The sequence below is a fragment of the Sphingomonas sp. 1185 genome, from assembly GCF_040544655.1.
Classification (GTDB): Bacteria; Pseudomonadota; Alphaproteobacteria; order Sphingomonadales; family Sphingomonadaceae; genus Sphingomonas.
This window is the reverse complement of record NZ_JBEPKL010000033.1, coordinates 1-47,717: the sequence shown is the minus strand read 5'-3', so window position 1 is coordinate 47,717 and position 47,717 is coordinate 1. Positions and strand designations below refer to the sequence as shown.

Genomic DNA, 47,717 nt, shown 5'->3' with positions numbered 1-47,717 from the left:
CCCGCTTGATCAGGTCAGTCCCATCACACCTTGGGCAACGCATTCCATCCCCCCGTCTCAAATCACAGGAACGGACAAGAATCCACAATGCGGCCGGTGTAAACAGTTCCCCTGCAAGGGGAGGTGGCAGGCCGCAGGCCTGACGGAGGGGTGTCCCGCTCTCGATAGGGCGACACCCCTCCACCAGCTTCGCTGGTCCCCCTCCCCTTGCAGGGGAGGAAGATTTGCCGCACCATTTCGTGGTGATCGACATCTATGAAAGCGCCATCCAAGCCACGGGACAGTTTGGCGTCGTTTTCGAGCGCGATGATGAAAGCGCATATTTCTACCTGTTGGACATGCGCAAACCCGCAGGGAATGCGATCATCGCTGCATTGGATATTAGCCCTGCGATCCCGATTCGCTCCGATGCTCCTGTGCGGGTGCGGTGGAGTGCGGTTTCTTCCGTTGCAGGCCTTTTCGTGGGCGACGTTCTGACGGCAATCTTCGAAACGCATGGTGATGAACCGAAAGGGCGCTTCGTGATGAACGAGGATTTTCGGCTGTTCTGACCGAACGGGACATTTGCGAGGCAGAGATCGAAGCCACCCCCATCGTGGCCCATCCGCCACAGCCATCGAAAACCGGTGCGATCAGGGGCTGTTTACCCTCTCTCTGTTCCGCTAAACCGCGCGGATCATGCCCCATCTCTATCTCGTCGACGGCTCCGGCTATATCTTCCGCGCCTATCACCGCCTGCCGCCGCTGACCAACAAGCATGGCGAGCCGGTGGGGGCGGTCTATGGCTATACCACCATGCTGTGGAAGCTGGTGGACGAGATCAACGCCGCCGATGGGCCGACCCATATGGCGGTGGTCCTCGATAAGTCGTCCAAGACCTTCCGCAACGACATGTACGACCAGTATAAGGCGCACCGGCCCCCGCCCCCGCCCGATCTGGTCCCCCAGTTTCCGATGATCCGCGACGCCACCCGCGCCTTCTCGCTGCCCTGCATCGAGGAAGCGGGGCTGGAGGCCGACGACCTGATCGCCTGCTATGCCCGCGCCGCGATGGCGCAAGGGTGGCAGGTCACGATCGTCTCGGGCGACAAGGACCTGATGCAGCTGGTCGAGGATGGCAGCCTCGACATGCTCGACACGATGAACAACCGCCGTCTGGGCGAGGCGTATGTCGTCGAGAAGTTCGGCGTCGGCCCCAAGCAGCTGGGCGATGTGCTCGCGCTGATGGGCGACAGCGTCGACAACGTGCCGGGCGTGCCGGGCGTCGGCCCCAAGACCGCCTCCAAGCTGATCGTCGAGCATGGCGACCTGGAATCCGTCCTCGCCGCCGCGCCCGAGATGAAGAAGGGCAAGCTGCGCGACAATCTGATCGAACATGCCGAGAATGCGCGGCTGTCGAAACGGCTGGTCACGCTAGAATGCAACGCGCCGCTGCCGCAGCCGCTGGAGGAGCTGGCGCTGCATCCGACCATCCCGGATGCGCCGCTGCGCGCCTTTCTGGAGCATCATGGCTTCCGCTCGCTGATCGCCAAGATGGGGCAGATCACCGACGACGCCGCGCCCGCGCCTGTCGCCGGAGAGGCCGCTCCGGCCGCGCCGATGGACGATGACGAGCCGTGCAATCTCGACGGCTATACCACGGTGCAGGACCTCGAGACGCTCGACCAGTGGGTCGCGGACGCCCGCCATCAGGGTTTTATCGCGATCGATACCGAGACGAGCTCGACCGACGCGACCCAGGCCGAACTGGTCGGGATCAGCCTGTGCCTGGCGCCCAACAAGGCGTGCTACATCCCGCTGGGGCATGGCGGCACCGACCTGTTGGCCGAAGTGCCGGTGCAGATTCCGGTCGCGGCGGCGCTCGAGCGGATCAAGGCGCTGTGCGAGGACCCGTCGGTCCTGAAGATCGGCCAGAATCTGAAATTCGACATGATCGTGCTGGGCGAACGCGGCATCGCCGTCGCGCCGCATGACGACACGATCGTGCTGAGCTTCGACCTCGACGCCGGGCTGCACGGCCATGGCATGGACGAACTGGCCGCGACGCATCTGTCGCACACCTGCCTCGCCTTCAAGGAGGTGGTCGGCACCGGCAAGAAGCAGCTCGGCTTCCACGAGGTCGATCTCAAGACCGCCACCCGCTACGCCGCCGAGGATGCCGACGTCACGCTGCGGCTGTGGAAGCGCTTCAAGGCGCGGCTCCCCATGGAGCAGGCGACGCGCGTGTACGAGATGGTCGACCGCCCGCTCGTCCCCGTGATCGCGGGCATGGAGCGGCGCGGCATCAAGGTCGATCGCGAGCGCCTGTCGCAGCTCTCGACCGAATTCGCCGGGCAGATCGCCGCGCTGGAGGGTGAAATCCACGCCATGGCGGGCACCCCCTTCACCATCGGCAGCCCCAAGCAGCTGGGCGAGATCCTGTTCGATCGGCTGGGTCTCAAGGGCGGGCGCAAGGGCAAGTCGGGCGTCTATTCGACCGACGTGACCGAACTCGAACGCCTGGCCCGTGACGGCGGCGAGGCGGCGGAGATCGTGCGCAAGATCCTGGAATGGCGCCAGCTATCCAAGCTGAAGAGCACCTATACCGATGCGCTCCAGGCGCAGATCAACCCGAAGACCGGCCGCGTCCACACCAGCTACAGCCTGACCGGCGCGCAGACCGGGCGCCTGTCCTCGACCGAGCCGAACCTCCAGAACATCCCGATTCGCACCGAGGTCGGGCGGCAGCTGCGCGAGGCGTTCATCGCCGAGGACGGCCATGTCCTGATCGCCGCCGACTATTCGCAGATCGAATTGCGCCTCGCCGCGCATATGGCGGACGTCCCGGCGCTGCGCGACGCGTTCGCCAATGGCGACGACATCCACAGCCTGACCGCCAAGGAGCTGTTCGGCGAGGTCAATCGCGACACGCGCGGGCGGGCCAAGACGATCAACTTCGCCATTCTCTACGGCATTTCGCGCTGGGGCCTTGCGGGTCGCCTCGACGTGTCGGCGGACGAGGCGCAAGCCATGATCGACCGCTATTTCGAGCGTTTCCCCGGCATCAACCGCTATATCGCCGAGACGCTGTCGAGCGTGCGCGAGAAGGGCTTCACCGAGACCCTGTTCGGTCGCAAGACGCATTTCCCGCGCATCGCCTCACGCAACCAGGGCGAGCGCCAGGGGGCTGAGCGCGCCGCGATCAACGCGCCGATCCAGGGCACCAGCGCCGACATCATCAAGCGCGCCATGGTCCGCATGGAACCCGCGCTCGCCGCCGCCGGGCTGGGCCATGTGCGGATGCTGCTCCAGGTGCATGACGAACTGGTGTTCGAGGCGCCCGAGGGGGACGCCGAGGCGGCCGGTGCGGTCATCCGCGACGTCATGGCGGGCGCGGCTGAACCGGCGGTGTCGCTGTCGGTGCCGCTGGGCGTCGAGATCGGCTTCGGCAAGAGCTGGGGCGCGGCGCATTGACCTGTCCGCGCCCCCTCGCCCGAAATCGTCGCGGCTGATGGCCGAGAGCAAGGACATCGATACGCTCGCCAAGGGCGGGCGGACCAATATCGCGGGCTTCGCGCTGCGGCTGGCGGCGCGCATCCCCTTTCTGTTCATCGCGGGGCGCATGTACGGCCCCGATCTGGTCGGCCGCTTCGCCATCGCGGTGGTCGTGGTCGAGCTGGCGGCGCTGATCGCGACGCTGGGCATGAAGCGCGGGCTGGCGCAGGCGCTGTCCTCGACCGAGCGGCCGCATGTCCATGTCGTGTGGGACGCGATGGCGCTCGCCTTCCTGGCCTCGGTCCTGGCGAGCGCGGTGCTGTGGACCTTTCCCGAGCTGCTCTATCCCAACAGCGCGATCACCGGGCTGGACCGGTGGCTGCCCTGCATCATCGTCGCCATCGCCTGGTCGGACGTCAGCCTCGCCGCGCTCGCCTATCGCCTGAACGTCAAGGCGACGGTCACCGCGCGCGCGGTGGTCGAGCCCTGGACCATCTCGATCGCGGCCTGGGTCTTTTCCTTCTTCACGATCCGCGACGGCCTGGTCCTGTCCTATGTCGCGTCGATGACGGCGGCGCTGATCGCCAGCCTGGTGCCGTTCCTGCGCAGCTATGGCCTGCCGCATGGCTGGAGCCCGCGCCTCGCCCGCGTCTTCGCGCTCGCCCGCGCCAATGCGCCGCTGGCAGGGGCGGACGCGCTGGAATGGGGGACGCGCAATGTCGACCGATTCATCCTGGGCGTGATGTTCGAGCCGCGCATCGTCGGCATCTATTATATGGCGCAGCAGGTCGCCTCGCTGCCGCAGAAGCTGAAGACCAGCTTCGACCCGATCCTGGGCCCGGTCATCACCCAGAGCCTGGCCAATGGCGACATGGGCGCGATCGCACGGCAGGTGCGGCAGGTGGCGTTCTGGATCATGGCCGCGCAGGGCTGTCTGGCGCTGATGGGATCGATCCCCGGCGAGGGCGTGATGGGCGTGGTCGGCCCGCAATTCGTGTCGGGCACCGCCGCGCTGGCCTTCCTACTGTTCGCCGAGGTGCTGGCCTCGACCGGCGCGGTGTGCGAATCGGCGCTGGTCTATACCGCGCGGCATCGCAACCTGATGATCTCGATCGCGATGCTGGGGGTGCAGATCGGCCTCAGCTTCGCGCTGATCCTGGGCATGCGTGCGCTCGGCTGGCCGCAGACCTGGGCGGCGGCGGGCCCGGCGGTGGCGCTGGCGATGAGCGTGACGATGACCTCGGTCATCAAGGCACGGGTGCTGTCGGGCATCCTGAACGCGCCCGTCTCGCCCTTCCGCTGGCCGCTGCTCTGGGCGGCGGGGGCGGCGATCGTCGTGGGCGGGGCCTTCACGCTGCTGCCCAAGCGGCTGGAATGGGCCGAACTGCTGTTCGGCGAGCCCGCCATCGCGGCGACCTATCTGCTGGTGCTGTGGCGCTGGGCCTTTGGTCCGGCGGACCGCGCGCTGTTCGGCAAGGCGCCGAGCGCGGAGGAAGCCACCTTGCCCCATGCGGGCGGGATCACGCGGTAACGCCCCAACGCCCGTTCAGCCTGAGCGAAGTCGAAGGCCATGGGATGACGCTTCGACTACGCTCAGCGTGAACGGTTGGGCTATGGGTCGGGCATAAGAAGGCCCCTTCCGAACGCTTCGGAAGGGGCCTTTTTCGGATCAATGCCGGAAGTGGCGCATGCCGGTGAACACCATCGCCAGCCCGGCTTCGTCCGCCGCCGCGATCACTTCATCGTCGCGGATCGAGCCGCCCGGCTGGATCACCGCCGTAGCGCCCGCCTCGACCGCCGCGAGCAGGCCGTCGGCGAAGGGGAAGAAGGCGTCCGAGGCGACCGCCGAACCGATGGTGCGCGGCTCGGCCCAGCCCGCCTTGTCGGCGGCGTCCTTGGCCTTCCACGCCGCGATGCGCGCCGATTCCAGGCGGTTCATCTGGCCCGCGCCGACACCGGCGGTCGAGCCGCCCTTGGCATAGACGATCGCGTTGGACTTCACATGCTTGGCAACCGTCCAGGCAAAGCGGCAATCGGCCAGTTCCTGCGCCGTCGGCGCGCGCTTGGTGACGACCTTCAGCATGTCGTCGGTCAGGCGGCCATTGTCGCGGCTCTGGACCAGCAGGCCGCCCGCGATCGACTTCATCATCAGGCCGGGGCGCGACGGGTTGGGCAGTTCGCCCGACAGCAGCAGACGCAGGTTCTTCTTCTTCGCGAAGATCGCGCGCGCCTCCGCGCTCGCGTCGGGCGCCACCACCACCTCGGTGAAGATCCCCGAGATCGCTTCCGCCGTCTCGGCGTCGAGCGGACGGTTGCAGGCGATGATGCCGCCGAACGCCGACACCGTGTCACAGGCGAACGCCGCCTGATACGCCTCGAGCAGCGTCTCGCCGCTTGCCACGCCGCAGGGGTTGGCATGCTTGACGATCACCACGGTCGGCGGGCCGTCGATGAATTCGCTGACCAGCTCCAGCGCGGCATCGGCGTCGTTCAGGTTGTTGTAGCTCAGCGCCTTGCCCTGCAGCTGCTCGGCCTGGGCGATGCCCTGACCGCCCTTTTGCGGCAGATAGAGCGCGGCGACCTGATGCGGGTTCTCGCCATAGCGCAGCGTCTCGGGGTGGCGGGTGAAGGCGAGCGGCAGGGTGGCCGGGAACGCCTCGCCCTGGTCGGCGAAGGCGAACCACTGGGCGATCGCCGAGTCGTAGGCGGCGGTGGCGGCAAAGGCCTTTGCGGCGAGGCGCTGGCGGGTCTTCAGCGTCGAGGCGCCGTCATTCGCGGCGAGTTCGGCCAGGAAATCCGCATAGTCCGCCGGATCGGTCAGGATCGAGACATAGCCATGGTTCTTGGCCGCCGAACGGACCATCGACGGGCCGCCGATATCGATATTCTCGATGATCTCGGGCCGCTCGGCCCCCTTCGCGACCGTCTGCTGGAAGGGGTAGAGGTTGACCACGACCAGATCGATCGCGCCGATGCCATGTTCGGTCATCGCGGCGGCATGCGCGGGATCGTCGCGCACCGCGAGCAGGCCGCCATGGACCATCGGGTGCAGCGTCTTGACCCGACCGTCCATCATCTCGGGGAAGTTCGTCACTTCGGAGATGTCGCGGACCGGCAGGCCCGCATCGCGGATCGCCTTGGCGGTGCCGCCGGTCGAGACGAGATCGACCCCGCGCTCGGCCAGCGCGCGCGCCAGGTCGATGACGCCGGTCTTGTCGGACACCGACAGCAGCGCGCGGCGGACCGGCACGGTGTCGACGGAGGGAGCGGAGGGGAGCGAAACGGCCATCGGGCTGCGGGTCCTACATGCTGGGGAGAGTTTGCGGCCCCGATAGACTCCGATTCGCCGAAGCGCAAAATGTGATTCGGGGTGTGCGCCTTTCCTCCCCTGCAAGGGGAGGGGGACCATGCGCAGCATGGTGGAGGGGTGTCACCGGTTGCGAGAGCAGCTGTCGCTCACCGAGCGGGACACCCCTCCGTCAGGCCTTCGGCCTGCCACCTCCCCTTGCAGGGGAGGAATTTCGTTGTTCGGCTGGGCCCCGGCCTTCGCCGGGGCGGGCGCTCTTCGTGCTGATGCGCTTAGAGCGCCCGCTTGAACGCCCAGCTGACATGCGCGCCACCCGCCGGGGTTTCGCCCGTCACGACCAGCTGCTGCGTCGCGACCGGGCGGCCGGTGCCGTCGATCCACAGCGACTCCTCGATCGCCAGCGTGCCGCCGCGACAGCGGAACTGCCACAGCGCGCCGTCGTCCAGCCGCAGGATCGCCTGCCCGCTCTCGGCGGTGATGACCGCCTCGACCCCGTCGCCCAGATGGAAGCGCAGCGCGAAATGGGTCGATCCGGCCTGGCGCTTGCGCCCCTGCGGCAACAGCGCGTCCTCGCCGCGCAGCTCGCGTCCGTCGCCGGTCAGCAGGAGCTGGCGGCGGTGGAGAAAGCCATAGCGGCGGACATAGCCGTCATGGCTCGCCTCGATCCGGCTGGCCGCGTCCGATTCCTGGCGGCTGAGCTCGACCTCGGCGACGCCGCGGCCCAGCGTGCCGTCGGCATGGATCGCGGTGGAGTTGGAATCGCCCAGGACCAGCGTCGAATGCGCCGCCGTGGTGCGCAGGCCATGCGCGAGGCTGGCGGGTACCTGTGCCACGGTCGCGCCCGCGCCGCCGCAATTGACGACGATCCGCTGCGCCCCGTCCGAAAACTCGAAGGCCAGCGTCGAGGCGCAGCCCCCCTCGATCGCGCGCGCGATGGGCGGGGGCGCGGCGTCCATGACCAGCACGGTCTGCGCCGCCGCCAGTCGCTGATAACCCCAGTCGCCCGCCTGGCGCAGCGGCCGGGTGCGCACGCCCGACGCCTCGATGACGGCGGCGATCTTCTCGGGCGTTTCGGGGCCCGATCCCTGCCAGCTCGACAGCGCGCGGTCGCCATGCATCACGCCGAGCAGCGCCGAGATCATCTTCTGCAACCGCGCCTGGAACGCCTCCGGAAAGGCCAGCCCGCGCGCGTCATAGACCTCGCGCATCATGGTCAGCAGCATGACCGCGTCGAGCTGCACCGCCGGGCTGCGCGCGATGACGCCGCCATCGGCGAACAGGCCGGTGTCGAGCGCGCGGTTCAGCCCCGCCTCGCCGAACGCCTGGCGCGGATCGCCCCCCGCCAGCAGCAGTCCCGCCGCGACGACGCCGCACCAGGCCGCGATCCGCGCGACCCCGGCGGGCGCCTTGTCCGCACCGCGATCCAGATGCCGCGCGCCGCGCGCCAGCGTGTTGAGCACGCGCGAGCGATAGACGAGATCGGTCGACGACAGGATCAGCGGCGCATGCGCGGTCCAGAACAGGATGCGGCGGCCCCACAGATCGGGCCGCCACGCCACCGGATCGACCTTGTCCCCGAACGCGTCGAGCCAGCGCCCCATCAGATATTCGGCGATCGGCGCCCCCTGCGCCCGCGTCGCGACGCTGGACAGGTCGCGCAGCCAGGCAAAGCCGTGCAGATGGTCGGCAAAGCCGCTCGACCAGTCGGGATGCGCGAAATCGATCGATTCGACCCCGCGCTCCTCGCCGCGCCAGTCGAGCACCCCGCCGAGGAGGGCATGACCGCGCTCGATATCGCCCAGGATCGGGTCTTCGGGCACCGCCATCAGCTTGAGCGGATGCCGCCCCTTCAGCCGCAGCGAATGCAGCGGCGTGCGCCAGGTCAGCCGGTGGAGATGCTCGCTCAACCGGTCGGCGAGCGACAGCCCGCCGGTGCCGACACGGACCAGCCGCTTGCCTTCCTCGATGCTGTCGGCAGCCTGCGGGGTGGACCCGCCCTCGATCCCGCTCCGCATCGCGCTCAGCCGCGCAGGGCGGCGATGTTGGCGGCGTACTGGTCCGGACCGCCCCGGAAGGCCGCCGTTCCCGCGACCAGCGCGTCGGCCCCCGCCTCGATACAGCGTTTCGCCCAGGCCGGATCGACGCCGCCATCCACCTCCAGGTCGATGGAGCGGCCCGAATGCTCGATCATCTTGCGGATCGCCGAAATCTTCTTGAGCTGGCTCTCGATGAAGCTCTGGCCGCCGAAACCGGGGTTCACGCTCATGACGAGGACCAGGTCGACCATGTCGATCAGATAATCCAGCATCTTGGCGGGCGTGGCAGGGTTCAGCACGACCCCGGCGCGCTTGCCCAGCCCCTTGATATGCTGGATGGTGCGGTGGATGTGCGGGCCCGCCTCGGGATGGACGGTGATGGTGTCCGCCCCCGCCTCGGCAAAGGCGTCCAGATAGGCGTCGATAGGCGAGATCATCAGATGCACGTCGAACGGCTTGTCCGTATGCGGGCGCAGCGCCTTCACCACCGCCGGGCCGATGGTGATGTTGGGCACGAAATGCCCATCCATCACATCGATATGGATCCAGTCGGCGCCCGCGGCGTCGATGGCCCGGACTTCTTCGCCCAATTTGGCGAAATCGGCGGACAGGATGGAGGGTGCGATACGGACGGGGAGCATGGCATTTGTCCTTAACGTCCTATCGCGCCCAAGTCAGCCTTTGCGTTGCAGCCGCGCGATGAAGAACCCGTCGAGCCGCCCTTCCCTTGCGAGCATCGTCGGCAGGGTGCGGATCGTGCCCTGGTCGGTGATCCCCGGCCATTCGCCCGCGATCGGCGACAGCGCATAATCGGGCCGCTCGGCCAGGAACGCCGCGATCTGCCGCTCGCCCTCCTCGGGCTCCAGCGAGCAGGTGGCATAGACCATCGTCCCGCCGGGTTTCAGCCAGTCGGCGGCGCGGGCCAGGATCACCCGCTGCAACTCCGCCATCTCGGCGATGATCGCGGGGCGGACGCGGTAGAGGACGTCGGGGTGACGGCGGAAGATGCCGCTGGCGCTGCACGGCGCATCGACCAGGATCGCGTCGACCTGCCCCTTCGGGCTCCATTCGCGCAGGTCGGCGGTGACGACCTCGGCCGACTGGCCGGTGCGATCGAGATTCTCGGCCAGGCGGGCGAGTCGCGATTCGGACTGGTCGATCGCGGTGACGGTCCAGCCCGCGCTCGCAAGCTGCAACGTCTTGCCCCCCGGCGCGGCGCACAGGTCGAGCACATGGCCCGGCCCCTGCCCCAGCAGACGGGCGGGAATCGAGGCGGCGAGGTCCTGCACCCACCAGGCGCCTTCGTCGAAGCCCTGCAATTCCATCACCGAATTGCCCGAGGGCAGCCGGACATGGCCGGGGAGCAGGCTGACCCCGCCCAGCTTTTCCGCCCATTCGTCGGTCGCGGACGGATCGGCCAGCGTCAGGTCGAGCGGCGGCGGCGCTGCGATGGCGTGGGCGGCGGCCTCCACCATCTCCTCCCCCCAATTCTCTTCCCAGCGCATCTCGGTCGCGGGCGGCAGCGCGGGGATTTCGGGGAGCAGCACGCCGCTCTTGGTGATGGTGCTGAAGACGCCGTGGACCAGCTTGCGCGGGCCGCCATCGACCAGCGGCAGCACGGTCGCGATCGCGGCGTGCGGCGGCGTGCCCAGCGCCAGCACCTGGACGAGCGCGATGCGCAGCGCGAAACGCGCCTTGGCATCATCGGGCAGCCGCTGCTTCGTCGCCGAGTCGATCAGCGCGTCCAGATCGGGCAGGCGGCGCAGCGTCTCCGCCGCGATGGCATGCGCCAGCCCCCGATCCGGCCCACCCGCCAGCGCACGGGTGGCCGAGGCGAGCGCCGCCTCCAGCGGTTCGCCCCGGCGCAGCACCGCGTCGAGCAGGCGGATGGCGGCGCGGCGGGTGGCGGTGCCCAGCGGTTCAGAGGGGCGCTGCGGTCCCCCGCGCCGGTCGCCGCCCTTGGGCGGCCCGCGACGATCGGGACGGCCGGGGCGCGAAGGCGATTGGGGGGGGCGTGTCACTTGGCAAAACTCCTGTCAGCCCCGACATGGGCTGCAATCATTGCCCCTTAGTCGAAAGGACCGCCCATGGGCCAGCGCCCCGACCATGTGAAGCCGCCCGCCTATCTGTCGCAGAATACTCCGGTGCCGCAGCCCGAGGCCAAGCCCGAGCCGCAGGACGACCCGTTGGGGAAGAATCCGGTGCGCTACGGGGATTGGGAATTGAAGGGGGTGGCGGTCGATTTTTGATCGCCATTTTAAGCCCCTCATCTCCTTAAAGCCCCTCCTCCCGGTAGGGGGGAGGGGTTTGGGGTGGGGGCTCGGCCGCCGGCGATGGTCTCTGTGAGACTCCGAACCCTCCCCCATCCCCTCCCGCCTGCGGGAGGGGAGCGGCTAGAGGCAGAGTTAGCCTACCCAAAACCCCGTTCAGCCTGAGCGAAGTCGAAGGCCACGCCCCCGACCTCACCCAAAAATCACCGGCGCACTAACGTCCCCGCACCCTGCTTGGTGAAGATCTCCAGCAGCATCCCATGCGGCACGCGCCCGTCCAGGATCACCGCGGCGTCCACCCCGGCCTCGACCGCCGAGACGCAGGTCTCCAGCTTGGGGATCATCCCCCCCGAGATCGTCCCGTCGGCGCGCAGCTCCGCGATCCGCGCGGGGTTCAGGTCGGTCATCAGTTCGCCCTGCTTGTCGAGCACACCCGCGACATCGGTCAGCAGGAAGAAGCGCGACGCGCCCAGCCGCGCGGCGATCGCGCCCGCCATGGTGTCGGCGTTGATGTTATAGGTATGGCCGTCCAGCCCGATACCGACCGGCGCGATGACCGGGATGATCCCGTCGGCGCACAGGCTTTCGATCAGGCGCGGGTCGACCGCGACCGGCTCCCCGACAAAGCCCAGATCGACATGCCGTTCGATCCCCTTCAGCGGATCGGCCTCGCGCCCCTGAACCTTCTCGGCGATGACGAGCCCGGCGTCCTTGCCCGAGATGCCGACCGCGCGGCCCCCGGCGGCGGAGATCCAGCTGACGATTTCCTTGTTGATCGATCCCGCCAGCACCATTTCGGCGATCTGCGCGGTTTCCTTGTCGGTCACGCGCAGGCCGTTGACGAACTGCGACTCGACGCCGAGGCGCTTGAGCATCGCGCCGATCTGCGGGCCGCCGCCATGCACGACCACCGGGTTGATGCCGACCGCCTTCAGCAGCACCATATCCTCGGCGAAATCGCGCTGCCGCTCGGGGTCGCCCATGGCGTGGCCGCCATATTTCACCACGAAGGTCTTGCCCGCATAACGCTGGAGATAGGGCAGCGCCTCGGTCAGCGTCTCGGCCTTGGCGAGCAGGGCGGCGTCGGGATCGTGGTTGGTCATGAGCGGCCCTTTATCGCGGGTCGGGAACGGGGAAAACCGGCAATATGGATCAGGCGCGATCGAGCCGCCGTCCCAGGCCGACGAACAGATAGATCAGCGGCGGGACGAGAACGGCTGACAGCGTGACCTTGGCGATCATCTGTCCCACGATCAGCTGGCCGATGGGGAAGGCGCCGTAAAAGGCGATGGTGACGAACAGCAAAGTGTCCACCACCTGGCTGAGCATGCTGGCCACCGCCGCGCGCAGCCAGAGCAGCTTGCTGCCCTCCTTGCCCTTCAGCGCGGCGAAGATGGTGACGTTCAGCGTCTGCGACACGCCATAGGCGACGATGCCGCCCAGCCAGATCCGCCAGGTCGATCCCAGCACCAGCTGGATCGCGTCGCGATTGGCCGGGATCATCTCCGGCGAGGGCGGCAGCATCCAGACGATCCACGACAGGGCGAGCGACACCAGCAGCGGCACGAAGCCCACCCGCACCAGCCGCCCGGCGACCTGCGGCCCGTGGAGCTCGGCCACCGCGCTCGACGTCACGACCAGCAGCAGGAAGGCGAAGATCCCCGCCTCGACCGCCAGCGGCCCCAGCGCGACCTGCTTGTTGCCCAGCACGCCCGCGATACACACCATACCGCCGTAGAAGATCGACAGCGCGAACAGCGAGGGGGAGATCAGGCGCGAGCGGGAAACGGCGTCGGGATGGTCCATCGGCGACTGCTAGCGCGAAATCGCGCCGGGGCAAAGGATTAGGCGAACCCCTTTCCTCCCCTGCAAGGGGAGGTGGCAGGCCGTCGGGCCTGACGGAGGGGTGGCGCGCTATCGAGAGGGGGACACCCCTCCGACGCGCTACGCGCGCCACCTCCCCTTCCAGGAGAGGAACATTCCGTCGCTTGCGCCGCATCCCGCAACACGCTCTATTCCCCACCGAAACGATAATCAGGGGGATCAGATATGCGGTTGGCGAAATGGCTTGGCGGGGTTGCCGCGACGCTGGCGATGATGCCGGGGCTTGCGGCGGCGCAGACCCGTCCCGACCAGAAGGCGTTCTTCGACCTGTACAAGCAGCTGGTCGAGACCAACACCAGCCTGTCGGTCGGCAGCTGTACCCAGGCCTCCGCCCAGATCGCCGACCGGCTGAAGGCCGCCGGCTACAAGGACGCCGACATCACCCTGTTCTCGGTGCCCGAGCATCCCAAGGACGGCGGCATCGTCGCGGTGCTGCCCGGCACCGACAAGCGGCTGAAGCCGATGCTGCTGCTCGGCCATCTCGACGTGGTCGAGGCCAAGCGCGAGGACTGGACCCGCGATCCGTTCAAGCTGATCGAGGAGGACGGCTTCCTCTATGGTCGCGGCACCGTCGACGACAAGGCGATGAGCGCGATCTGGGCCGATACGCTGATCCGCCTGAAGAACACGCCGCCCAAGCGCACGATCAAGATGGCGCTGACCTGTGGCGAGGAGACGACCTTCGCGTTCAACGGCGCGGAATGGCTGGCCAAGAACAAGCCCGATCTGGTCGCGGCGGAGTTCGTGCTGAACGAGGGCGGCGGCGGGCGGCTCGATTCGGACGGCAAGCGCGAGCTGCTGGCGGTGCAGGTCGGCGAGAAGGCGGCGCAGAACTATACCTTCCTGGCGACCAATCCGGGCGGTCACAGCTCGCAGCCGACGCCCGAAAACGCGATCTACGAACTCGCCGACGCGGTGAAGGCGGTGCAGGGTTACGAGTTTCCGATCCAGCTGACCGACACCACCCGCGCCTTCCTGACCGCGACCGCGCAGAAGGTCGGCGGGCCGCTCGGCGATGCGATCACCCGGCTGCTCGCCGATCCGAACGACAAGGCCGCCGACGCCGTCGTCAGCCAGGACAAGGCGCTGCATTCGACGCTGCGCACCACCTGCGTCGCGACGCTCCTTCAGGCGGGTCATGCCGAAAATGCGCTGCCCCAGCGCGCGACCGCCAATATCAACTGTCGCATCTTCCCCGGCGAGACGGTCGAGGGGACACTGGCCAAGCTGAAGGACCTGGCGGGACCGAAGATCACCGTCACCGCCAACCAGCCGGTGCGCCCGACCGCCATCCCGCCCAGGCTGGACCCGAAGATCATCGGCCCGATGAAGACGCTGGCCGCCAAGCACTTCCCCGGCGTGCCGCTGGTCCCGATGATGTCGACCGGGGCGACCGACGGCATCTTCTTCCAGACGATCGGCATCCCCGTCTACGGCGCGCCGGGCATCTTCATCGAGAAGGACATGTCGGGCATTCACGGCCTGAACGAGCGGATCCGGGTCACGTCGCTCTATGACGGGCGGGATTATCTGTACGATCTGGTCCGGGCCTATGCCTATTGAACGCGACATCGCCGCCCGTCTCCGGCGGGCGGCGAGGCCTCAGGGGCTTTAGGCCCGTTTCAGCGGTATCGGCCCGCTCTCAGGCGGGCTGGTGCACCGGCGGCAGGCGCAGGCGCATCGGCTGCGACAGCCAGCCGACGACCATCCGCCGCATCGGCTGCCAGAAGGCGGACAGCGTCAGCAACGCCGAGCCGATGACGAAGGCGGTGAACGCCGCGCCCAGTTCGACCGCCCCGGCGCTGCGGAACAGCGAATAGAGCGCGTAGAGCACATAGACGAGGCTGGAGACGAGCAGCGCCCGCCGGTCGACCGCCAGCGCGATCCCCGCGAACAGCAGATAGAGCGCCAGCACGATCACCGCGACGCCCGCGCCGATCTCTCCGTCGAACACGCCCAGCATCTGGAAGATCGGATGCGCGATCATCGGCGCGGCGGCCAGGTGCAGCCAGAAGGCGACGTCCGCGCGGCGCGTCTCGCGCCTGGGGTCCGACATGTCCCAGCGCATCGCCAGCGCGAACACGCCGATCCCGCAGACCAGCAGGATCGGCCACATCCCCTGCTTGATATCGGGGAACGCCGCCATCAACAGCCCGATCACGACCGCGACCAGTGCCGCCGCCCCCGCAGCCACGGTGATCGGCACCATGAACCGGCGCCAGTGCAGCCACGCCGCCCCGGCCGAAACCAGCCCGACCCCGGACATCGCCAAGGCGCCAGCCGTGCCGTTGATGTTCGACCAGAGGGTTTCGATGAACCCAATCAGCCCACCGGCCACGCCGCCGACAAAGGCGAGCAGCAACAGGATGCTGGGCAAGGCCATCCGCCGCTTGCCCGTGAAATAGAAGGCCAGCATCCACGCCGCCGCCGCGACAAAGGCACCGCCCAGCCCATGGCTGAGGCTGAAGCCGATCTGCCCCAGCGCGGCGAGCAGCAGCGCGATCGCGATCGACACGAAGATGTCGTTGAACCCGGTGAGCAGCCGGAAATGCTCCTCGTCGACGGCCGGTGCGGCATGGACCGTCGCGACGTGCCGTCGCAGCGCCGCCGCCGCATCGGACGAAATCGCCCCCGCCGCCACCGCACCGTCGATGTCGCTTTCGCTGTACATGGACCTTCTCCCCATTGAGAAGCGGAGAGGATCGCTCATGTGTATTATTGTGTCAATACACACTCGACAAGCCCGCGAGTGGGCGCCAGACGGGTGGGCGCGATGATCCCTGCCCTTGAAGGAGCCGTTCCTCGAATGCGTATCGAACCCGCCGACCCCACCAATCCGGCGTCGTCCCGGCTGCTCGACCGGCTTTCCGATACGCTGGAGGCAATAACCGGGGACAGCGGCCGAGCATCCTTCGATCCCCTGGACGTACAGGGTGACGGCGCGTCGTTCGTGCTGGCGTATGACGAGGAGGGAAGGCCGCTCGGCTGTGGCGCGTATCGGCCGCTGGCGGAGGGCGTGGCGGAGCTCAAGCGGATGTTCGCCCTGCCCGGAACCAAGGGTGTCGGCGCGGCCATCCTCGCCTGTCTCGAAACCCGCGCGCGGGCGGACGGATATGGCCAGCTTTGGCTGGAGACGCGACGGGTCAATGAAAGGGCCGTGCGATTCTACGAGAAGAACGGCTATCGGCGCATCCCCAATTTCGGGAAATATGCCGGGCGGCCCGAGGCCGTGTGCTTTGCGAAGATCCTGTCGGAGCCGGTCTCGCCGGGCGGGTAATGGCCTGCCTTACCGGTTCGACCGAACGGACCCGCCGCCCAGGGCGGATCGACATTCAGTATTGCGTCTTCTTCCCCTCTCCCCTGGATAGGGGAGAGGGTTAGCGAAGCTTGCCAGCCTGCTGGCTAGCGCAGCTTGGGTGAGGGGTTGAGCGAGCCTTCGGCTCGCGCGCTACGCGCATCCACCCCTCACCCAGCTCCGACTTAGCCTTTGCTTTCGCAAAGACCAAGTCTGCGCAACCCTCTCCCCTCTGCGAGGGGCGAGGGACGGAAAGGCATCGCTGAATGGCGATCGGCCCTCGCTCTATCTGCCAACCCGCTGAACGCCGCTGCCACGCCCGGTTCAGGATGGGATAGGCAACGTCCCGTCCGTCCGGGAGCGAATGGATGTGAGGGTGTTGCGATGAAGATGCTCAGAACGGGATTGCTGTTCGCACTGGCCGGTGGGGCCATGCTGGCCGCCGGGGCCGCCAATGCGCAAGACTGGCGCTATGACGATTATATGGCGCATCGTGCGGGACGCGGGGCCGAGGTGCATGCGTATCAGGCCGGGCGGGACCAGCGCGCGGCCGACGAGGCGGCCTATTATGGCGATTATCGCGCGGCGGACGCCTATGCCCATGCCGCCGCCGTACGCCGGTCGGAGGCGCGGCGCGATGCACGCTTTGCCCGGCATGAGCGGCATGCCGCGCGTTGGGATTACTGGCATGGCGGCGGCTGGGGCTATTGATCCTGCCGCGCAAACGAAAGGGGCCGGTGCGAGGGTTCGCACCGGCCCCTTTTCGCATGATCGTGGATACGATCAGCCGTCGTAATCGGCACCCAGATTCTGGTTGCGCGGCGGCGCGGCGGCGGTCAGGCGCAGCGCCTCGGCCGAGGCCTGCAGGCTGCCGACGTCATCCGCCTCGTCCTCGTCGTCGATCTGGACGCGCTGCAGGCTGTTGACCACGGCCTCTTCCAGATGGGTCGGGCGAACCGTTTCCTCGGCGATCTCGCGCAGCGCGACGACCGGGTTTTTGTCGCGATCGCGGTCGACGGTCAGATCCGCCCCGCCCGAAATCTGACGGGCCCGCTGCGCCGCGAACAGCACCAGATCGAAACGGTTGGGAATCTTGTCGACGCAATCTTCGACGGTGACGCGCGCCATGCGTGTGTCCTTCGCAAATAATGCTGGGATGAAAGCGGGTCACCTAGCAGCAACGGGCGCACAAGTCAAAAGCCGCCGCGCGTGCAACGCATATGTCGCTTGGCTCGTTACGCTTTCGTCAGGATCACCGGGCCTTTCAGGAGTTCGCCATTTCGTCACCCGCCCCGCCCGAACAGCCCGTCTTTCCGGTCGATGGCCACCGGCTGACCCTGCTCGACACCGGCCCGCGACGGCTGGCGGCGTTGCTGGCGCTGATCGAAGGCGCACGGACCAGCCTGCGCATCCTCTATTATATCTATGCCGACGACGCGACCGGGCGCCGGGTGCGCGATGCGATGATCGCGGCGGCGCAACGCGGGGTGGCGGTGTCGGTGGTGGTCGACGGATTCGGCGCGGGCGCGGATGAGGCGTTCTTCCGGCCGCTGGTCGCAACCGGCGCGCGGCTGTCCCGCTTCGAGCCGCGCTTCGGGCGTCGCTACCTGCTGCGCAACCACCAGAAGCTGGCGCTGGCCGATGCGGAGGGCCCCTCGCCCTCCATCATCATCGGCGGCTTCAATATCGAGGACGATTATTTCGGCACCCCCGCCGAGCAGAGCTGGCGCGACCTGGGGCTGTTGGTCGAGGGACCGGCGGCGGCGCGGATGGCGGGCTATTTCGATGCGCTGTTCGCCTGGACGCAGGATGCCAGGGGGCGGCTGCGCGACCTGAACCGCGCGCTGGCCGATTGGAGCGAGTCGACGGGGGCGCTGCGCTGGCTGATCGGCGGGCCGACGCGACGGCTGTCGCCCTGGGCGCGGACGGTGCGCGACGATATGCGGCGGGGGCGGCGGATCGACGTGATCGCGGCCTATTTCACCCCCAGCCCGACCATATTGCGGCGGCTGGACCGCGCCGGGCGCCGCGATGCCGAGGTGCGGATCGTGACGGCGGGCCAGTCGGACAATGAGGCGACGATCGCGGCGGCGCGCTTCACCTATGCGGGGCTGCTGCGCAAGGGCGTGCGCATCTATGAATATCAGCTCACCAAGCTGCACACCAAATTATATGCGATCGACGATGCGGTGCATATCGGCTCCGCCAATTTCGACATGCGCAGCCTGTTCGTGAATCTGGAGCTGATGCTCCGGATCGAGGACCGCGCCTTTGCCGACCATGTCCGCGCCTATGTCGATGCCGAAATCGCGCGGTCGGAGGCGATCACGCCCGAATGGTACAAGCGGAACACCGGCTGGTTCCAGCGGCTGCGCCAGTTCGCGGCCTATCTGCTGATCGCGGTGATCGATCCGTCGGTATCGCGCGGGCTGAACTTCGGGATCGAGTCGCCCGACGGGGATTAGGACGTCATCCCGGCAAGGGCGGGAATATGGACGACCGTGGCCCCGTCTCATCAAAGGCCTCGGCCGATCAGTCCTTCCAGGCCCAATAAAGCTGCGCCGGGGGCACGTTCCACCATTCCATGTCGTGGTCGATATTGTCCCAGTGCGGGGTCAGGAAGTCCTTCACCTTGGGGCTGAACTGATAGACCAGGAACGCGCCGCCGGGGCGCAGCACGTCGTGCGTGCCCTGGGCGATGGCGGGGCCGACGCCGGGCGGCAGGGTCGAGAAGGGCAGGCCCGACAGGACATAATCGGCATGGTCGAAGCCATGGTCGCGCACGATCTTCTGCACGTCCGCCGCCGAGCCGTTCACCGCGGTAAAGCGCGGATCGATGATGGTGTGGCGCAGATAGTCGCAGAAATCGGCATTGGTATCGATCGCGATCAGCTTCGCATCGGGCGCCATGCGGTCCAGCACCGGGCGGCAGAAGGTGCCGACGCCGGGGCCATATTCGACGAACAGCTTGGTGTTGGCCCAGTCGACGGGGGCCAGCATTTTGCGGATCAGCTTGCCCGACGAGGGGATGATCGAGCCCACCATCACCGGATGCTTCAGAAACTGCTGAAAAAACATCTGGCCGGGCGACGGATAACCCGTGGCTTCGGTGCGGGACTTGCGCGCGGCGGTGGTCGAGCTGGGCATCGAGTTCCTGTCGTTCGTGATCCCCGCGAGGAGGAGACGCGAGGGAAACCCCCTCGTCGCACAGGTGCCGAACGACTTTCAAGCTATTGGGTTGCGCCGGGGCGGTGCATTCCACCGCAAAGCGATGGGGCGAAAGGAGCAGCGGCGATGGATCGGACGGGGCAGATAGCGGTGATCTTCGTGTCGCAGCGGACCGAGACCGACGCGGCGGGCTATGCGGCCGCGGCGGAGGCGATGGATGCGCTTGCCGCGGAGCAGCCGGGTTATTGCGGCGTCGACAGCGTGCGCGGAGCGGACGGGCTGGGGATCACCAGCAGCTGGTGGGCGAACGAGGCGAGCGCGCTGGCCTGGCGGGCGCATCCGGAACATGCGGCGATCCGGGAATATGGGCGGGCGGAGTGGTATTCGCGATACGAGGTCGCCGTGGCCGAGGTGGGGCGGAGTTATGGTTGGGAGCGAGCATAAGGGGTTACCCGCGCCCGGTCCCAAGCACGCCCCTCCCGCAAGCGGGAGGGGCTTTCCCTCAAGGCTGCTTGTCGCCCCTCGGCGTCAGCATTCCCGGCGTGATGAAGCCGATCGGCTGGATCGCCGCCGCATCCTGTTTCAGCCGGGCGGCGATCTGTTCGTAATCGCGCTCCATTTCGGGGGTCACGCTGGCCCGCGCCTCGGTCAGCGCCTCGTCGAACGCCGCCATGTCGACCTCCTGCGCGCCCAGCGATTTGCGCAGCGCGATCAGGCCCGCGCGGCGGACCACGTCGCCCAGGTCCGCGCCGGTGAAGCGATCGGTCCGTGCCGCCACATCGTCCAGGTCGACATCGGGTGCCAGCGGCATCTTCGCGGTCTGGATGCCCAGGATCCGCCGACGCCCCGCCTTGTCGGGCACGCCGACATAGATCAGCTCGTCGAACCGGCCCGGCCGGAGCAGCGCGGGGTCGACCAGATTGGGGCGGTTGGTTGCACCGATCACGACGACCGACTGCAATTCCTCCAGCCCGTCCATCTCCGCCAGGATGGTGTTGACCACCCGCTCGGTCACCTGCGGCTCGCCCAGGCCGCCGCCCCGCGCGGGCACCAGCGAATCGAGCTCGTCGATGAAGATGACCGTCGGCGCTACCTGCCGCGCGCGGGCGAACAGCCGGGTGATTTGCTGCTCGCTCTCGCCATACCATTTGGAGAGGAGGTCGCTCGACTTGGTGGCGATGAAATTGGCCTGCGCCTCGCGTGCGACCGCCTTGGCCAACAGCGTCTTGCCGGTGCCGGGCGGGCCATAGAGCAGGAAGCCCTTGGCGGGCCGGATACCAAGCCGCCGAAACGCATCTGGGTCCTTCAACGGCAGCTCGACGCCTTCCTTCAGCTTCATCTGCGCGGTGTCGAGCCCGCCGACATCCTCCCAGCGGACGGTCGGCGCCTGCACCATCACCTCGCGCATCGCCGAGGGCTGGACGCGCTTGAGCGCCTCCATGAAATCCTCGCGCGTCACCGACAGCGTGTCGAGCACCTCGGCGGGGATCGTCCGCTCCTCGAGGTTCAGGCGCGGCATGATCCGCCGCACCGCCTCGATCGCCGCCTCGCGGGTCAGCGCGGCCAGATCGGCCCCGACGAACCCGAAGGTGGTGCGCGCCAGCTCGGCCAGATCGACCTTGTCGCCCAGCGGCATGCCGCGCGTGTGGATGCCCAAAATCTCGCGCCGTCCGCGCTCGTCGGGGACGCCGACCACGATCTCACGGTCGAAACGACCCGGCCGCCGCAGCGCCTCGTCGATCGCCTCGGGCCGGTTGGTCGCGGCGATGATGACGAGGTTCGCGCGCGCCTCCAGCCCGTCCATCAGGGTCAGGAGCTGCGCGACGAGCCGCTTCTCCGCCTCGCCCTGCACCCGGTCGCGCTTGGGGGCGATCGAGTCGATCTCGTCGATGAAGACGATCGAGGGCGCGGACTTGGTCGCCTCCTCGAAAATCTCGCGCAGGCGCTGTTCGGATTCGCCATAGGCCGAACCCATGATCTCGGGCCCGTTGATGAGGAAGAATTGCGCGTCCGATTCATTGGCGACGGCACGGGCGAGCCGCGTCTTGCCGGTGCCGGGCGGCCCGTGGAGCAGCACGCCCTTGGGCGGCTCGACGCCGAGGCGCTCGAACAGCTCGGGATAGCGCAACGGCAGCTCGACCATCTCGCGCAGCTGGTCGATGGTCGAGGCCATGCCGCCGATATCGTCATAGGTGACGTCGGCGCGCCGGGCCTCGCGCGGCTCCTCATATTCGGGACGCAGCTCGACCTCGGTATTCTCGTCGATATGGACGACGCCCTTGGGGCTGGCCGCGACGACCGCGAGGCGGATTTCCTGGAGCGCATAGGCGGGCGCGTTCATGAACTGCGCGACGCCCGGCGGCATGTTGGTCACACGCTGCTGCCCCGCCGTCGCCACCACATCGCCCTGGCAGAGCGGCCGGTTGAAGAAGGTGCGCTTGAGCGCCTGCGCCGAGCCCTGGAGCCGCAGATTCTCCTGCGCGGGGGCGAAGACGACGCGGGTCGCGGGTTTCGATTCGACGCGGCGCACCTCGACGAAATCGCCCGAGCCGACGCCCGCATTGGCCCGCTGCAACCCGTCGATGCGCAGCAGGTCGAGGCCCTCATCCTCCTGATAGGGGGCGACGGCGCGCGCCGGGGTCGCCTGCTTGCCGACGATCTCGACGACATCGCCCTCGGTGATGCCCAGCGCCGCCATCAGCGCGCGCGGCATATGCGCCAGCCCGCGCCCCGAATCCTCGGGACGGCTATTGGCCACCTGTATCTTGCGGGTCGGCGCGTCGCTGTCGGCCATGATGATCCCTTGGCTTGAGTGTTCAACACGAAAGCGCGGGACTTGGGGGCGGGTTCCGGGTCGCGAAAGGGCCGCCCGACGGAGCGAGGCAAAAAAAAGGGCCGATCGAAACGACCAGCCCGTAAAAGTTTTTAGGAGAGGATGCCTGAAAGGCCCGTTCCTTTTGCGCCGCAGCACGCTATGTTGCAAGTGCGAAAAGCTTGGTTAAGGTTGCAGTTTATGCAATCCTCTGATCGAGAGGATGTCACAACAACAGGTGCGAGATGCGCAGGCTTCCCCCGCTGGGTGCGATCGAAGCATTCGTCCAGGTCGTCCGCCTGGGCTCCATCAAGGCCGCCGCCGAGGAACTGGCGCTGTCCGCCCCTGCGCTCAGCCGCCGGGTCCAGACGCTGGAGCGGTTCGTCGGCAAGCCGCTGTTCGCGCGGCGGCATCAGGCGATGGTGCCCAATGAGGACGGCCAGACGCTGATGGAGCAGATCGCGCCGCTGCTCGACCAGTTGAGCGACGCGGTGGAGGCGATGACCAGCGGGCACGAGGTGCTGCGCCTGCGGCTCGGGGTGCTGCCGCTCTATGCGGCGCAGCGGCTGTTCCCGCATATGGGCATGCTGCGCGCGGCGCATCCCGAACTGCATCTCGACATCGACACCGCCGGACACGGCATCGCGCGACTGGGCGAAGGGCTGGACGCGGTGATCGCGCTGGGCCGCGACATCGATCCCTCGCTTTATGCCAAGCGGCTGGATCGCAACAAGGTCTATGTCATCGGGTCGAAGCGGCTGGTCGAAGGGCCCAACCCGCTGGTCCGCCCGTCGCAGATGAACGGCATGACCGCGCTGCTCCACCGCGAAATGCCCGACGCCTTCACCGCCTGGTGCCAGGTGGCGGGGCTGACCAACATCAAGCCCAAGGCGATCGACTATTTCGATTCGGGCGGGCTGATGCTGGAGGCGGCGGCGCAGGGGCTGGGCATCGCCTTCATGCATGCCAGCCATTTCGAACATGCGCAGGACCCGCGCCTCGTCCGGCTGTTCGATATCGAGGTGGACAGCCCGTACAGCCACTGGTTCGTCTGCCGCCCCCGCGCGCTCCAGCAGAAGTCGGTGCGGCTGTTCCACGACTGGCTGATCCGCACGCTGTATCCCGAAGCGGCGTAAAGACCTCTCCCTCTCCCGCAGGCGGGAGAGGCAGCATGACGCCAACGACAAAAAGCCGCGCGTCCATCAGGACGGCGGCTTCACGCCTTCAAGCCATTACGGGGCGACCCTGGGGGTCGCCGCCCGCAAATTACTTGATCTTGGCTTCCTTGAACTCGACATGCTTGCGCACGACCGGGTCGTACTTGTTGAAGCTCAGCTTCTCGGTCTTGGTGCGCGGGTTCTTCTTCGTGACGTAAAAGAAGCCGGTATCAGCCGAGCTGACGAGCTTGATCTTGACGGTGGTCGGCTTGGCCATGACCTGGTTCCTGTATGCGTGAAAAAGCGAAAGCGGCAGCCGGAGCCGCCGCTATATAAGCGCCGCCCATGGCCCATGGGCCCGCCCGAGTCAAGTATTGCGGGCCATTTAAGCCCCTCTTTACGCGCCCGCGACTATGCTTACACCCCCCAATCCCGGCGGGCCGCCGGACAGGGACGGGTGGAAGGAACAGGCGCAAGGCCATGGGTATAGGCGATTCGCCCCGCGAAAAGGGCATGGACGGCGCGATTCGCGATCAGCTCTGGGCGCGCATCGCCGCGCTCGACGTCCGCGCGCCCTATGCCCCCGTCGCGGATCTGGCGGGGGGCGTCGAGGCGATTCGCCGAATCGCCCATGCCCATGGCCTGGCCCCGGCGGTCACCGTCACCCATTTCATCGACCGCGCCCTGTCGCGCAGCGGCGGCACGGCGACCGTGCATGGCTGGCTGACCATGCTGACCGACGCGGTGGCGAGCGAGCGGCAGGATTTCGAGACGGCGAATCACTTCGCCACGGTCTGTTCGGTGCGGCTGGCGGGCTGAATGGATGCGCTGATGATCGTGCTGGTCGCGGTGCTGGGCGCACAGGCGGCGGGGCGATGGAGCGGCTTCGTGGTCCATCTGGCCGAGCATAGCCGACAGCCCGGCCGGGTCGTCCTGGGGGCGATGCTGGTCCAGGCGGTCATGGCGGGCCTGGCGATCGCGTTCGGCCAAACGCTGGCACCCGAGGTGACGCCCGACACCCGCAGCTTGTTGCTGGCGCTGGCGCTGCTCGTCCTGGGGATCGGGCTGTTCGGGCGGATGGCCGCGCCGCGCGCGATGCCGCCGCGCTGGAGCCCGCTGGTCGCGGCGGTGATCGGCAGCGGCGCGATCCAGCTTTCCGATTCGACGACGCTGGTCATCGCGGCGGCGGCGGCGCGGTCGCCCCTGCCCTGGGCCGCGCTGCCCGGCGCGATGCTGGGCCTTGCGGGGGCGATCCTGCCCGCGCTGCTGCTGGGCGAGCGGGAATGGCGCCGCCTGCCGCTACGGGCGATACGGATCGGCATCGGTTGCGCGATGATCTTGACCGGAATCACCATCGCCCTGTCGATCCGGGGACTGATCTAGGGGATCGATCAGACTGCACGGTCTTTGTACATGGACAGGCAGGGAGCATTTGCGCCATCGGATCGTTTACGCAACGATCCAGACAGCAACGACAGATAGCGGGAGCATGTCATGTCCGATATCAATCCGGCGCTCGATACGCCGACCGACCTCAGCCGCAACGCGACCGCCAGCGTCGCCGACGCGCTCAACGGCGCCCTGGCGGACTGCTATGCGCTGTACCTGAAGACCAAGAATTTTCACTGGCACGTCTCGGGCCCGCATTTCCGCGACTATCACCTGATGCTCGACGACCAGGCGACGCAGATCCTGGGCGTGACCGACGCAATTGCCGAGCGGGTGCGCAAGACCGGCAATGTCACGCTGCGGTCGATCGGCGATATCGCGCGCCGCCAGACCATCGTCGACAATGACCGCGAATTCGTGTCGGCCGCCGACATGCTGGTCGAGCTGCGCGACGACAATCTGAAGCTGGTCGAGCGGTTCCGCACCGTCAAGGACGCCGCCGAAGAGGCCAAGGACAATGCCACCAGCGGTATCGTCGACGAATGGACCGACCAGGCCGAGGAACGCGCCTGGTTCCTGTTCGAGGCGGGTCGCAAGGGCTGATCCCCCCATCCCCATGATGCAAAAGGCCTCGGCGAAAGCCGGGGCCTTTTGTTTTGGCGTCAGGCCGCCGCGGCGGGCAGCCAGGGGGCCTCGAACCGCGGTCGCCGGGGGGGCAGCGGAGAGAGCTGGCGCAGCGCGGGCAGATCGAGCAGGCGGAAGCGATGGCCCTGTCGCGAGATCAGCCCCTCGGCCTCCATCGCCCGGATCGTCCGGTTGACGTGAACGGCGGTCAGGCCGACCAGATCGCCGATGATCTCCTGGGTCAGCGGCAGGTGGAAGCTGTCGTCCTGCACCATGTCGATCGGGGTCAGCCGCGTGTGCAGGTCGACCAGCAGGCGCGCCAGCTGCTCCTTGGCCGAGGCGTTGCCCGTGATCGCCAGCATGTCCATCAGCGCCAGCCGCTCCATCTGCGCCGCCGTGGTGAACAGCGCGCCGAGGCGCGGCATCTCGGTCCAGAGTTGACCGATCCGTTCATAGGGTACGAACGCCGTCACCGCCTCGGTAATCGCGGTCAGCGTGTCGGCGGCATGCGGCAGGACCATGCTGGGCGTGGCCAGCATGTCGCCGGGCAGATGGATCTTCTGGATCAGCCGATCGCCGTTGCGCAGCACGATCGAGGAACTGATCCACCCCCGGATATGCAGGTGGAAGCCGCTGACGACATCGCCTTCGCGCTGGAACGTCTGGCCACGACGGCGCACCACCTCGGCATCGCCCAGGTTGATCAGCGCATTCTCTTCGGCCGGGGTCAGGTCGCACAAGGCGCGATAGCGGTGGGTCGGATAAGGCATAGGATGGCCTTGTTCCATTTCCCCAACCCTTTTGCCAACCGATCCCTGCATTTAGCGGGCGCGGCCGCCTCCTTTCGGTTTCGCCCATCCGTAATCGGAACACCAACCGTCCTGGCCGGTTGACCCCTTATCAGGTCAGGAGAATCGTCCCATGCTCAAGCTTGCCATCACCTTTCTCGTCGTCGGACTGATTCTCGGCGCGCTGGGATTCGGGGGGATCGGGGGCGCCTTTGTCGGCATCGCCAAGATCCTGTTCTTCATCGCGATCGCGCTGTTCGTGATCTTCCTCGTGCTGGGACTGGTCGCGGGCAAGTCGGTGAAGAACGCCATCGACTGATCCGCCAATGCGCGAATTCGCGGCGTTGCTCGATGCGTTGATCTATACCCGGTCGCGCAACGCCAAGCTGAAGCTGGTCGCGGATTACCTCGCCGCCACGCCCGACCCCGACCGGGGCTGGGCGATGGCGGCGTTGACCGGCGATCTCGACCTGCCCGGCGTCAAACCCGCGCTGATCCGCGCACTGATCGAGCAGCGGGTCGACCCGGTGCTGTTCCGCATGAGCCGCGACTATGTCGGCGACACCGCCGAGACGGTCGCGCTGCTCTGGCCCGCGCCCGACCGGCCGCTGGACCCCGAACCCCTCTCGGTCAGCGCGGTGGTCGAGCGGTTGCGCCATCTCTCCCGCTCGGACGCCCCCGCCGTGCTGGCCGACATGCTCGACCGGTCGAGTGCGGAGGAACGGTTCGCGCTCCTCAAGATGGCGACGGGCGGCCTGCGCATCGGCCTGTCCGCCCGACTCGCGAAGACCGCCTTCGCGCTGCATTTCGGGCTGGACGTCGACGCGGTGGAAGAGGTCTGGCACGGCCTGTCGCCGCCCTATGCCGAACTGTTCGCCTGGGGCGAGGGCAAGGGCGCGCAGCCGACGCCCGCCGACGTGCCGGTCTTCCGCCCCTTCATGCTGGCGCATCCGCTGGAGGATCTGCGGGTCGACCTGACCGACTATGCCGCCGAGTGGAAATGGGACGGCATCCGGGTGCAAATCGTCCATGTCGCGGGCCAGACCCGACTCTACAGCCGCACCGGCGACGATGTGACCCACGCCTTTCCCGATGTGGCGAGCGCCTTCGACGCGGTGGGCGCGGTCGATGGCGAGCTGCTGGTCAAGGGCGAGCATCAGGGGGGTACGCTGGAGGATGGCGGCGGCGCGGCCAGCTTCAACGCGCTGCAACAGCGGCTGGGGCGCAAGACGGTGTCGGCGAAGATGCTGGCCGACTATCCCGCCTTCGTCCGGCTCTATGACATATTGGTCGACGGGACCGAGGATGTCCGCGCCCTCCCCTGGACCGAGCGCCGCCAGCGGCTGGAAGCGTTCGCGGCGAAACTCGACGCCGAGCGATTCGACGTCAGCGCGGTGATCGAGGCGGAGGACTTCACCGCCCTGGAGGCCCTGCGCGCCACCGCCCGCGATGCCGCGATCGAGGGGGTGATGCTCAAGCGTCGCGATTCGCCCTATAGCGGCGGGCGGCGGGTCGGCCTGTGGTACAAATGGAAGCGCGATCCACTGACCGCCGATTGCGTGATGATGTATGCCCAGCGCGGCAATGGCCGCCGGTCGAGCTATTATAGCGACTATACCTTCGGCTGCTGGACCGAGGAGGGCGAGCTGCTCCCCGTCGGCAAGGCCTATTCGGGGATCACCGACGAGGAGTTGCGGCAGCTCGACCGTTTCGTGCGGGCGCATACCGTGCAGCGCTTCGGCCCCGTGCGCGAGGTCGAGAAGACGCTGGTGCTGGAGATCGCGTTCGATTCGATCCACGAGTCCAAGCGGCACAAGTCCGGCGTCGCGATGCGCTTCCCCCGAATCGCCCGCATCCGCACCGACAAGCCCGCCGAAGAGGCCGACCGGGTGGACACGCTCAAGCGGCTGGTGACCTAGGGCTGATCGCCATTCACGATTGCGTCTTCCTCCCCCTCTCCCCTGGAAAGGGGAGAGGGTTAGCGAAGCTTGCCAGCCTGCTGGCTAGCGCAGCTTGGGTGAGGGGTTGAGCGAGCCAAAAGGCTCGCGCGCTCGCTTCGCGAGCGCCCACCCCTCACCCAGCTCCGACTAAGCCTTTGCTTTCGCAAAGGCCAAGTCTGCGCAACCCTCTCCCCTCTGCGAGGGGCGAGGGACGGAAAGGCATGGCTGGATGTCGATCGCCCCTAACCGAACAGCCACGTCCCCATGACACGACCGGGCATGAAGGCGAAGGAGCCCGCGCCGATCAGCCCGGCCAGATACAGGCCGACCATGACCCTGCGATGCGTATCGATCCGCCCCGCGCGGGCGGCCGCGATCGCGCGCCACAGCCCGATCAGCGTAACCGGCACGAAGAGGTGGATGACGCTGAACTGCCCGTGATTCAGGTCGCGCAACGCCAGCGCCGACAGCGCCGCGACCGCCATCAACCCCGCCCACAGCTTGCCCAGCATCCGGTGCCGCGCATCGCCCTTGCGCACCAGCAGCACATACAGCCCCAGCGGCAACGCGGGCAGTACGGAACCGAGGTGAATCCACACCGGCACGTCATGCGCCCGTGCCAGCGTCGGCGACAGGCCGAGCGCCCCCCGCGCCATGGCGGCCATCGCCATCAGCGACAAAGTGCCGCCCGCGACCAGGATCGCGAGGCGCAGCGCGGGGGATGGGTCGGAACGGCGGTGGTTCGGGGCGGCGATCGAAAGGCTGGTCATCGGTCGATATCCTGATCGGAAACGGGTTCGTCCCTTCCTGCCGTCGCGCCGCCGCTTCGCCAGCGGTCTTGCGCGGATCGGCGGTTCCGCTTCGTGGAGCGGCCGATTTGCCATTTCGCGAAGCGCCAATTGGCCATAGGCACAAGGCCGTGATGCCCCGTTCGCGCCGCCTAGTGATCGATATCGCGCTGATGATCGGCGTGGGGCTGCTGCTGGCGGTGCTGGGACCGTTCGGGACCTTCGATGCGCATTTCGCCCATCGGCTGATCTATTGGGTCGCGCTGATGCTGGCGGGCTATGCGCTGTACAAGCCGATGATGGCGGGCGCGCTGACCGTGGCGGCGCGGCTGCATCTGCCCGAAATGGCGGGCTGGGCCGCCGCCGCGATCCTCGCGAGCGGGCCGATGAGCGTCATCGTCTGGTGGGTCGGTCGGCTAGGCCTGCCGCCGCGCTGGCCCGACGGGGATCAGGCGCTGCTGCTCTATGGCAATGTGCTGGTGATCGGGGGACTGGCCAGCCTGTTGCTGTGGTACGGCCAACGGCGGCGGCGTGTCGCGCCGGAGCCCCCCACACCCGAACCCGCGCTACCCGTTGCCGATCCCCGCCCCGCGCTGCTGGGCCGCCTGCCTCCGGGCTTCGGCCCCGACATCGTCGCGCTGGAAATGGAGGACCATTATCTGCGCGTCCACGGCGCTTATGGGTCGGAACTGATCCTGCTCAGGATGCGCGACGCGGTGCAGGAGGTCGCACCCCTGGTCGGCGCGCAGGTGCATCGCAGCTGGTGGGTGGCGCGCGCGGCCGTCCGCGAGGCGCATCGCGAAGGTCGCGGCGTGCGACTGGTCCTGACCGGCGGGGTCGAGGCGCGAGTCTCGCGCGCGATGGTGCCGGTGCTGGAGGCCGAGGGCTGGTGGTAGCGGCTTGGCGAAGAGGCCATGGCCAGGCCGCTTCGCCCCTCCACCATCGCTTCGCGGCGATCCCCTCCCCAGGCCCGGCCCGGGGAGGATCGGATCAGTCGCCGACGCGCTCGATATCCGCGCCGACCGCCGACAGCTTCTCTTCGAGGCGCTCGTAACCCCGGTCGAGGTGATAGACGCGCGACACCGCCGTCTCGCCCTCGGCGGCCAGACCCGCGAGGATCAGGCTCATCGAGGCGCGCAGGTCGGTCGCCATCACCGGCGCGCCGGTCAGCTTCTCGACGCCCTTCACCATCGCGGTGCGGCCATGCACCTGGATGTCCGCGCCCATCCGCGCCAGCTCGGGCACGTGCATGTAGCGATTCTCGAAGATCGTCTCGGTCAGCGTGCTGGTGCCCTCGGCCTTGCACAGCATCGCCATGAACTGCGCCTGCATGTCGGTGGCGAAGCCCGGATAGGGCGCGGTCGACAGGGTCAGCGGCTGGAGCGGGCCGTTGGCGGCGACGCGGATCGAATCGCGGCCTTCCTCGACCGTCACCCCCGCCTCGGTCAGCGCGGCGAGCGTCGCGCGCATGTCGTCGGCACAGGCACCGACCAGCTCCAGGTCGCCGCCGGTGATCGCCGCGGCACAGGCATAGGAGCCCGCCTCGATCCGGTCGGGCATGACCGAATAGGTGGCGCCGTGCAGCCGGTCGACACCCTCGATGGTCAACGTCTCGGTGCCGACGCCGTCGATTCGCGCGCCCATCGCGATCAGCAACCGGCACAGGTCGACGATCTCGGGCTCACGCGCGGCATTGCCCAGCACCGAGGTGCCCTTGGCGGTCACGGCGGCCATCAGCGCATTCTCGGTCGCGCCGACCGACACCACCGGGAAGGTATAGCGACCGCCCGACAGGCGACCGCCCGGCGCGCTGGCCTTCACATAGCCGGCGGTCAGTTCGATCTCCGCGCCGATCGCTTCCAGCGCCTTCAGGTGAAGGTCGATCGGACGGTTGCCGATCGCGCAGCCGCCTGGCAGCGACACCCGCGCCTCGCCCGCGCGCGCCAGGATCGGGCCCAGCACCAGGATCGACGCGCGCATCTTGCGCACGATGTCATAGGGCGCCTCGGTCGAGAAAAGCTGGCCCGCCCGGATCGTCATGACCCGGCCGAAATCCTCGGGCCGCGTCCCCTCGACCCGCGTCGACGCGCCGATCTGGTTCAGCAGATGGCCGAACCCGTCGACATCGGCCAGCCGCGGCAGGTTGCGCAGCGTCACCGGCTCGTCGGTCAGGATCGCGCAGGGCATCAGGGTGAGCGCGGCGTTCTTCGCGCCCGAGATCTTCAGGCGGCCCGACAGCCGGTTGCCGCCGCGAATGAGGATACGGTCCATAGACCCGCCCTCCTAGCGGACGCGCGCGCCACCGCCAAGGGTCGCGCGCGTCCGGACCGTCGAAACCCCCGACAAGCAAGAATAGGGCCGGTTGATCGATATTAATGCGAGGGATCGGCCTTGATGGCTAAGGCATTCCACCGCTTGGGGGGATGGAGTGTCAGTGTCAAAAAGCGGCCTTGCTGATCGCCTCAATCGTTGGGTTACGCTGACCCCGGCGGAACGCCAGACCCTGGCACGTCTGGAAGAGCGGCCCCGGTCGATCAAGCGCGGCGGCGTGCTGATGGACGAACAGGCGCGTAGCGAAGAATTGTACATCGTCCAGCAGGGCATGCTGATGTGCTATGTCCTGCTCGACGACGGCAGTCGCCAGATCGTGCGCTTCCTGTTTCCCGGCGACCTCTTCGCGCTGTCGACCCTAGTCTATGGCCGTTCGCCCGATACGATCGTGGCGGTGTCGAACGCGGTCGTCTGTTCGTTCGACCGGACGCTGGTCACCTCCATCGCCGCCGAGCATCCCCGGCTGCTCAGCCTGTTCCTGGTCCTCAACCAGATCGAGCGGGTCATCACCACCGACCGGCTGGCGGGGCTGGGCCGCACCACGGCGCGCGCGCGGGTCGCGACGCTGCTCCTGTCGCTGCGCGCGCAGATGCGCCAGGCCGGAATCGATGTCTCCACCTCCTTCACGCTGGGGCTGACCCAGGAGGAGATGGGCGATGCGATCGGCCTGACCGCCGTGCACGTCAACCGGATGCTGCGGCAGCTGGAGGATGAGGGGCTGATCCGGCGCGAGGGCGGCCGGGTGTTCCTGCTCGCCGAGCAGCGGCTGGTGCGCGAGGCGGGCTATGTCGACCGGTTCGAGGGGCTGGACCTGAGCTGGCTACCCCCCGGCCGATAGGTCAGCCGCGCCCGCCCGCCAGCCGTTGCAGACGCGGGCGGACCTTCAGGAAACGCAGATAGGCCGCCTCCAGCACCCCCAGCGCGACCCGATTCCGCGCGGCGAGCCCCAGCGGGCGCAGCAGCGGGATGGCCCGCCACATCGCGGCAAAGGCCGCCGCGCCCGACAGCATCCGCCCATCCTCGCGCGCGTGGAAACGGGCGAGCAATGCCTCGCGATCGATCGGACAGGACGAACCTTCGTCGATCGCGACGAACGCGATCCGCCCGCGCCGGTCGAGCCGCCGCATCATCGCGATCTCGCGACGGCACAGAGGACAGGCGGCGTCGTACCAGACGGTCAGGCTCATGCGATCCTCGCCTCGGTGGACGGCGGCGGCCCCGACCTGTCCGGAGCCGCCGCCTGCCATCAGAAAAGATCGGCGGTCATCACCTTGTTCCACACCGCGATGAAGTCGCGGACGAAACGGCGCTGGCCGTCCTCGGCGGCATAGACCTCGGCGATGTTGCGCAGCTGCGAATTGGCGCCGAAGATCAGGTCGTTGCGCGTCGCGGTGAATCGCGTCTCGCCACTGTCGCGGTCGTCGAGCGTGAAGCGCAGCCCCGCATCGTCGCGCTTGGTCCAGACATAGTCCATGCTGGTCAGCACGCGGAAGAAATCATTGGTCAGCACGCCCACCCGGTCGGTGAACAGCCCGTCCTGCGACCCGTCCCAATTGGCCCCCAGCACCCGCAGGCCACCGGCCAGCACGACCCATTCGGGGGCGCTGAGCGTCAGCAGCGCCGCCTTGTCGAGGAACAGCTGCTCGGGCGACACGCGGCCCCGGGTGATCGTCGCGAACTGATCGTCCACATAGTTGCGGAAGCCGTCGACCACGGGCTTGAGCCATTCGAAGCTGTCCGCGTCGGTCAGTTCGTCGGTGGTGTCGCGCCGTCCCGCACCGAACGGCACCGCCTCGGCGAAACCGGCATCCGCCGCCGCCTTTTCGACCGCCGCGCAACCGCCCAGCACGATCAGGTCGGCCAGCGACACGCGCTTGCCGTCCATCGCCGCGTCGTTGAACGCCGCCATCAGCTCTCGGAGCCTGGCGATCACGGGCACCGTGCGGCGATTGACCGCCCAGTCCTTTTGCGGGGCCAGCGCGATTCGCGCGCCATTGGCGCCGCCCCGCTTGTCGCTGTCGCGATAGGTGACGGCCGCAGAAAAGGCGGTGAAGACCAGGTCCGACACCGACAGGCCCGAATCCAGGATCTGCTGCTTGAGCTGCGCGATCTCGGCCCCGTCGATCAGCGGATGGTCGCGGACCGGAATCGGGTCCTGCCACAGCAGGTCGGGCTCGATCGTCACCTCGGGCCCGACATAGCGTTCGCGCGGGCCCATGTCGCGGTGGGTCAGCTTGTACCACGCCTTGGAGAATTGCTCGGTGAAATAGTCGAAATCGGCCAGGAACCGCTCGCAGATCGGGCGATAGACGGGGTCGACCTTCAGCGCGATGTCGCTGGTCATCATCATCAGCTTATGGGTCTTGCCCTCGATATGCGCATCGGGGGTGCGCGGCGCGTCACCGTCGACCGGCGTCCATTGCAGCGCGCCCGCCGGGCTGCGCGTCTGTTCCCATTCCAGGCCCAGCAGATTTTCCAGATAGCTGTTGTCCCACTGGGTCGGGTTCTGGGTCCAGCTGCCCTCGATGCCGTTGGTCATCGTGAACTCGGCATTGCCGGTGCCCTCGGGATTGTGCCAGCCCAGCCCCATCTCCTCGATCGGGGCGATTTCGGGCGGCGCGCCGATCCGGTCGGCCTTCACCATGCCATGGCTCTTGCCGAAGGCATGGCCGCCCGCGATCAGCGCCACCGTCTCCTCGTCGTTCATCGCCATCCGGGTGAAGGTGATGCGGATGTCCCGCGCCGAAGCCATCGGATCGCCGTTCGCATAGGGGCCTTCGGGGTTCACATAGATGAGCGACTGGTGCGAGGCGGCAAGCGGCTGTTCCAGGTCGTAATCGGCGTCGCTATTCTCCCCGCGCCACCGCTTGTCGCGATTGACCATCGCGTCGAACGAATCGACCTGGGTCATGTCGAAGACCTCCGGCCCCCAATAGGCCGCATCGTCGGCCTCCCACGCATCCTCGCGCCCGCCGCCGAACCCATAGGTGGGCAGCCCCATGATCTCGAGCGCGCAATTGCCGGTCAGGACAATCAGGTCGGCCCAGGACAGCGCCGCGCCATATTTCTGCTTGATCGGCCAGAGCAGGCGACGCGACTTGTCGACATTGCCATTGTCCCACCAGCTGTTGATCGGCGCGAAACGCTGCATCGCCTCGCCCGCGCCGCCGCGTCCGTCGGCGATGCGATAGCTGCCCGCCGAGTGCCAGGACATGCGGATCATCTGCGGTCCGTAATTGCCATAGTCGGACGGCCACCAGGCGACCGAGCTGGTCAGGAACTGCTTGATCTCGGCCTTCAGCGCCTCGAAATCGATCCGGGCAAAGGCGGCGCGATAGTCGAACGCTTCGCCCAGCGGATTGGCACGCGGGCCATGGCGGTGAAGCTGCTCGACGCGCAGGCGATTGGGATACCAGTCCGCCAGCGTCGGCGGGGTGGTGAAGGTACCGCCGATCCGGTCCCCGCCAAAGGGGCACTTGCCTTCGAGAACCGTCTTATAGTCTTCCATGCCTTGGCCTCATGCGTGTCGGAGCGGGAAAGAAAATCACTGAAACACAGCGACATGCTGGCAAGATGAAGGTCAGTCCCCATCCCCGCCATGCGATGGCGTCGGCGGCATGTCGTCCCCGACCGGCGGACGAGTCCGCCGATCTTCGCGCGCAACAACGTCGCGATGGAGCGGTCGATCCTTTCGCGCGGGCGATGGCGGTTAAAAAAATCATCATGGATCAAGTCGGTTGCTTGCGCCGCTGATGCGGATCATTTGCGGCCGCGATGCGTAACCGCACGGAGCCCGTGCGAGCGGGCAGGCCGCAATGGAGAATGGCGACGATGCGATCGATGGCGATCATCGGGGCGGGCATGGCCGGGCTGTCCTGCGCCGCGCGGGCCGCAGAGGCGGGATGCGACGTCCGGCTGTTCGACAAGGGACGCCGCCCCGGCGGCCGCCTGTCGAGCAAGACGGTTTTCGCCGAAGGGCTCGACTTCGCCTTCGATTACGGCGCGCAATATCTGACCGCGCGCGATCCGCTTTTTACGGGCCAGGTCGCCGACTGGGAAAAAGCGGGAATCGTGGCGCGCTGGCCCGCCGCCGGGGCGGATGCCTGGGTCGGCACGCCCGCCATGGCGACGATCCCGGCGCATATGGCCGGGGCGCATCCGGTCCGCTGGTCGACCCATATCCGATCGGTCGCGCGCGACGCGACGGGCTGGACGCTGATCCATGACGAAGGCTGCGAAGGGCCGTTCGACGCGCTGGTGCTGGCGATCCCGGCCGAACAGGTCGGCCCGCTGATCGGCGCGCACGACCCCGGACTGGCGCAGCGCGCCGCCGCCTGCCCTTCGGCGCCCTGCTGGACGGTGATGCTGGGGTTCGACACGCGGCTGTCGGTGGCGGACGTGCCCGCCCTTCGCGATCCGATCGACTGGGCGGCGCGCAACCCCGCCAAGCCGGGGCATGGCGGCGGCGAGGCCTGGACGATCCACGCGACCGAGGACTGGTCGCGACGGCATCTGGAGCGCGATGCCGCCTCGGTCACCGCATCGCTGTTGCGCGCTTTCGAGGAGCAGACGGGATCATTGCCGCCGCCGGTCCATGCCGCGGCGCATCGCTGGCGCTATGCCCGTTCGGCCAAGGGCGGGACGGGCGCGCATGTCCGGCCCGACATCGCGCTGGCGGCGTGCGGCGACTGGCTGATCGCGCCGCGCGTGGAGAGCGCCTGGATGTCCGGTCGGCAGGCGGCGGACGGTCTGTCGTCGGGATAGCGAGCGGGGGGCATCCCCCTCACCCGCGCGCGGTCACGCCTTTTCGAGCGTGCACTGAAGCGGATGTTGGTTGGCACGCGCAAAGTCGATGACCTGCGCCACCTTGGTCTCGGCGACTTCATAGGAGAAGACGCCACACACCCCGACCCCGCGCTGGTGCACGTGCAGCATCACGCGGGTCGCATCGTCCATGCTCATCCGGAAAAACCGCTGAAGGCACAGCACGACGAATTCCATCGGGGTATAGTCGTCGTTGAGCATCAGCACCCGGTACGGCGTCGGCTGCTTGGTCCGTGCGCGAGTGCGGGTCGCGACGCCCAGGCCGGAACCGTCATCGTCGCCATGATCGGGCCCCTGGCCGGGCCCGCGCCCCGGCCCATTGCCGGTCATCCCCGAAGGCGGGGTGAGGAGATCGTTGTTCAGGGCCATGATGAGGTAAAATATGGCATGGCGGGGGGTGGGCACAAGTCCTTCGGCGGGTCGCCGTCGCAGAAATTGCCGCCTTCAATGAAAATCGCGCGAGCGGGGGAGCAGGCGGACGTCGCGCGGATGCACCCCGCGCGGCGCGACCGGCCCGCGCGGATCGGGCGAGCGGGTCGGCGCGGCGGGCACATCCTCCAGCCGGGCGAGCATCGCGCTGCGATCCTCGACACCGGCGGTCATCAGATGGACGACGCCCTCCTCGCTGCGCTGGATCACGCCGTGGAGCAGCATCAACCGCGAGGCCATCACCGCGCGCCGATTCGCCTCGAAATCGCGCGCCCAGAGCAGCGCGTTGACGATTCCCGTCTCGTCCTCGATCGTGACGAAGATCGCATGGCCCTTGCCCGGCCGCTGGCGGACCAGCACCACCCCCGCCACCTTCGCCCGCCGCCCGTCGCGCAGATTGCGGAGGTCGGCGGCGGACAACACCCCCTCCGCCGCCAGTTCGGCGCGCAGGAACGCCATCGGATGCCCCTTCAGCGACAAGCGGGTCGTGCGGTAATCGGCACTGACCTGTTCGGACAGCGTCATGGGCGGCAGCGTCACCTCCGGCTCGGCGGCCATTTCGGGGGCCTGCATCGCGGCGAACAGCGGCAGTTGCGCCGCCTTCATCCGCCGCGCCTCCCACTGCCCCTCGCGCCGCCCCTGCCCCAGCGAGCGATAGGCGTCCCCCTGTGCCAGCAAGTCGAGCGCACGGCGGGGAAGCTGCGCGCGGATCGCGACCGATTCGATCGTCTCATAGGGGGCGTGGGTGGCGATGGCGTTGCCCCAATCCTCGCGAAACGCATCCAACTGACGAAAGCCCAGCCGCAGCGCGAAGCGACCGTCCGCGCGCCGCTCCAGCCGGTTATCCCAGCCGCTGTGATTCACATCGACCGGCCGCACCTCGACCCCGCCATTTTCGCGCGCATCGCGGACGAGCTGGGCGGGGGCATAGAATCCCATGGGCTGGGCGTTGAGCAGCGCGCAGGTGAAGATCGCGGGCTGATGGCATTTCAGCCAGGCCGAGACATAGACCAGCCGCGCGAAGGACAGCGCATGGCTCTCGGGAAAGCCATAGGAGCCGAACCCCTCGATCTGCTTGAAACAGCGCTCGGCGAAGTCGGGTTCGTATCCGCGCCGGACCATGCCGCCGATCATCTTCTCGCGGAAACCCTTGATGGTCCCGACATTGCGGAACGTCGCCATGGCACGGCGCAGGCCATTGGCCTCGTCAGGGGTAAATCCCGCCGCCGTGATGGCCAGCTTCATCGCCTGTTCCTGGAACAGCGGCACGCCATAGGTCTTGCCGAGCAGCGTCCGCAATTCGTCCGCCGGGCCTTTGGTCGGGGACGGATAGCTGACCGGCTCCTTGCCCGCGCGGCGGCGCAGATAGGGATGGACCATGTCCCCCTCGATCGGCCCCGGCCGGACGATCGCGACCTGTACCACCAAGTCGTAGAATTCCTTCGGCTTCAGCCGGGGCAGCATGTTGATCTGGGCGCGGCTTTCCACCTGGAACACGCCGATGCTGTCCCCCTTTTGCAGCATCGCGTAGACGCGATCATCCTCCTCCTGCGCCAGATCGGTGAGGTCGGGGCGCGGCATCCCGTTCGCCTCCATCAGGTCGAACGCCTTGCGGATGCAGGTCAGCATGCCGAGCGCCAATATGTCGACCTTCATGATCTTCAGCTCGTCGATATCGTCCTTGTCCCATTCGATGAAGGTCCGCCCCTCCATCGCGCCGTTATGGATCGGCACCGTTTCGTCGAGCCTTCCTTGCGTCAGCACGAAGCCGCCGACATGCTGCGACAGATGCCGCGGCGCGCCCAGCAGCCGGTCGACCAGCGTGCGCAGCCGGGCGATCTCCGGATTGTCGGGGGAAAAGCCGGTTTCGTGGAACCGCTTTTCCTCGAACTGCTTGGAAAAGCTGCCCCAGATGGTGCTGGTCAGCCTTTGCGTCACATCCTCGCTCAGACCCAGCGCGCGACCGACCTCACGCACCGTGCTGCGCGGGCGGTAATGGATGACGGTCGCGGCGATCGCGGCGCGGTGGCGACCATAGCGGTTGTAGATATACTGGATCACCTCCTCGCGCCGCTCATGTTCGAAATCGATGTCGATATCGGGCGGCTCGCCCCGCTCGGCCGATACGAAGCGCGAAAAGAGCAGGTCATGCCGGGTCGGATCGACCGAGGTGACGCCCAATATCCAGCATACCGCCGAATTGGCCGCCGAGCCGCGTCCCTGGCAGAGGATCGGCGGCTTCAAGCCGCGCGCATGGCTCACCACATCATGCACGGTCAGGAAATAATGCGCATAGTGGCGCTCGCGGATCAGCGCGAGTTCCATGTCCAGCGTATCCCGCAACCGGGCCGGAACGCCCTCGGGGAAGCGCGCGGCGGCCTCCCGCCGGACCAGTTCGTCCAGCCAGTCCTGCGCCTCCCACCCTTCGGGCACCGGCTCATGCGGATAGTCGTAGGACAGGTGCTCCAGCCGGAATGTGATCCGGTCGAGGATCGCGATACTCTCGTCCACCGCCCCCGGCCGGTCGGCGAACAGCCGTGCCATTTCGGCGGCGGGCTTCAGGTGCCGCTCGGCATTGGCCGCCAGCCGCCGTCCGCCGGTGCGGATGGTCAGACCTTCGCGAATACAGGTCAGTATATCCTGTACCGGACGGTCACCGGGTTCGGCGAACAGCGCATCGGTGGTGGCGAGCAGGGGCACGCCCCGCGCCTCGGCCAGCGCCGCCTGCGCCATCAGCCGCCGCCGGTCCGCGCCCCCTCTCGGCATGGTCACGCCCAGCCACACCCGCCCCGGCGCCGCCGCGACCAGCCGGTCGAGCGTCGCCGCCAGCCCCGGATCGGCGCGCCGGGGCGGCAGCATCGCATCCGGCATCGGCTCGCAGGCGCGCGCGCTCGATTGGGGAAGCGCGATCAGCAGCAGATCCTCGGCATGGCGGACCAGATCGCCCAGCCCCAGGATGCAGCCGCCTTTCCTCGCGCGCTTGTTGCCCAGCGTCAGCAACCGGGTCAGCCGCCCCCAGCCGGTGCGATCGACCGGATAGGCGACGATGTCGGGCGTGCCATCGGCAAAGACCAGCCGCGCGCCCACGACCAGGGTCGGTGGCGGGGGTCCGCCGATCTCCGCCGCTGACGCGCAGGCCTTTCGCCAGGCTTTGAGGGCGCGCACGACTCCTGCGACGGTGTTGCGATCGACGATGCCGATGCCGTTGAGGCCCAACTCATAGGCTCGGGCCACCATATCCTCCGCCGGACTCGCCCCGTCGAGAAAGGAATAATGCGTCGCCGCGACCAGTTCGGCGAAGTCAGCCACTTAATCCTCCCCGGCACGGGGAGGTGGCAGCGCGTAAGCGCTGACGGAGGGGGGCTGCCACAAGGGACATAGTGTGCGGCACGCCCCCTCCACCATGCTGCGCATGGTCCCCCTCCCCGTGCCGGGGAGGATTGTGGCATTCCCCCTCATGCGAACAGCCCGTGCACATACCAGCGCGGCCGCTCGGTCTCGCTGTAGAGGCCGTGGCGGAAGATCCAGAAGCGCCGCCCGCGTACATCCTCCACCCGGTAATAGTCACGGGTGGGCGGCGCCATGTCGGCGCGGCGCCACCATTCGCCCGCAATCCGCTCGGGCCCTTCCGCGCGCGCCACATCGTGCAGCTTGCGCCGCCAGCGAAAGCGCGCGGGCGGGCCGTCGGGCGTTTCGGCGGCGAGCGACTCGATCGGCTGGGGCGGATCGAACAGGTGGATGGGGCGCGACGGCGGCTCGCCCGGCTCGGGCCGGGTCCATTCGGCCCTGGGTGTCGGGTCGGTCGCGGGGAGCAGCAATTCGGCCTGTTCGGGCATATGGCTGTCGCGCGGATGGATTCGCCGCACCCGCTCGCGCCCCAGCCTTGTGCCCAGCCGGTCGATCAGCGCGGCGACCGCCTCGGTCCTGGCCTCGCCCCCCTCCAGCCGCAGCTGCACCGCGTCCAGCTTCTCGGCCAGCCCCACATCCAGCCGGATCAGGTCATAGCCGAAACCGGGGTCGAGCGGATCGGCCAGCGCCTCGATCCGCTCGCGGAACAGCCGCAGCAGCACCGCCGGGTCGCGCGTCGGCTGTCCCGTCTCGACGCGCAAGGCCTGCACCTCGCCATCGGCACGAAACAGCCGCGCGTCCCAGCGGCGGCCGCCCTCGTGCCGCTCTTCCAGCGCGCGCGCCGCCTCTCCCGCCAGTTCCTCCAGCACCGCCAGCATATGCTCGGTCCGCGCCACCGGCTCGGCAAAGCGGCGCTCCACCGCGATCGGGGTCGCGACGACGCGCGGGGTCAGCGGGCTGTCCTCCTCGCCGGTCAGCCGCCGGAGCGCGGTGGCCGCCTCGCGCCCGAATCGCGCGGCGATCGTCGCCATCGGCCGCGCCAGCACATCGCCGACCGACTTCAGCCCCGCCGCGACCAGCGCCGCACAGCCATCCTCGTCCAGTTCCAGCGCGGCGACGGGCAGGCGGCGGATCGCGCCCATCTCGTCCGGGGCGGGCGCCCCCGCATGCCGCGCGAGCGCGCGCGCCGCCTCGGGCGTGTCGCCATAAGCCAGCCGGACGGTGATGCCGCGCCTGGCCATCCGCGTCTCGATATCCTCGGCCAGCCCGCGCTCGCCGCCGAACAGATGGTCCGCTCCGCCCGAATCGAGCACCAGCCCCTGTGGCGGGTCGAGCGCCACCGCCGGGCTGTACCGCCGCGCGCCCTCGGCCAGCCGTTCCAGCCAGTCGGCGTCCGCCGCCGGATCATGGGGATACACCTCGACCTCGGGCACCCGCGCGCGCGCATCGGCCAGCGTCAGCCCGACCGACAGCCCCGCCGCCACCGCCGCCGGGTCGAGCGCGGCCAGGCGCATCGCCCCGCCCACCGATTCGGCAAAGGCGATCGGCGCGTCACCCCGCGCCACGAACAGGTGCGGGCGGCGTGCCCTCAACCGCTCGATCGGCAACCAGGGGAAGACGAGGGCCAGATAGCGGCGCGGGATCGAAGCTCTGCGTGTCACGGTTCCACTCCACGCGCCACCGGGCGCCCGCGGGCCCTCCCCGTCGGCGCAGCAATTCCAGATCATAGGCGGGCGCCCCCGGCGCATCGGCGGCGAGTGCGCGCGACGGGGCGGGCGCGACCGACCAGCGGGTCGCGGCGGCGCTGGGCACGACCTGCCCGCCCACCCGCAACAGGATCATCATCACGCCCGATGCTTCGGCGGCCAGCATCAACCGGCGCGAGGCGGTGAGGTCGAGCCCGCGCATCGCCCCCCAGCCCTCGGCGATGACGCTGCCCAGCCCCGGACAGCGCGCGCCATCGGCGGCGGCGCGGAGCAGCGCGGCATCGTCGGCGACCACCACCACGACCAGTTCGGCGGGGTCGAGCCCCATCGCGATCAGCCCCGGCCCATGGAGTCGCCCGCCCTGCCGCTCCGCCGCCTCGGTGCGCAGCCACAGGATCGGCCGCGCCGCGCCGGCCAGCACGCATCCGATCGCGAATCCCGCGCCGCTGGCCGCCGATTCCTGGGAAAGCGCATGAACCTCATGGAGTTGCGCCCGCGCCAGCCGGGGCGGCGCGCCTTTTTCGTTCCCCTCTTCGCCGTCACGCGCCTGCTCCACCAGCGCGGCCGCGCGGCGCAGACGATCGATCAGGGCAAAGGGCTCCTCCATATATGTTCTTGTAATGTTCTATTGACGGAGTCGCCAGCCGTAAAAAAATTGAAAAAAGTGCTTGCCGGATTCGAAACCCACATCTAATAGCCCGCCTCACCCCAGCCGGTCAGCCGGTTCGGAACGCCAGAGCGGGCGTAGCTCAGGGGTAGAGCACAACCTTGCCAAGGTTGGGGTCGAGGGTTCGAATCCCTTCGCCCGCTCCAGCGATCTCTCGGAAGAGATCGCCTTCGTCGCCAGCGACGATCCCATAAAATCTCACATCACCTGCATATCGCCCCCTGCATGGAAGCGCCAATGTGTCGCGTCGTTCAGCGGTCAAGTGCGCCCCCTTCGCCGGCTCGGGGACCATGGCCGCCATATCGCGCGACCTGACCGTCATTCGGCCTTAGAATCCGCCCCATGCCGATTCGCCCCGCCTCCCCCGCCGAAGCCTCCGCCATCGCCGCGATCATCCTGCCGGTGATCCGCGCGGGCGAGACCTATGCGCTCGACCCGGCCATGTCCGAGGAGGCCGCGCTCGCTTACTGGTTCGGTGGGGACAAGACGGTCTTCGTCGCGGAGGAGGATGGTGCGATCCTCGGCACCTATTATCTGCGCGCCAATCAGGCGGGCGGCGGGGATCATGTCGCCAATGCGGGCTATATGACCGCCCCGGTCGCGCGCGGCAAAGGCGTCGCGCGGGCGATGGCGCGGCATTCCTTGGATCAGGCCCGCGCGCACGGCTTCACCGCGATGCAGTTCAACTTCGTGGTGGCCAGCAACGCCGCCGCCGTGCATCTGTGGACCGCGCTGGGCTTTGCCACGGTCGGCCGGGTGCCGGGGGCGTTCCGGCACCCGGCGCTGGGGCCGGTAGAGGCACTGGTCATGCACCGGCCGTTGTGATCAGCCCTCGCGCGCGACCTGGAAGCCCGCAAAGGACTGGCTGACCGGCATCAGTTCCAGCCGGTTGATGTTGAGATGCGGCGGCAATTCGGCGACCCAGAGCAATGTCGCGGCGATGTCCTCGCCCGTCATCGGGTTGGACCCCGCATAGAGTGCGTCCGACGCCGCCTGGTCGCCGCCGGTGCGGACCGTGGTGAACTCGGTCTCGACCATGCCCGGCTCGATCGAGGTGACGCGCACCCCCTTGCCATGCAGGTCGGCGCGCAGGTTGAGCGAGAATTGCTTCACGAACGCCTTGGTCCCGCCATAGACGTTGCCGCCGGTATAGGGATAGTTCGCCGCCACCGAGGACAGGTTGATGATCCCCCCGCGCCGTTCGATCAGGCGGGGGAGCAGCCGGTGGGTGATGGTGATCAGCCCGTCGATATTGGTCGCGATCATCGTGCGCCACTGGGCCAGGTCGCTGTCCTGGGCGGGCTTCGTGCCCAGCGCCAGTCCGGCATTGTTGATCAGCAGGTCGATCCCGGCGAAGTCGGGCGGCAGGTCGCCCAGCGCGGCGTCGAGCGCCGCCTCGTCGGTGATGTCGAAGGCGAGCGGATGGAAGGCCCCACCCAGTTCCTCCGCCAGCGCCTGGAGCCGGTCCGCCCGGCGCCCGGTGCCGATCACCCGCCAGCCGCTCGCGACGAACGCACGCGCGGCGCTGGCGCCGATTCCGGCGGTGGCGCCGGTGATAAGGGCTGTCTTGGTCATGCAGTCATCTCCTTGGAGCAGGCCGGTGTCGTAGCGGCTGCGACCCGTCGATGGCAAAGACCCGCCGGGGGCTTTGCGTTCCGCCCCCCTTTCGAAGCCGGACGGCATCCCCACATAAGGGCCCTTCCCGCCCGCCATAGGACCGCCCATGCCCCGCCCCATCCGGATCGATTTCGTCTCCGACATCTCCTGCCCCTGGTGCATCATCGGCCTGCGCGGGCTGGAGATCGCGCTGGAGCGGCTGGCGGACTCGTCGGGCGCGGCGGTCGAGGTCGATCTGCACTTCCAGCCGTTCGAGCTGAATCCCGCCATGGCGCCCGAGGGCGAGAATATCGTCGAGCATATCGGCCGCAAATATGGCGCCACCCCCGAACAGTCGGCGGCCAACCGCGCGACGATCCGCGAGCGCGCGGCGGCGGTGGGCTTCACCATGGCGATGGGCGACACGTCGCGAATCTATAACAGCTTCGATGCGCACCGCCTGCTCCACTGGGCGGGGATCGAGGGGCGACAGGCCGCGCTGAAACACGCACTGTTCGACAGCTATTTCACGCAGGGACAGGATATTTCGGATCACGAGATCCTGGCCGCCGCCGCCGTCCGTGCCGGTCTCCCCCAGGACGAGGCGCGCGCGATCCTGTCCTCCGATCGCTATGCCGCCGAGGTGCGCGAGGCGGAGCGGCTGTGGCAGGGGCGCGGCATCCAGTCGGTGCCCGCCATCGTGATCGACAACCGCTATCTCATCTCGGGCGGACAGCCGCCCGAATCCTTCGAGCAGGCGCTGCGCCAGATCCTGGCCGCCGAACCTGCCGACGCCTGAATCTTTGGGAAAGGACACGCCATGACCGACACCCGTTACGCCAAGACCGAGGAAGCCCTGGCCAGGCTGACCCCCGAGCAATATTATGTGACCCAGCAGAGCGGCACCGAGCGCCCCGGCACCGGCGAATATCTCCACACCCGCGAGCCGGGCCTGTATGTCGATATCGTCTCGGGCGAGCCGCTGTTCGCCTCCGCCGACAAGTTCGATTCGCATTGCGGTTGGCCCAGCTTCACCCGGCCGATCGAGCCCGCCCATGTCAACGAACTGCGCGACACCACGCACGGCATGATCCGCACCGAGGTCCGCTCGGCGCATGGCGACAGCCATCTGGGCCATGTCTTCCCCGACGGCCCGCGCGATCGCGGCGGCCTGCGCTACTGCATCAACTCGGCCTCGCTGCGCTTCGTGCCGCTCGGCGAGATGGAGGCGCAAGGATATGGCGACTATGTCGACCAGGTCCGCGCGGCGGAGCAGGGCTGACCCGATCCTCCCCGGCGCGGAGAGGATTGACGTTTACGGCACCTTTTGCCCCCCGGATCGTTAGGCCCGCGCAACGATAAGTCTTGGAAAACGGGGGGGCTATAGGATGGCGATGATCTGGGGATGGGCGCCGTTGCTGCTCGCGGCCCCGCTGTCACCGCAACAGACCACCGACCCCGTCCCCACCGCCGCGCGCATCACGCCCGATGCCGCCACCGGCGATACGCAGCGAATCCCGACCCGCCGCCGCGCGGTCCGCCCCTCCGATAGCGCGCCGTCCGCGATCACCGCCGATACGCGTCGCACCCCGCCGCCGGGGATCATCGGCGACTGGCACAAGATCCGCACGCGGCTGAACGAACGCGGCATCACCGTCACCGCGCGCTATGCCTCCGAAAGTGCCGCGAACCTGACCGGCGGGCGCAAGACGCTGTTCCGCGAAACCGGGCAGTTCGATGCGGGCGCGCTGTTCGATCTGGAAAAGGTGATGGGGCTGAAGGGCGGGGCGTTCCAGGCCACCCTCACCTATCGGCGCGGCCGCAACCTGAGCGACGACGCCAATCTGGGCACGCTGCAACAGGTGCAGGAGGTCTATGGTCGCGGCCAGACGCTGCGCCTGACCCAGTTCTGGTACGAGCAGCGGATCGGCGAACGGTTCGAGCTGAAGCTGGGCCGCACCAATCCGGGCGAGGATTTCGCCATCTTCTCCTGCCATTTCATGAATCTCAGCTTCTGCGGCGCACAGCCGGGCAATCTGGTCGGCGACTATTGGCAAAACTGGCCGGTCAGCCAGTGGGGCGCGCGGCTGCGCTACGAACCGCGCGACGACCTGTATGTCCAGGGCGCGGTCTATGAGATCAATCCGCGCAACCTGGATACCGACTTCTTCATCGGCCATTTCAAGGGCGCGACCGGCGTGCTGGTCCCCGCCGAGATCGGCTGGATCCGCAACCCGACCGCCGGGCGGATCGGGTCGTACAAGTTGGGCGGCTGGGTCGCGACGGCGGATGCGGCGGACGTCTTCCTGGACATCAACCGTCGTCCGATCGCGATCACTGGCCTGGCCCCGCTGGAGCGGAGCAGCCACTACGGCGTCTATATCAATATCCAGCAGCAACTGACCGGCGCGACCAAGGACGGCAAGGCGGAGAACGGCCTCAGCGTCTTCCTCAACGCGACCCAGGCCGATCGTGCGACCAGCGTCACCGACAATCAGGTCGCGGCCGGGTTGTTCTACAAGGGGCTGGTCCCCGCCGTGCCCGGCGACGTGCTAGGCTTCGGCGTGGCGCGGACGCATGTGAACGGGCGGGTGGCGGACGGCCAGCGGCTCGATCCCACCCGGCCTGCGGTGCAGGGATCGGAATATGCCGCCGAGGTCTATTACAGCATCCACCCGGCGGAGTGGCTGGAGATGCGGCCCAACGTCCAGTTCGTCCATCATCCGGGCGGCTATTCGCAGGCCGACGACGTCACCATATTGGGGCTGAAGGCCGCCTTCACCCTGTAACACCCGCGATTCACGACCCGTTCAATAGACGGCGCGCAAGGACAGGCGTGCCCAAAGGAGTGTTTTGATGATCCGTTCGATTGTGGCGTCCGCCCTGCTGGCGCCGACCGCCATGGCGATGGTCGCCGCCCCCGTCCCCGCGCTGGCCCAGGCCAATGGCGACCTGGCGGCGGTGCAGCGTCACCTGCAATCGGTGCAGACGATGACCGCCGACTTCACCCAGACCGACCGCGCGGGCAAGGTGCTGACCGGCACGCTGACCATGAAGAAGCCGGGCAAGATTCGGTTCCAGTATGAAAAGGGCGTGCCCCTGCTGATCGTCGCCGATGGCGGCGCGCTGACCTTCATCGATTATTCGGTCAAGCAGGTGCAACGCTGGCCGATCAAGAACTCGCCGCTGGGCGTGCTGCTCGACCCCAGCCGCGACATCGGCCGTTATGCCAAGGTCGTGCCCAGCGCCGATCCCCGCCTGCTCTCGGTTGAGGCGAACGACCCCAAGCATCCCGAATATGGCAAGATCACCCTGGTCTTCGCGCGCGACGCCGCCGCGCCGGGCGGGCTGATGATGCAGGGCTGGGTCGCGCTCGACAGCCAGAACAACCGGACCACGATTCGCCTGTCCAACCAGCGCTTCGGCGTGCCGGTGGACGACAAGGCGTTCCGATTCAACGACCCGCGGAGAGCGGCGGCACGAAACTGAACGGTCGCGGACTATTTCATTCATCCAGGCGACAGGTTTCCTGTCCTATCAGGGCCTTGCGGTTGAGGGGTGTTCGAGATTCCCCCCTGTTGCTCGGACAGGCACCCTCATCCCGCCTGCGTGACGAACGCTAGGTCGGCCCTCGCTCCATGCCCCCGGAGCGGGGGCCTTTCTTTTTGACGCCCCCCATTCCTCCCCTGCAAGGGGAGGTGGCAGGCCGGCAGGCCTGACGGAGGGGTGTCACCCTATCGAGAGCGGGACAGCCATCCGACGCGCGATGCGCGCCACCTCCCCTTGCAGGGGGAGTGTTCACCCCGGACTCTGCAGGCGTTTTCTGGCGAGGAATATGTCGAGGGTGACCTCGAGCATGTTTTGGGTCTTGGAGGCGCGCTTGG

The 47,717-nt window shown here is 68.0% G+C and carries 44 protein-coding genes and 1 tRNA gene; 24 read left to right on the top strand and 21 right to left on the bottom strand.

Annotated elements, in window-relative coordinates:
• The first annotated feature begins 224 nt into the window (after positions 1-224).
• The 3 genes from ABIC44_RS17125 (at position 225) to ABIC44_RS17115 (ending at position 5,005) form a co-directional block, all read left to right on the top strand.
• On the top strand, positions 225-551 hold the full coding sequence (locus ABIC44_RS17125; RefSeq protein ID WP_354296683.1) for a DUF2251 domain-containing protein: 327 nt from the start codon (positions 225-227) through the stop codon (positions 549-551).
• Positions 552-678: 127 nt separating this feature from the next.
• On the top strand, positions 679-3,453 hold the full coding sequence (polA, locus tag ABIC44_RS17120) for a DNA polymerase I (protein ID WP_354296682.1): 2,775 nt from the start codon (positions 679-681) through the stop codon (positions 3,451-3,453).
• A gap of 37 nt (positions 3,454-3,490) precedes the next feature.
• Complete coding sequence (locus ABIC44_RS17115) at positions 3,491-5,005, top strand: lipopolysaccharide biosynthesis protein (RefSeq protein WP_307101920.1); 1,515 nt, start codon at positions 3,491-3,493, stop codon at positions 5,003-5,005.
• 138 nt (positions 5,006-5,143) lie between these two features.
• Here the strand turns inward: ABIC44_RS17115 and purH are convergent, their stop codons facing one another.
• The 4 genes from purH to ABIC44_RS17095 all read right to left on the bottom strand — a co-directional run bounded on the left by purH (position 5,144) and on the right by ABIC44_RS17095 (position 10,838).
• Positions 5,144-6,763, bottom strand: coding sequence for a bifunctional phosphoribosylaminoimidazolecarboxamide formyltransferase/IMP cyclohydrolase (gene purH / locus ABIC44_RS17110; RefSeq protein WP_309691454.1), 1,620 nt, complete (start codon positions 6,761-6,763; stop codon positions 5,144-5,146).
• 290 nt (positions 6,764-7,053) lie between these two features.
• Positions 7,054-8,796: a heparinase II/III family protein gene (locus ABIC44_RS17105; protein WP_307101917.1), complete on the bottom strand. Its 1,743-nt coding sequence runs from the start codon at positions 8,794-8,796 to the stop codon at positions 7,054-7,056.
• 5 nt (positions 8,797-8,801) lie between these two features.
• A complete protein-coding gene (gene rpe, locus ABIC44_RS17100; protein ID WP_354296681.1) occupies positions 8,802-9,458 on the bottom strand; it encodes a ribulose-phosphate 3-epimerase in 657 nt (218 codons plus the stop codon).
• Positions 9,459-9,491: 33 nt separating this feature from the next.
• The gene (locus ABIC44_RS17095) at positions 9,492-10,838 is read right to left on the bottom strand and encodes an RsmB/NOP family class I SAM-dependent RNA methyltransferase (protein ID WP_502959862.1); all 1,347 of its coding nucleotides are present in this window, start codon (positions 10,836-10,838) and stop codon (positions 9,492-9,494) included.
• Positions 10,839-10,904: 66 nt separating this feature from the next.
• On the opposite strand from ABIC44_RS17095, the gene ABIC44_RS17090 reads away from it, so the two are divergent.
• Positions 10,905-11,066 carry a DUF1674 domain-containing protein gene (locus ABIC44_RS17090; protein ID WP_307101913.1) on the top strand — a complete coding sequence of 54 codons (162 nt, stop codon included), beginning with the start codon at positions 10,905-10,907 and terminating at the stop codon, positions 11,064-11,066.
• 224 nt (positions 11,067-11,290) lie between these two features.
• Here ABIC44_RS17090 and argB read toward each other — a convergent pair whose 3' ends face one another.
• On the bottom strand, positions 11,291-12,190 hold the full coding sequence (gene argB, locus ABIC44_RS17085; protein ID WP_354296680.1) for an acetylglutamate kinase: 900 nt from the start codon (positions 12,188-12,190) through the stop codon (positions 11,291-11,293).
• A 49-nt stretch (positions 12,191-12,239) separates the two neighbouring features.
• Positions 12,240-12,893, bottom strand: a complete 654-nt coding sequence (locus tag ABIC44_RS17080) for a queuosine precursor transporter (protein ID WP_307101909.1) — start codon at positions 12,891-12,893, stop codon at positions 12,240-12,242.
• Positions 12,894-13,136: 243 nt separating this feature from the next.
• Between ABIC44_RS17080 and ABIC44_RS17075 the strand changes: the two genes are divergently transcribed.
• Positions 13,137-14,534: a M20/M25/M40 family metallo-hydrolase gene (locus ABIC44_RS17075; RefSeq protein ID WP_354296679.1), complete on the top strand. Its 1,398-nt coding sequence runs from the start codon at positions 13,137-13,139 to the stop codon at positions 14,532-14,534.
• A 79-nt stretch (positions 14,535-14,613) separates the two neighbouring features.
• Here the strand turns inward: ABIC44_RS17075 and ABIC44_RS17070 are convergent, their stop codons facing one another.
• Positions 14,614-15,642 carry a hypothetical protein gene (locus tag ABIC44_RS17070; RefSeq protein WP_354296678.1) on the bottom strand — a complete coding sequence of 343 codons (1,029 nt, stop codon included), beginning with the start codon at positions 15,640-15,642 and terminating at the stop codon, positions 14,614-14,616.
• Between the two features lie 135 nt (positions 15,643-15,777).
• Here ABIC44_RS17070 and ABIC44_RS17065 point away from each other — a divergent pair, with 135 nt between their 5' ends.
• On the top strand, positions 15,778-16,248 hold the full coding sequence (locus ABIC44_RS17065; protein WP_354296677.1) for a GNAT family N-acetyltransferase: 471 nt from the start codon (positions 15,778-15,780) through the stop codon (positions 16,246-16,248).
• A 402-nt stretch (positions 16,249-16,650) separates the two neighbouring features.
• Complete coding sequence (locus tag ABIC44_RS17060; protein ID WP_309691444.1) at positions 16,651-16,977, top strand: hypothetical protein; 327 nt, start codon at positions 16,651-16,653, stop codon at positions 16,975-16,977.
• A 72-nt stretch (positions 16,978-17,049) separates the two neighbouring features.
• Here the strand turns inward: ABIC44_RS17060 and rpoZ are convergent, their stop codons facing one another.
• A complete protein-coding gene (gene rpoZ, locus ABIC44_RS17055) occupies positions 17,050-17,394 on the bottom strand; it encodes a DNA-directed RNA polymerase subunit omega (protein WP_042486773.1) in 345 nt (114 codons plus the stop codon).
• 92 nt (positions 17,395-17,486) lie between these two features.
• On the opposite strand from rpoZ, the gene ABIC44_RS17050 reads away from it, so the two are divergent.
• Positions 17,487-18,731: a phospholipase D-like domain-containing protein gene (locus ABIC44_RS17050; protein ID WP_502959861.1), complete on the top strand. Its 1,245-nt coding sequence runs from the start codon at positions 17,487-17,489 to the stop codon at positions 18,729-18,731.
• 67 nt (positions 18,732-18,798) lie between these two features.
• Here ABIC44_RS17050 and ABIC44_RS17045 read toward each other — a convergent pair whose 3' ends face one another.
• Positions 18,799-19,413 (bottom strand): class I SAM-dependent methyltransferase, encoded by a 615-nt coding sequence (locus ABIC44_RS17045; protein WP_307101897.1) that lies wholly within the window; start codon positions 19,411-19,413, stop codon positions 18,799-18,801.
• 147 nt (positions 19,414-19,560) lie between these two features.
• Between ABIC44_RS17045 and ABIC44_RS17040 the strand changes: the two genes are divergently transcribed.
• The gene (locus ABIC44_RS17040) at positions 19,561-19,878 is read left to right on the top strand and encodes an antibiotic biosynthesis monooxygenase family protein (RefSeq protein WP_354296676.1); all 318 of its coding nucleotides are present in this window, start codon (positions 19,561-19,563) and stop codon (positions 19,876-19,878) included.
• Between the two features lie 58 nt (positions 19,879-19,936).
• Here ABIC44_RS17040 and ABIC44_RS17035 read toward each other — a convergent pair whose 3' ends face one another.
• On the bottom strand, positions 19,937-22,228 hold the full coding sequence (locus tag ABIC44_RS17035) for a CDC48 family AAA ATPase (protein ID WP_307101893.1): 2,292 nt from the start codon (positions 22,226-22,228) through the stop codon (positions 19,937-19,939).
• Positions 22,229-22,491: 263 nt separating this feature from the next.
• On the opposite strand from ABIC44_RS17035, the gene ABIC44_RS17030 reads away from it, so the two are divergent.
• Complete coding sequence (locus ABIC44_RS17030) at positions 22,492-23,382, top strand: LysR substrate-binding domain-containing protein (RefSeq protein WP_309691437.1); 891 nt, start codon at positions 22,492-22,494, stop codon at positions 23,380-23,382.
• A 130-nt stretch (positions 23,383-23,512) separates the two neighbouring features.
• On the opposite strand, the gene rpmG is transcribed toward ABIC44_RS17030, so the two are convergent.
• A complete protein-coding gene (rpmG, locus tag ABIC44_RS17025; RefSeq protein WP_007407030.1) occupies positions 23,513-23,680 on the bottom strand; it encodes a 50S ribosomal protein L33 in 168 nt (55 codons plus the stop codon).
• A gap of 236 nt (positions 23,681-23,916) precedes the next feature.
• Between rpmG and ABIC44_RS17020 the strand changes: the two genes are divergently transcribed.
• The 3 genes from ABIC44_RS17020 (at position 23,917) to ABIC44_RS17010 (ending at position 25,395) form a co-directional block, all read left to right on the top strand.
• A complete protein-coding gene (locus tag ABIC44_RS17020) occupies positions 23,917-24,222 on the top strand; it encodes a hypothetical protein (protein WP_354296675.1) in 306 nt (101 codons plus the stop codon).
• A gap of 12 nt (positions 24,223-24,234) precedes the next feature.
• Entirely contained in the window at positions 24,235-24,786 is a 552-nt protein-coding gene (locus ABIC44_RS17015; RefSeq protein WP_354296674.1) for a TMEM165/GDT1 family protein, read from the top strand.
• A gap of 111 nt (positions 24,787-24,897) precedes the next feature.
• Positions 24,898-25,395, top strand: a complete 498-nt coding sequence (locus ABIC44_RS17010) for a Dps family protein (RefSeq protein ID WP_307101883.1) — start codon at positions 24,898-24,900, stop codon at positions 25,393-25,395.
• Positions 25,396-25,454: 59 nt separating this feature from the next.
• Here ABIC44_RS17010 and ABIC44_RS17005 read toward each other — a convergent pair whose 3' ends face one another.
• The gene (locus tag ABIC44_RS17005; RefSeq protein ID WP_354296673.1) at positions 25,455-26,186 is read right to left on the bottom strand and encodes a Crp/Fnr family transcriptional regulator; all 732 of its coding nucleotides are present in this window, start codon (positions 26,184-26,186) and stop codon (positions 25,455-25,457) included.
• A 151-nt stretch (positions 26,187-26,337) separates the two neighbouring features.
• Between ABIC44_RS17005 and ABIC44_RS17000 the strand changes: the two genes are divergently transcribed.
• Positions 26,338-26,523 carry a DUF1328 domain-containing protein gene (locus ABIC44_RS17000; RefSeq protein ID WP_007407044.1) on the top strand — a complete coding sequence of 62 codons (186 nt, stop codon included), beginning with the start codon at positions 26,338-26,340 and terminating at the stop codon, positions 26,521-26,523.
• Positions 26,524-26,530: 7 nt separating this feature from the next.
• Positions 26,531-28,123 (top strand): cisplatin damage response ATP-dependent DNA ligase, encoded by a 1,593-nt coding sequence (locus tag ABIC44_RS16995; protein WP_354296672.1) that lies wholly within the window; start codon positions 26,531-26,533, stop codon positions 28,121-28,123.
• 263 nt (positions 28,124-28,386) lie between these two features.
• On the opposite strand, the gene ABIC44_RS16990 is transcribed toward ABIC44_RS16995, so the two are convergent.
• The gene (locus ABIC44_RS16990) at positions 28,387-28,914 is read right to left on the bottom strand and encodes a DUF2306 domain-containing protein (protein WP_354296671.1); all 528 of its coding nucleotides are present in this window, start codon (positions 28,912-28,914) and stop codon (positions 28,387-28,389) included.
• Positions 28,915-29,066: 152 nt separating this feature from the next.
• Between ABIC44_RS16990 and ABIC44_RS16985 the strand changes: the two genes are divergently transcribed.
• The gene (locus ABIC44_RS16985; RefSeq protein WP_354296684.1) at positions 29,067-29,828 is read left to right on the top strand and encodes a LytTR family DNA-binding domain-containing protein; all 762 of its coding nucleotides are present in this window, start codon (positions 29,067-29,069) and stop codon (positions 29,826-29,828) included.
• 94 nt (positions 29,829-29,922) lie between these two features.
• On the opposite strand, the gene murA is transcribed toward ABIC44_RS16985, so the two are convergent.
• Positions 29,923-31,203: a UDP-N-acetylglucosamine 1-carboxyvinyltransferase gene (murA, locus tag ABIC44_RS16980; RefSeq protein ID WP_354296670.1), complete on the bottom strand. Its 1,281-nt coding sequence runs from the start codon at positions 31,201-31,203 to the stop codon at positions 29,923-29,925.
• Positions 31,204-31,366: 163 nt separating this feature from the next.
• Between murA and ABIC44_RS16975 the strand changes: the two genes are divergently transcribed.
• A complete protein-coding gene (locus ABIC44_RS16975) occupies positions 31,367-32,101 on the top strand; it encodes a Crp/Fnr family transcriptional regulator (RefSeq protein WP_309691398.1) in 735 nt (244 codons plus the stop codon).
• 1 nt (position 32,102) lies between these two features.
• Here the strand turns inward: ABIC44_RS16975 and ABIC44_RS16970 are convergent, their stop codons facing one another.
• Both ABIC44_RS16970 and katG read right to left on the bottom strand, forming a co-directional pair.
• Positions 32,103-32,450, bottom strand: a complete 348-nt coding sequence (locus tag ABIC44_RS16970) for a thiol-disulfide oxidoreductase DCC family protein (RefSeq protein ID WP_354296669.1) — start codon at positions 32,448-32,450, stop codon at positions 32,103-32,105.
• 59 nt (positions 32,451-32,509) lie between these two features.
• The gene (gene katG, locus ABIC44_RS16965) at positions 32,510-34,771 is read right to left on the bottom strand and encodes a catalase/peroxidase HPI (RefSeq protein WP_354296668.1); all 2,262 of its coding nucleotides are present in this window, start codon (positions 34,769-34,771) and stop codon (positions 32,510-32,512) included.
• A gap of 314 nt (positions 34,772-35,085) precedes the next feature.
• On the opposite strand from katG, the gene ABIC44_RS16960 reads away from it, so the two are divergent.
• Entirely contained in the window at positions 35,086-36,027 is a 942-nt protein-coding gene (locus ABIC44_RS16960) for an NAD(P)/FAD-dependent oxidoreductase (RefSeq protein WP_354296667.1), read from the top strand.
• Positions 36,028-36,060: 33 nt separating this feature from the next.
• On the opposite strand, the gene clpS is transcribed toward ABIC44_RS16960, so the two are convergent.
• The 4 genes from clpS to ABIC44_RS16940 form a co-directional block, all read right to left on the bottom strand.
• Complete coding sequence (gene clpS, locus ABIC44_RS16955; protein WP_307104689.1) at positions 36,061-36,417, bottom strand: ATP-dependent Clp protease adapter ClpS; 357 nt, start codon at positions 36,415-36,417, stop codon at positions 36,061-36,063.
• A 114-nt stretch (positions 36,418-36,531) separates the two neighbouring features.
• The gene (locus tag ABIC44_RS16950) at positions 36,532-39,825 is read right to left on the bottom strand and encodes an error-prone DNA polymerase (protein WP_354296666.1); all 3,294 of its coding nucleotides are present in this window, start codon (positions 39,823-39,825) and stop codon (positions 36,532-36,534) included.
• 146 nt (positions 39,826-39,971) lie between these two features.
• Positions 39,972-41,525 (bottom strand): DinB/UmuC family translesion DNA polymerase, encoded by a 1,554-nt coding sequence (locus ABIC44_RS16945; RefSeq protein WP_354296665.1) that lies wholly within the window; start codon positions 41,523-41,525, stop codon positions 39,972-39,974.
• On the bottom strand, positions 41,416-42,177 hold the full coding sequence (locus ABIC44_RS16940; protein WP_354296664.1) for an ImuA family protein: 762 nt from the start codon (positions 42,175-42,177) through the stop codon (positions 41,416-41,418). Before ABIC44_RS16940 ends, ABIC44_RS16945 begins: the two co-directional genes overlap by 110 nt.
• Before the next feature lie 131 nt (positions 42,178-42,308).
• Here ABIC44_RS16940 and ABIC44_RS16935 point away from each other — a divergent pair.
• Positions 42,309-42,383 (top strand) — tRNA-Gly (locus ABIC44_RS16935).
• Positions 42,384-42,579: 196 nt separating this feature from the next.
• Entirely contained in the window at positions 42,580-43,062 is a 483-nt protein-coding gene (locus ABIC44_RS16930; protein WP_354296663.1) for a GNAT family N-acetyltransferase, read from the top strand.
• Here the strand turns inward: ABIC44_RS16930 and ABIC44_RS16925 are convergent, their stop codons facing one another.
• Positions 43,063-43,812 carry an SDR family NAD(P)-dependent oxidoreductase gene (locus ABIC44_RS16925; protein ID WP_354296662.1) on the bottom strand — a complete coding sequence of 250 codons (750 nt, stop codon included), beginning with the start codon at positions 43,810-43,812 and terminating at the stop codon, positions 43,063-43,065.
• 148 nt (positions 43,813-43,960) lie between these two features.
• Between ABIC44_RS16925 and ABIC44_RS16920 the strand changes: the two genes are divergently transcribed.
• From ABIC44_RS16920 to ABIC44_RS16905, 4 genes are all read left to right on the top strand, one after another.
• Positions 43,961-44,632, top strand: coding sequence for a DsbA family oxidoreductase (locus ABIC44_RS16920; RefSeq protein WP_354296661.1), 672 nt, complete (start codon positions 43,961-43,963; stop codon positions 44,630-44,632).
• 21 nt (positions 44,633-44,653) lie between these two features.
• Positions 44,654-45,115 (top strand): peptide-methionine (R)-S-oxide reductase MsrB, encoded by a 462-nt coding sequence (gene msrB, locus ABIC44_RS16915; RefSeq protein ID WP_354296660.1) that lies wholly within the window; start codon positions 44,654-44,656, stop codon positions 45,113-45,115.
• Between the two features lie 112 nt (positions 45,116-45,227).
• Positions 45,228-46,622, top strand: coding sequence for a carbohydrate porin (locus ABIC44_RS16910; RefSeq protein WP_354296659.1), 1,395 nt, complete (start codon positions 45,228-45,230; stop codon positions 46,620-46,622).
• Positions 46,623-46,689: 67 nt separating this feature from the next.
• Positions 46,690-47,322: a LolA family protein gene (locus ABIC44_RS16905; protein WP_307101847.1), complete on the top strand. Its 633-nt coding sequence runs from the start codon at positions 46,690-46,692 to the stop codon at positions 47,320-47,322.
• Positions 47,323-47,717: the final 395 nt, after the last annotated feature.

Coding starts and splice junctions, on each gene's coding strand:
- polA (WP_354296682.1), top strand. CDS start 679: ATGCCCCATCTCTATCTCGTCGACGGCTCCGGCTATATCTTCCGCGCC.
- ABIC44_RS17115 (WP_307101920.1), top strand. CDS start 3,491: ATGGCCGAGAGCAAGGACATCGATACGCTCGCCAAGGGCGGGCGGACC.
- purH (WP_309691454.1), bottom strand. CDS start 6,763: ATGGCCGTTTCGCTCCCCTCCGCTCCCTCCGTCGACACCGTGCCGGTC.
- ABIC44_RS17105 (WP_307101917.1), bottom strand. CDS start 8,796: ATGCGGAGCGGGATCGAGGGCGGGTCCACCCCGCAGGCTGCCGACAGC.
- rpe (WP_354296681.1), bottom strand. CDS start 9,458: ATGCTCCCCGTCCGTATCGCACCCTCCATCCTGTCCGCCGATTTCGCC.
- ABIC44_RS17090 (WP_307101913.1), top strand. CDS start 10,905: ATGGGCCAGCGCCCCGACCATGTGAAGCCGCCCGCCTATCTGTCGCAG.
- argB (WP_354296680.1), bottom strand. CDS start 12,190: ATGACCAACCACGATCCCGACGCCGCCCTGCTCGCCAAGGCCGAGACG.
- ABIC44_RS17080 (WP_307101909.1), bottom strand. CDS start 12,893: ATGGACCATCCCGACGCCGTTTCCCGCTCGCGCCTGATCTCCCCCTCG.
- ABIC44_RS17075 (WP_354296679.1), top strand. CDS start 13,137: ATGCGGTTGGCGAAATGGCTTGGCGGGGTTGCCGCGACGCTGGCGATG.
- ABIC44_RS17070 (WP_354296678.1), bottom strand. CDS start 15,642: ATGTACAGCGAAAGCGACATCGACGGTGCGGTGGCGGCGGGGGCGATT.
- ABIC44_RS17065 (WP_354296677.1), top strand. CDS start 15,778: ATGCGTATCGAACCCGCCGACCCCACCAATCCGGCGTCGTCCCGGCTG.
- ABIC44_RS17060 (WP_309691444.1), top strand. CDS start 16,651: ATGAAGATGCTCAGAACGGGATTGCTGTTCGCACTGGCCGGTGGGGCC.
- rpoZ (WP_042486773.1), bottom strand. CDS start 17,394: ATGGCGCGCGTCACCGTCGAAGATTGCGTCGACAAGATTCCCAACCGT.
- ABIC44_RS17050 (WP_502959861.1), top strand. CDS start 17,487: ATGTCGCTTGGCTCGTTACGCTTTCGTCAGGATCACCGGGCCTTTCAG.
- ABIC44_RS17045 (WP_307101897.1), bottom strand. CDS start 19,413: ATGCCCAGCTCGACCACCGCCGCGCGCAAGTCCCGCACCGAAGCCACG.
- ABIC44_RS17040 (WP_354296676.1), top strand. CDS start 19,561: ATGGATCGGACGGGGCAGATAGCGGTGATCTTCGTGTCGCAGCGGACC.
- ABIC44_RS17035 (WP_307101893.1), bottom strand. CDS start 22,228: ATGGCCGACAGCGACGCGCCGACCCGCAAGATACAGGTGGCCAATAGC.
- ABIC44_RS17030 (WP_309691437.1), top strand. CDS start 22,492: ATGCGCAGGCTTCCCCCGCTGGGTGCGATCGAAGCATTCGTCCAGGTC.
- rpmG (WP_007407030.1), bottom strand. CDS start 23,680: ATGGCCAAGCCGACCACCGTCAAGATCAAGCTCGTCAGCTCGGCTGAT.
- ABIC44_RS17020 (WP_354296675.1), top strand. CDS start 23,917: ATGGACGGCGCGATTCGCGATCAGCTCTGGGCGCGCATCGCCGCGCTC.
- ABIC44_RS17015 (WP_354296674.1), top strand. CDS start 24,235: ATGATCGTGCTGGTCGCGGTGCTGGGCGCACAGGCGGCGGGGCGATGG.
- ABIC44_RS17010 (WP_307101883.1), top strand. CDS start 24,898: ATGTCCGATATCAATCCGGCGCTCGATACGCCGACCGACCTCAGCCGC.
- ABIC44_RS17005 (WP_354296673.1), bottom strand. CDS start 26,186: ATGCCTTATCCGACCCACCGCTATCGCGCCTTGTGCGACCTGACCCCG.
- ABIC44_RS17000 (WP_007407044.1), top strand. CDS start 26,338: ATGCTCAAGCTTGCCATCACCTTTCTCGTCGTCGGACTGATTCTCGGC.
- ABIC44_RS16995 (WP_354296672.1), top strand. CDS start 26,531: ATGCGCGAATTCGCGGCGTTGCTCGATGCGTTGATCTATACCCGGTCG.
- ABIC44_RS16990 (WP_354296671.1), bottom strand. CDS start 28,914: ATGACCAGCCTTTCGATCGCCGCCCCGAACCACCGCCGTTCCGACCCA.
- ABIC44_RS16985 (WP_354296684.1), top strand. CDS start 29,067: ATGCCCCGTTCGCGCCGCCTAGTGATCGATATCGCGCTGATGATCGGC.
- murA (WP_354296670.1), bottom strand. CDS start 31,203: ATGGACCGTATCCTCATTCGCGGCGGCAACCGGCTGTCGGGCCGCCTG.
- ABIC44_RS16970 (WP_354296669.1), bottom strand. CDS start 32,450: ATGAGCCTGACCGTCTGGTACGACGCCGCCTGTCCTCTGTGCCGTCGC.
- katG (WP_354296668.1), bottom strand. CDS start 34,771: ATGGAAGACTATAAGACGGTTCTCGAAGGCAAGTGCCCCTTTGGCGGG.
- ABIC44_RS16960 (WP_354296667.1), top strand. CDS start 35,086: ATGGCGACGATGCGATCGATGGCGATCATCGGGGCGGGCATGGCCGGG.
- clpS (WP_307104689.1), bottom strand. CDS start 36,417: ATGACCGGCAATGGGCCGGGGCGCGGGCCCGGCCAGGGGCCCGATCAT.
- ABIC44_RS16940 (WP_354296664.1), bottom strand. CDS start 42,177: ATGGAGGAGCCCTTTGCCCTGATCGATCGTCTGCGCCGCGCGGCCGCG.
- ABIC44_RS16930 (WP_354296663.1), top strand. CDS start 42,580: ATGCCGATTCGCCCCGCCTCCCCCGCCGAAGCCTCCGCCATCGCCGCG.
- ABIC44_RS16925 (WP_354296662.1), bottom strand. CDS start 43,812: ATGACCAAGACAGCCCTTATCACCGGCGCCACCGCCGGAATCGGCGCC.
- ABIC44_RS16920 (WP_354296661.1), top strand. CDS start 43,961: ATGCCCCGCCCCATCCGGATCGATTTCGTCTCCGACATCTCCTGCCCC.
- msrB (WP_354296660.1), top strand. CDS start 44,654: ATGACCGACACCCGTTACGCCAAGACCGAGGAAGCCCTGGCCAGGCTG.
- ABIC44_RS16910 (WP_354296659.1), top strand. CDS start 45,228: ATGATCTGGGGATGGGCGCCGTTGCTGCTCGCGGCCCCGCTGTCACCG.
- ABIC44_RS16905 (WP_307101847.1), top strand. CDS start 46,690: ATGATCCGTTCGATTGTGGCGTCCGCCCTGCTGGCGCCGACCGCCATG.